Source organism: Bradyrhizobium neotropicale, assembly GCF_001641695.1.
Classification (GTDB): domain Bacteria; phylum Pseudomonadota; class Alphaproteobacteria; order Rhizobiales; family Xanthobacteraceae; genus Bradyrhizobium; species Bradyrhizobium neotropicale.
In genome coordinates this window covers 1-57,671 of the sequence record NZ_LSEF01000024.1, presented here as the reverse complement: position 1 = coordinate 57,671, position 57,671 = coordinate 1, and the positions used below count along the sequence as shown (strand labels likewise).

At 65.7% G+C, this 57,671-nt stretch carries 46 protein-coding genes and 1 pseudogene (1 of these 47 running past the window's edge); 28 read left to right on the top strand and 19 right to left on the bottom strand.

Translation table 11 applies throughout. The features are described from left to right. Nucleotides 1-302 carry the 5' portion of a glutathione S-transferase family protein gene (locus AXW67_RS03455; RefSeq protein ID WP_063676784.1) on the bottom strand. It extends 376 nt beyond the left edge of the window, so the window shows 302 of its 678 coding nt (coding positions 1-302); the start codon lies at nucleotides 300-302; the stop codon falls past the left edge of the window. A gap of 96 nt (nucleotides 303-398) precedes the next feature. Beyond that, a complete protein-coding gene (locus AXW67_RS03450; RefSeq protein WP_063676638.1) occupies nucleotides 399-1,502 on the bottom strand; it encodes an anhydro-N-acetylmuramic acid kinase in 1,104 nt (367 codons plus the stop codon). Between the two features lie 162 nt (nucleotides 1,503-1,664). On the opposite strand from AXW67_RS03450, the gene tyrS reads away from it, so the two are divergent. From tyrS to AXW67_RS03430, 4 genes are all read left to right on the top strand, one after another. Then, on the top strand, nucleotides 1,665-2,918 hold the full coding sequence (gene tyrS, locus AXW67_RS03445) for a tyrosine--tRNA ligase (protein ID WP_027553642.1): 1,254 nt from the start codon (nucleotides 1,665-1,667) through the stop codon (nucleotides 2,916-2,918). A gap of 56 nt (nucleotides 2,919-2,974) precedes the next feature. Beyond that, nucleotides 2,975-4,222 (top strand): MFS transporter, encoded by a 1,248-nt coding sequence (locus tag AXW67_RS03440; protein ID WP_063676636.1) that lies wholly within the window; start codon nucleotides 2,975-2,977, stop codon nucleotides 4,220-4,222. Nucleotides 4,223-4,441: 219 nt separating this feature from the next. Further along, nucleotides 4,442-4,879, top strand: coding sequence for a DoxX family protein (locus AXW67_RS03435; protein ID WP_063676635.1), 438 nt, complete (start codon nucleotides 4,442-4,444; stop codon nucleotides 4,877-4,879). Nucleotides 4,880-5,222: 343 nt separating this feature from the next. Further along, complete coding sequence (locus tag AXW67_RS03430) at nucleotides 5,223-6,917, top strand: methyl-accepting chemotaxis protein (protein ID WP_063676633.1); 1,695 nt, start codon at nucleotides 5,223-5,225, stop codon at nucleotides 6,915-6,917. A gap of 47 nt (nucleotides 6,918-6,964) precedes the next feature. Here the strand turns inward: AXW67_RS03430 and AXW67_RS03425 are convergent, their stop codons facing one another. Next, on the bottom strand, nucleotides 6,965-10,777 hold the full coding sequence (locus AXW67_RS03425; RefSeq protein WP_063676631.1) for a YhdP family protein: 3,813 nt from the start codon (nucleotides 10,775-10,777) through the stop codon (nucleotides 6,965-6,967). A gap of 195 nt (nucleotides 10,778-10,972) precedes the next feature. Here AXW67_RS03425 and AXW67_RS03420 point away from each other — a divergent pair, with 195 nt between their 5' ends. Both AXW67_RS03420 and AXW67_RS03415 read left to right on the top strand, forming a co-directional pair. Continuing rightward, entirely contained in the window at nucleotides 10,973-11,665 is a 693-nt protein-coding gene (locus tag AXW67_RS03420) for a peroxiredoxin (protein WP_082907742.1), read from the top strand. 108 nt (nucleotides 11,666-11,773) lie between these two features. After that, complete coding sequence (locus tag AXW67_RS03415; protein ID WP_201723628.1) at nucleotides 11,774-13,141, top strand: M23 family metallopeptidase; 1,368 nt, start codon at nucleotides 11,774-11,776, stop codon at nucleotides 13,139-13,141. A 49-nt stretch (nucleotides 13,142-13,190) separates the two neighbouring features. On the opposite strand, the gene AXW67_RS03410 is transcribed toward AXW67_RS03415, so the two are convergent. Then, nucleotides 13,191-14,396, bottom strand: a complete 1,206-nt coding sequence (locus AXW67_RS03410; protein WP_063676629.1) for a DUF5666 domain-containing protein — start codon at nucleotides 14,394-14,396, stop codon at nucleotides 13,191-13,193. Then, nucleotides 14,393-15,259, bottom strand: a complete 867-nt coding sequence (locus AXW67_RS03405) for a DUF6502 family protein (protein WP_063676628.1) — start codon at nucleotides 15,257-15,259, stop codon at nucleotides 14,393-14,395. Before AXW67_RS03405 ends, AXW67_RS03410 begins: the two co-directional genes overlap by 4 nt. Nucleotides 15,260-15,385: 126 nt before the next feature. On the opposite strand from AXW67_RS03405, the gene AXW67_RS43030 reads away from it, so the two are divergent. From AXW67_RS43030 to AXW67_RS03385, 5 genes are read left to right on the top strand one after another with little or no spacing between them, the layout of a single operon-like run. Continuing rightward, nucleotides 15,386-15,553: a hypothetical protein gene (locus tag AXW67_RS43030; protein WP_201723627.1), complete on the top strand. Its 168-nt coding sequence runs from the start codon at nucleotides 15,386-15,388 to the stop codon at nucleotides 15,551-15,553. An 8-nt stretch (nucleotides 15,554-15,561) separates the two neighbouring features. Continuing rightward, complete coding sequence (locus AXW67_RS03400) at nucleotides 15,562-17,493, top strand: glycosyltransferase (protein ID WP_063676780.1); 1,932 nt, start codon at nucleotides 15,562-15,564, stop codon at nucleotides 17,491-17,493. A 6-nt stretch (nucleotides 17,494-17,499) separates the two neighbouring features. Then, nucleotides 17,500-18,240 (top strand): ABC transporter ATP-binding protein, encoded by a 741-nt coding sequence (locus tag AXW67_RS03395; RefSeq protein WP_063676627.1) that lies wholly within the window; start codon nucleotides 17,500-17,502, stop codon nucleotides 18,238-18,240. Next, nucleotides 18,237-19,616: a glycosyltransferase family 4 protein gene (locus tag AXW67_RS03390; RefSeq protein ID WP_063676625.1), complete on the top strand. Its 1,380-nt coding sequence runs from the start codon at nucleotides 18,237-18,239 to the stop codon at nucleotides 19,614-19,616. Before AXW67_RS03395 ends, AXW67_RS03390 begins: the two co-directional genes overlap by 4 nt. Before the next feature lie 9 nt (nucleotides 19,617-19,625). After that, nucleotides 19,626-20,906, top strand: a complete 1,281-nt coding sequence (locus tag AXW67_RS03385; RefSeq protein WP_063676623.1) for an O-antigen ligase family protein — start codon at nucleotides 19,626-19,628, stop codon at nucleotides 20,904-20,906. Here the strand turns inward: AXW67_RS03385 and AXW67_RS03380 are convergent, their stop codons facing one another. The 6 genes from AXW67_RS03380 to AXW67_RS03355 form a co-directional block, all read right to left on the bottom strand. Beyond that, nucleotides 20,907-22,142, bottom strand: a complete 1,236-nt coding sequence (locus AXW67_RS03380; protein ID WP_063676621.1) for an ABC transporter substrate-binding protein — start codon at nucleotides 22,140-22,142, stop codon at nucleotides 20,907-20,909. Nucleotides 22,143-22,328: 186 nt separating this feature from the next. After that, on the bottom strand, nucleotides 22,329-23,192 hold the full coding sequence (locus AXW67_RS03375) for a DMT family transporter (protein WP_063676619.1): 864 nt from the start codon (nucleotides 23,190-23,192) through the stop codon (nucleotides 22,329-22,331). A gap of 14 nt (nucleotides 23,193-23,206) precedes the next feature. Further along, on the bottom strand, nucleotides 23,207-24,091 hold the full coding sequence (locus AXW67_RS03370) for an NAD(P)-dependent oxidoreductase (RefSeq protein ID WP_063676617.1): 885 nt from the start codon (nucleotides 24,089-24,091) through the stop codon (nucleotides 23,207-23,209). A 2-nt stretch (nucleotides 24,092-24,093) separates the two neighbouring features. After that, a protein-coding gene (gene prfB / locus AXW67_RS03365; protein ID WP_145927393.1) for a peptide chain release factor 2 occupies nucleotides 24,094-25,225 on the bottom strand; the annotation gives its coding sequence in 2 pieces (ribosomal slippage) (nucleotides 24,094-25,155 and nucleotides 25,157-25,225; 1,131 coding nt in all). Nucleotides 25,226-25,417: 192 nt separating this feature from the next. After that, entirely contained in the window at nucleotides 25,418-27,916 is a 2,499-nt protein-coding gene (locus tag AXW67_RS03360; protein ID WP_027553659.1) for a penicillin-binding protein 1A, read from the bottom strand. A 220-nt stretch (nucleotides 27,917-28,136) separates the two neighbouring features. Further along, nucleotides 28,137-29,435: an N-acetylmuramoyl-L-alanine amidase gene (locus AXW67_RS03355; protein ID WP_063676615.1), complete on the bottom strand. Its 1,299-nt coding sequence runs from the start codon at nucleotides 29,433-29,435 to the stop codon at nucleotides 28,137-28,139. Between the two features lie 708 nt (nucleotides 29,436-30,143). Between AXW67_RS03355 and AXW67_RS03350 the strand changes: the two genes are divergently transcribed. Continuing rightward, the gene (locus tag AXW67_RS03350; RefSeq protein WP_063676613.1) at nucleotides 30,144-33,230 is read left to right on the top strand and encodes an Rne/Rng family ribonuclease; all 3,087 of its coding nucleotides are present in this window, start codon (nucleotides 30,144-30,146) and stop codon (nucleotides 33,228-33,230) included. 65 nt (nucleotides 33,231-33,295) lie between these two features. On the opposite strand, the pseudogene AXW67_RS03345 reads toward AXW67_RS03350, so the two are convergent. Then, nucleotides 33,296-33,580: pseudogene (locus tag AXW67_RS03345) on the bottom strand (cupin domain-containing protein); the annotation flags it as partial. On the opposite strand from AXW67_RS03345, the gene AXW67_RS43725 reads away from it, so the two are divergent. From AXW67_RS43725 to AXW67_RS03335, 3 genes are all read left to right on the top strand, one after another. Further along, on the top strand, nucleotides 33,542-33,733 hold the full coding sequence (locus AXW67_RS43725; RefSeq protein WP_245315408.1) for a hypothetical protein: 192 nt from the start codon (nucleotides 33,542-33,544) through the stop codon (nucleotides 33,731-33,733). The pseudogene AXW67_RS03345 and the gene AXW67_RS43725 overlap by 39 nt on opposite strands. 119 nt (nucleotides 33,734-33,852) lie before the next feature. Continuing rightward, nucleotides 33,853-34,092, top strand: a complete 240-nt coding sequence (locus AXW67_RS43720) for a hypothetical protein (RefSeq protein ID WP_245315398.1) — start codon at nucleotides 33,853-33,855, stop codon at nucleotides 34,090-34,092. A gap of 17 nt (nucleotides 34,093-34,109) precedes the next feature. Continuing rightward, nucleotides 34,110-35,342, top strand: coding sequence for an NAD(P)/FAD-dependent oxidoreductase (locus tag AXW67_RS03335; RefSeq protein WP_063676611.1), 1,233 nt, complete (start codon nucleotides 34,110-34,112; stop codon nucleotides 35,340-35,342). A 76-nt stretch (nucleotides 35,343-35,418) separates the two neighbouring features. Here the strand turns inward: AXW67_RS03335 and AXW67_RS03330 are convergent, their stop codons facing one another. After that, nucleotides 35,419-37,509: a tetratricopeptide repeat protein gene (locus AXW67_RS03330; protein ID WP_245315397.1), complete on the bottom strand. Its 2,091-nt coding sequence runs from the start codon at nucleotides 37,507-37,509 to the stop codon at nucleotides 35,419-35,421. An 80-nt stretch (nucleotides 37,510-37,589) separates the two neighbouring features. Next, nucleotides 37,590-38,426, bottom strand: coding sequence for a helix-turn-helix transcriptional regulator (locus AXW67_RS03325; protein WP_063676607.1), 837 nt, complete (start codon nucleotides 38,424-38,426; stop codon nucleotides 37,590-37,592). A gap of 91 nt (nucleotides 38,427-38,517) precedes the next feature. Between AXW67_RS03325 and AXW67_RS03320 the strand changes: the two genes are divergently transcribed. Further along, complete coding sequence (locus AXW67_RS03320) at nucleotides 38,518-39,402, top strand: SDR family oxidoreductase (protein ID WP_063676605.1); 885 nt, start codon at nucleotides 38,518-38,520, stop codon at nucleotides 39,400-39,402. 32 nt (nucleotides 39,403-39,434) lie between these two features. On the opposite strand, the gene AXW67_RS03315 is transcribed toward AXW67_RS03320, so the two are convergent. The 3 genes from AXW67_RS03315 to AXW67_RS03305 form a co-directional block, all read right to left on the bottom strand. Further along, nucleotides 39,435-40,769, bottom strand: a complete 1,335-nt coding sequence (locus AXW67_RS03315) for a dicarboxylate/amino acid:cation symporter (RefSeq protein WP_027553667.1) — start codon at nucleotides 40,767-40,769, stop codon at nucleotides 39,435-39,437. A gap of 86 nt (nucleotides 40,770-40,855) precedes the next feature. Further along, a complete protein-coding gene (locus AXW67_RS03310) occupies nucleotides 40,856-41,413 on the bottom strand; it encodes a biotin transporter BioY (protein WP_027553668.1) in 558 nt (185 codons plus the stop codon). 85 nt (nucleotides 41,414-41,498) lie between these two features. Then, on the bottom strand, nucleotides 41,499-42,686 hold the full coding sequence (locus AXW67_RS03305) for a pyridoxal phosphate-dependent aminotransferase (RefSeq protein ID WP_027553669.1): 1,188 nt from the start codon (nucleotides 42,684-42,686) through the stop codon (nucleotides 41,499-41,501). A gap of 204 nt (nucleotides 42,687-42,890) precedes the next feature. On the opposite strand from AXW67_RS03305, the gene AXW67_RS03300 reads away from it, so the two are divergent. The 10 genes from AXW67_RS03300 to aat all read left to right on the top strand — a co-directional run bounded on the left by AXW67_RS03300 (nucleotide 42,891) and on the right by aat (nucleotide 52,861). Then, entirely contained in the window at nucleotides 42,891-44,294 is a 1,404-nt protein-coding gene (locus tag AXW67_RS03300) for a M48 family metalloprotease (RefSeq protein WP_063676603.1), read from the top strand. A 103-nt stretch (nucleotides 44,295-44,397) separates the two neighbouring features. Further along, nucleotides 44,398-45,168 (top strand): DsbA family protein, encoded by a 771-nt coding sequence (locus AXW67_RS03295; protein WP_027553671.1) that lies wholly within the window; start codon nucleotides 44,398-44,400, stop codon nucleotides 45,166-45,168. 221 nt (nucleotides 45,169-45,389) lie between these two features. Further along, a complete protein-coding gene (locus AXW67_RS03290; RefSeq protein WP_063676601.1) occupies nucleotides 45,390-46,295 on the top strand; it encodes a DUF1236 domain-containing protein in 906 nt (301 codons plus the stop codon). 223 nt (nucleotides 46,296-46,518) lie between these two features. Then, nucleotides 46,519-46,986: a type II 3-dehydroquinate dehydratase gene (aroQ, locus tag AXW67_RS03285; protein WP_027553673.1), complete on the top strand. Its 468-nt coding sequence runs from the start codon at nucleotides 46,519-46,521 to the stop codon at nucleotides 46,984-46,986. A gap of 35 nt (nucleotides 46,987-47,021) precedes the next feature. Beyond that, a complete protein-coding gene (accB, locus tag AXW67_RS03280; protein ID WP_027553674.1) occupies nucleotides 47,022-47,516 on the top strand; it encodes an acetyl-CoA carboxylase biotin carboxyl carrier protein in 495 nt (164 codons plus the stop codon). A gap of 82 nt (nucleotides 47,517-47,598) precedes the next feature. After that, nucleotides 47,599-48,957 (top strand): acetyl-CoA carboxylase biotin carboxylase subunit, encoded by a 1,359-nt coding sequence (accC, locus tag AXW67_RS03275; protein ID WP_063676599.1) that lies wholly within the window; start codon nucleotides 47,599-47,601, stop codon nucleotides 48,955-48,957. Between the two features lie 108 nt (nucleotides 48,958-49,065). Beyond that, a complete protein-coding gene (locus AXW67_RS03270; RefSeq protein ID WP_063676598.1) occupies nucleotides 49,066-50,592 on the top strand; it encodes a sensor histidine kinase in 1,527 nt (508 codons plus the stop codon). Continuing rightward, on the top strand, nucleotides 50,589-51,029 hold the full coding sequence (locus tag AXW67_RS03265; RefSeq protein WP_027553677.1) for a response regulator: 441 nt from the start codon (nucleotides 50,589-50,591) through the stop codon (nucleotides 51,027-51,029). Before AXW67_RS03270 ends, AXW67_RS03265 begins: the two co-directional genes overlap by 4 nt. Continuing rightward, complete coding sequence (locus AXW67_RS03260; protein ID WP_027553678.1) at nucleotides 51,026-52,129, top strand: sensor histidine kinase; 1,104 nt, start codon at nucleotides 51,026-51,028, stop codon at nucleotides 52,127-52,129. Before AXW67_RS03265 ends, AXW67_RS03260 begins: the two co-directional genes overlap by 4 nt. Nucleotides 52,130-52,180: 51 nt before the next feature. Beyond that, the gene (gene aat, locus AXW67_RS03255) at nucleotides 52,181-52,861 is read left to right on the top strand and encodes a leucyl/phenylalanyl-tRNA--protein transferase (protein ID WP_063676597.1); all 681 of its coding nucleotides are present in this window, start codon (nucleotides 52,181-52,183) and stop codon (nucleotides 52,859-52,861) included. Between the two features lie 14 nt (nucleotides 52,862-52,875). Here the strand turns inward: aat and AXW67_RS03250 are convergent, their stop codons facing one another. Continuing rightward, entirely contained in the window at nucleotides 52,876-53,919 is a 1,044-nt protein-coding gene (locus AXW67_RS03250) for a DUF2155 domain-containing protein (RefSeq protein ID WP_063676596.1), read from the bottom strand. Nucleotides 53,920-54,089: 170 nt separating this feature from the next. On the opposite strand from AXW67_RS03250, the gene AXW67_RS03245 reads away from it, so the two are divergent. After that, on the top strand, nucleotides 54,090-55,037 hold the full coding sequence (locus AXW67_RS03245) for an alpha/beta hydrolase (RefSeq protein ID WP_063676595.1): 948 nt from the start codon (nucleotides 54,090-54,092) through the stop codon (nucleotides 55,035-55,037). Between the two features lie 15 nt (nucleotides 55,038-55,052). Next, on the top strand, nucleotides 55,053-56,060 hold the full coding sequence (locus AXW67_RS03240) for a hypothetical protein (RefSeq protein WP_063676593.1): 1,008 nt from the start codon (nucleotides 55,053-55,055) through the stop codon (nucleotides 56,058-56,060). A 174-nt stretch (nucleotides 56,061-56,234) separates the two neighbouring features. On the opposite strand, the gene AXW67_RS03235 is transcribed toward AXW67_RS03240, so the two are convergent. After that, nucleotides 56,235-57,587 (bottom strand): IS1182 family transposase, encoded by a 1,353-nt coding sequence (locus tag AXW67_RS03235; protein WP_063676234.1) that lies wholly within the window; start codon nucleotides 57,585-57,587, stop codon nucleotides 56,235-56,237. Nucleotides 57,588-57,671: the final 84 nt, after the last annotated feature.

Below are 57,671 nucleotides of genomic sequence, written 5' to 3'. Positions count from 1 at the left end.
ATCCAGGCGCGGTGCTCGGCGCGCTTGAGCGCATCAGCCGGATGCAGCTTCGAGCCGCCTTGGGTTTCCTCGATGTACTCGCAGATCACGTTGCTCTCGAACAGCGCGACCTCACTCTTATCGGTCGTCACTACCAGCACCGGCACCTTGCCGAGTGGCGACAGTTTCAGGAACCAATCGGGCTTGTTGGCGAGATCGAATTCGATCCGCTCGAACGGCACGCCTTTCTCGGAGAGCGCGATCACCGCGCGCTGCACATAGGGACAAAGCTTGTGGCTGATCAGTTTGAGGGCAGCGGTCATGGCGATGATCCCGACGGTTGGATGCAACTGCATTAAACATGATGCATTTGCATCCAATCGTCAAGATCCATGCACCTCCATCAACCGTCTGCGACCTCAGGGTCGGGCGATCACCCCGCCCGTCATCGGCATCGGCACGCCTGTCGTGGCCGGGTATGACAATGGCAAACCCTTCAGCCCGCGCGCGGCGAGAAAGCCGAAGGCCTGCGCCTCGATGGCGTCGGAGGCCCAGCCGAGCGTCTCGGCGGCCTCGACGGTGGCCGACCCCACCCGCTCCCGCAGCATGCGCAGCATGGTCAGGTTGCGGGCGCCCCCGCCACAGACGATCCAGCTCCGCGGCCGTCGCGGGAGGAGTGGAATGATGCGGGCGATCGCCGCCGCGGTGAAGGCGGTGAGCGTCGCCGCGCCGTCGGCCGGCGCCACCTCGCCGAGCTTGAGCGTGGCAAAATCGTTGCGGTCGAGCGATTTGGGCGGCGGAGCTGCGAAGAACGGCAGCGCCAGCGCACGCGCGATCCAGGCCTCGTCCGCCTTGCCGAGCGCTGCGAACTTACCCTCCGCATCGAACGCTTGGTTCATGGTGCGGTACATGAAATCGTCGAGCAGCGCGTTGCCGGGCCCGGTGTCGCAGGCGATCAGCGTCTCGTTGCCGTCGATATAGGTGATGTTGGAAACGCCGCCGATATTGACGACGCAGATCGGCCCCTCACGCTCCAGCGACTGCGCCAGCGCCCGGTGGTAGACCGGCACGAACGGCGCGCCCTGCCCGCCCGCCTCGACGTCGGCAGCACGGAAATCGTGCATCACGGGAATATGGATCGCTTTCGCCAGCGCCGGCGCATCGCCGATCTGTACCGTCATGCGGCGCTCGGGCCGGTGCAGCACGGTCTGGCCGTGGAAGCCGACGATGTCGATGTCCTCCGGCTTCATCCGGTTCTGGGCGGTGAAAGCGGCCACCGCTTCGGCATGGGCCAGCGTCACCGCGCGCTCGGCCTCGGCCAGCACCCCGGGCCGGGCATCGCGTTGCGCCAGGTTCACGGCCTCGGAGAGAGCCCGGCGCAGCAGGCTGCGCTCGGCAGGACTATAGGGCCGGTAGCCGGACGGCCCGAATGCCTTCACCAGCTTTCCATCGGTTTCGATCAGTGCAACGTCGACCCCGTCAAGCGAGGTCCCGCTCATCAGACCGAGCGCAGTTAACATCATCCCAGTAAGCCTCGACGTCTACCTACCCCGACGCCTGACTTGTATCAAACAAGCACATCTTATAATGCCACAGCGCGCTTCGCTGCGGCAGTCCGGTTGGCTTGGGTTCCGCAACTATAGCCGCAATTACCGTAAAATAAGAATGATCAGAGCCGCCGACAGATGAGTGCATTTAAATCGGATTTCCTCAATACCCTGCAGGAACGTGGATTCATCCACCAGTGCTCCGATTTCGAGGGGCTGGACACGCTTGCCGCCAAGGGCGAAGCGACTGCCTATGTCGGCTACGACTGTACCGCCCCCTCGCTGCACATCGGCAACTACCTGACCATGATGATGCTGCACTGGCTGCAGCAGTCCGGCAACAAGCCGATCACGCTGATGGGCGGCGGCACCACCATGGTCGGCGACCCCTCCGGCAAGGACGAGACGCGCGCGATGCGCACCGTCGCCGAGATCGAGGCCAACAAGGCCTCGATCCGCGGCGTGTTCGCCAAGGTGCTGCGCTACGGCGACGGCAAGAGCGACGCCGTGATGCTCGACAACGCCGAGTGGCTCACCAAGCTCAACTGGATCGAGATGCTGCGCGACGTCGGCAAGCACTTCTCGGTCAATCGCATGCTGACCATGGACTCCGTGCGCCTGCGCCTCGAGCGCGAGCAGGAGATGAGCTTCATCGAGTTCAACTACATGGTCTGCCAGGCCTACGACTTCGTCGAGCTTGCCAAGCGCACCGGCTGCAAGCTGCAGATGGGCGGCTCGGACCAGTGGGGCAACATCATCATGGGGGTCGATCTCGGCCGCCGCATGGGAACGCATCAGCTGTTCGCGCTGACCACGCCGCTGCTCACCACGGCGTCGGGCGCCAAGATGGGCAAGACCGCGCAAGGCGCGGTCTGGCTCAACGCCGACCAGTTCTCGCCCTACGATTTCTGGCAGTACTGGCGTAACACCGAGGACGCCGACGTCGGCAAGTTCCTGAAGCTGTTCACGACGATGCCGATGAGCGAGATCAGGAAGCTCGAGGCGCTCGGGGGCTCGGAGATCAACGAGGCCAAGAAGGTGCTCGCGACCGAAGCGACCGCGCTGCTGCACGGCCGCGATGCCGCCAATGAAGCCGCCGAGACCGCGCGCCGCACCTTCGAGGAAGGCACGCTGGCCGAGAGCCTGCCGTCGGTGGAAATTCCGCGCGGCGAACTGGATGCTGGCCTCGGTGTGCTCAACGCCTTCGTCAAGGCGGGCCTCGTCGCCTCCAATGGCGAGGCGCGGCGGCAGATCAAGGGTGGCGGCCTGCGCGTCAACGACGAGCCCGTCACCGACGAGAAGATGACGCTCTCGCCCGCCAATCTGACGCCCGAAGGTGTGATCAAGCTGTCATTCGGCAAGAAGAAGCACGTCCTCCTCAAGCCTGCATAGGCGTATGTGCTTTTGATGCTTGTCAGGGCGCGCCGAAGCGCGCTCCCTGATCGGCAATGGACCAGAACACGCCCAGGGAACAATTGGCGGCCACGTCGCAAGACGCCGTGCGCACCGCGCTTGTCGTGCTCGCGCTGTGCTTCACGCTGGCGGTGCTCGGCCGGGGCCTCAGCGAAAGCTTCACCGTCTTTCTGAAACCGATCTCGCAGGATCTCGGCTGGGATCGCGCCCAGGTCGTCTCGATCTATTCGCTGACTTGGCTGATCAGCGGTCTGACCGCGCCGCTGGTCGGACGCCTGTTCGATCATTCCGGGCCGCGCATCGTCTACTCGCTCGGGCTTCTCCTGCTCGGTTCCGCCTTCCTGATCGCGGGGCATGCGCAGCAACTCTGGCAATTCCAGATCAGCATCGGCGTCTGCGTCGGCATCGGGGTCGCCTTCATCGGCAACGTCCCGAACTCGATCCTGCTCGGCCGATGGTTCGGGCCGCGGCTGCCGACCGCGATGGCGGTGGTCTATTCGGCGATGGGCGGCGGCGTGCTGGCGTTGCTGCCAGCTTCGCAGCTCTTGATCGATCATCTCGGCTGGCGCGAGACCTATCAGCTGTTCGGCTTTGCCGCGCTCGGCCTCCTGGTGCCCTTGATGTTGTTGCCATGGCGCCTGTTCGCTACGGGCTCGCCGCATGTCCTCAAGAAGACCGATCCGCATTTCATCGATCACGGCTGGACGCTTCTGAGCGCCATGCGGCACCACGCCTTCTGGGCGCTGTTCTCGACGTTCTTCTTCACCGCTGTCGGGATGTATGCGATCGCGGCGCAGATCGTGGCCTATCTGATCGATGCCGGCTTCCCGCCACTGCAGGCCGCGACCGCCTGGGGCTTCTCCGGCGTCGTGCTGGTGTTCGGCATGCTCGGCGTCTCCGCCCTCGACGGCATGATCGGACGCCGGCCGTCGGTGCTCTTGAGCTACGCGATCTCGATCCTCGGCATCGCCCTGCTCTGGCTGCTGCAATACTATCCGAACATCATCCTGCTTACCGGCTTCGTCGTCTGCTTCGGCAGCATGATGGGCTCGCGCGGCCCGCTGATCACCGCGACCGCGATGAAGATCTTTCGCGGCGAACGCGTCGGCACCATCTACGGCACCATCTCGATCGGCAGCGGACTGGGTTCGGCGTTCGGCTCCTGGAGCGGCGGCCTGATCCATGACGCGACCCACGGCTACAACGCGCTGCTCGTCTTCGCACTTGCGAGCGTGATCCTGGGAATGATCCCCTTCCTCGTCGTCCCCGCCTTGCGGGAATAGGTGTGACGGAAGTAACCTGCGCTCCTCGCCGTCACCGGGAAATTACGGACGACGCGTGAGGCACGGCGTCACAAAAAGTCCGGCCCGACTGGACTGAAAGGACAAACCGCGGTGTTTTGTCCAACATGACGAAAATGTCAGCGCGAATAGTGCTTGGATGCCTTGCGGGGTGGAACCGAATGCGATCCAAGTCGCAGCATTGGATGGAGGGCGCAAACCATGAATTTCACTTTTCTCTCTCGCTATCAGCCGGTTCTCTTGAGCCTGTTTCGCTTCATCACCGGCCTCTTGCTGTTCCAGTACGGTGTCGCAAAGCTGTTCAAGTTTCCGGTGCTCCCCTATTTCGCTGACATCCCGCCGCTGATCTATGTGGCCGGTACGCTGGAGCTCGTGCTCGGCGCGACCCTGATGCTCGGCCTGTTCACCCGGCTCTCGGCCTTCATCCTGGCCGGTGAAATGGCCTTCGCCTACTTCATGGGCCACATGTTCAAGACCGGCACGCCGGTGTTCCTGCCGCTGCTCAACGGTGGCACCGCGGCGATCCTGTTCTGCTTCGCCTGCCTCTACCTCTCCGCCGCCGGCGGCGGCCCGGTCAGCATCGATGCGCTGATGGGCAAGGAGAGCGGCGAGCCGGGCGGCGCCTACGCGCGGCGCTGACGCATTCGACAAGGCAAGGCGGCACCGGCGAATCTGCCGGTGCCGGTTCAGCGTGCCCCCAGCACGTTCCAGATGACGGCCAGTGCCGCGACCAGCAGCACGGACAAGATGATGCGGTGAACGAATCGGTTCATTGCGGGCTGGCCGTGCTAAAACAACCAAAGTCCAAGATCGACGCGAGCACACGCGCCGGCGCACGTCGTACGCGGCGATTCGCCTGCACGATTGTGCATGTGCTTGCGAAAGCCGCGCGCGCGGCGGGACGCCGCATGCGTCCATTCATGATTGGTAAGAACTTCATGCTACCGACGCGAGCAATAACAACCATTCCGTAGAGGCCGCTATGACGCTGCTGAGTCATCTGAGTATCCGTACCAAGCTCGCCAGCATGCTCTGTCTCGCGGCGCTCACGGTGACCGCCATCATCGCGGTATCAGCTGTCCTCAGCAAGACCCGCATGCTCGAGGACCGCGCGCGCCAGATGCAGACGGCCGTCGATCTCCTGCATGGCTTCGCGCAATCGCTGCAGGACGAGGTCGCCGCCGGCAAGATGACGCTCGCCGAGGCGCAAGCGCAATTCAAGCTGCGCGGCCGCCGAATGAAGTTCAATGATGGCCAGGGCTATCCCGTGGTCTACACCGCCGATTCAACGGTGATGATGAACGGAGGAGCGCCTCAGCTCGAGGGCAAGAACAACGGCATCAGGGATGCCAATGGCATCGTGATCGGCGATGCGACCGTGAACGCGGCCAAGCAGACCCCCGAAGGTGGCACCACGTCGTATCTCTTCCCGCGTCCGGGCCAGACGGTTGCGGTCCGCAAGCTGCTGTTCGTTCGCCAGTTCGCGCCCTGGAACGTCGTGATTGCCTACGGCCTCTATGTCGACGACATCGACGCCGACGTGCGTGCGCTCACACTCGAGCTCGCCGCCGTCGGCATCGGCCTGCTGCTGCTGATGGCCACGCTGTCGTGGCTGATCGCCCGCGACGTGCTCAGCGCACTCGACCGCCAGAAGAACCGGATGCAGGAGATCGCCGACGGCGCCCTCGACGAGCCGGTCGCGGAGACCGATCGCGGCGACGAGATCGGCCGCATGGCCGAAACGCTCGAAGTGCTCAGGCAGACCGCGCTGACGGCGCGCGCGCTGGAGGCCGAACAGGTCGCTGCCAAGGCCCGCGGCGAGCAGGAGAAGCGCGAGGCCCTGATTGCGCTCGCCGACCGCTTCGATGATTCGGTCGGCCAGCTCGTCGGGCTGATGTCCTCGGGCTCCGGCGAACTGGAGACCACCGCGAAGTCGATGTCGTCGACCGCCGAGGGCACCAACCGCCGCGCCGCCGTGGTCGGCTCTGCCGCCACGGAAGCCAGCCAGCGCGTGCAGACGGTCGCCGCCGCCGCCGAGGAGCTCTCCTCCTCCATCACCGAAATCAGCCGTCAGGTCGCGCAGTCCGCCGAGGTCACGGGACGTGCAGTGGAGAGCGCCCGCCGCACCGACACCATCGTGCGTGCGCTGTCCGACGGCGCCCAGCAGATCGAGCACGTCGCCGAGCTCATTTCCAGCATCGCCGCCCAGACCAACCTGCTCGCGCTCAACGCCACTATCGAGGCTGCTCGCGCAGGCGAAGCCGGCCGCGGCTTTGCCGTCGTCGCCTCCGAGGTAAAGTCGCTCGCCAGCCAGACTGCCGAGGCCACCCGCGAGATCGGCGACAAGATCGCGCAGATCCAGGGCGCAACCAAGGAGGCCGTGGACGCCATCGGCGGCATCACCGCGACCTTCGAGGAAGTCAGCCGGATCGCGAGCTCGATCGGAGTTGCCATCGAGGAGCAAGGTGCCGCGACCGCCGAGATCGCCCGCAGCGTCCCGCAGACCGCCGAAGCGACCAAGGAAGTCACGAGCAATATCGGCGGCGTCAGCACGGCGGCGAACGAGACCGGCAACGCCGCCGGCATGGTGCTCGCCGCCGCCTCCAGCCTCTCCAAGCAGGCCGAGCAGCTCTCCGGCGAGGTCGGAACCTTCCTCGCCGGCGTGCGCGCGGCATAGGCCGCGCAACATCGCCTATCTGTCCATGAATGCGGGTAGCTTCGCGCTTAGCGCCGCGCGAGGCTGCATCCGTTCGACAGCTGGCGCGACGACGGTCCGGGCGGGTCGTTCGACTGCTGCGACGGAAGCTCGTCGATCGGCGAGCTCTGCTTGCCGGTATTGAACTCGAAAATCTTGCGGAACAGCCCCGGCGCCATCGCCGAGATCGGATTGACGCGCATCACCGGCGCGGCGGGCGTGCCGACGACCTCATAGGTCACGCCGATCAGGCCCTCATTGTTGCCGCCACCGAGGAAGATGCCGAACAGGGGTATCTGCCCGAAGATATTGTTGACGCCGTACATCGGCACGAAGGTGCCGCTCATGCACACCTGGTTGCCGGGATAATCGATCGAGCCTTCGATGGTGGCGCCGATCATCGGCCCCTTGACCACGCCGTCGCGGATCGTCAGCGCGCCGTTCTGGCGCGTGAATTCGGCGCGGAGCGCGCTGAAGGCGACGCCGCTACCGGTGCCGTTCGGCGCGCCCGCCGCAACACGCTCGAGCTGGGCCTCGCCCTTCACCGTGAAGTCGCGGACGTTGATCAGACCTTCCCTGGCGGTCGAAGGCTCTGATGTCGGCGGCTCCATCGCCACCACCATCTGCCCGCCAACAGCCTTGGTGTAGGTGTCGGTGAAGCGCAGCAGCGAGCCGGCATCGTTGGTCTGGAGATAAATGACCTCGCGGCTCCCCTGCGCGCGGCCGCCGCGCAAATCGGCCGCCACCGGCGTGTCGCGGCCGATCTTGCCGCTCAGGGTGAGCGCTTTGATGGCGCCATTGCGTTTCGACATCTTGGCATCGACGCTGCGCATCGCCTCGCCGTTGAACCCGGCGATCGCACCGAGCTTCACGTCGATGTCGAAATCGACATTCTTCAACTTGCTCTTGGCGTCCTCCTTGGAATTGCCTGAGATCGCCGACTTCAGGAAACCGCGGCCGTCGAACACGTCGCCGCGCATGCTGCCCCGAACCACGCCGTCGGGACCGCGCTCGACCTTCAACGACGCCTTGTCGCCGTCGGACGGCGCGTAGGTCGGGAAGTTCGCATTCATGAGGTCGCCGTTCTGGTCGACCTCGAGCGAGCCCTTGATCGAGGCGCTGCCACCTTCGATCACGATATCCTCGAGACGGGTCGATTGTGCCGTCGGCACCACTTTGAAGGTGGCCTTGCCGGACTTGCCCGGCAGCTTGACCCAGCCGGGCAGGATGTTGTCGAGCTTGAGTGATGTCAGGTCGGCCTCGATGCCGAGCTTCGTCGTCTGGTCGGGACCACTTGCGATCTTGCCCGAGAGCTTGATCGGCAGCGAGCCGCTGACGGCGGGGCTGAGATCGAAGCCCAGACGCGCCCGGCTCGCGTCATCGAGCGTGGCCTGCAGGCGGACGTCGGCGTCGCCCTCGGCCGGCTTGCGGTAGTCGAGCGAGGCCGCCTGCCCGTTGATCTTGACGTCACCCTTGACCTGGTAGCCCTGGTTGTTGGCGACGATCTTGAGGGTGTTGGCCTCCAACTTCTGGTTCATCACCAGCTTGTCGGCGGCAAAACCGTTGAGGTCGGCGGTCACGGCGTAGACGGTGTCGGCCTTGGTCAGCGCGCCCTTGACCGGAAGGCCGAGCACGATGTTCGCCGAGAACGTCCCCTTGCTGGTGTTGGGATCGACGAAGGTCGCCGACAGATCGCTCAGGCGATCATTGCTGAGAATTTCGGCCGCCGCGGGCACCGGCCCGTCGGCACGGAATTTGGTCCGCGAAGGCGACGGCTTCGGCGCCATGTCCGGCACCTCGAAGGTGAAATCAGAGATCGTGATCTTGCGGCCTGCGGGCGTGTCCGCGATGCCCTGGCCGATCGTCACGGTGGCCGTGCGCCCGGTCACGTGCGCCTTCAAATCGGCGTCGTGCACCACCGGCATGCCATCGACAGGGCGAACCGCGACGCCGCTCGCCACGATGTTGACCGAGAGGCCGTCATCGGGGATCGGCGGGCCCTTGCGCGGAAGATTGCGTGTCGGCGAATTGACGCCGATCTCGATACGCTGGAGCGTGCCGCGTTCGATGCGCTCGATCACCCACTCACGCAATTCCGGAACGATGAGCGTCGGCCACATCCGCTTCAGGGCGGACGCCGACATCGGCGTTCCCGCAAAGCCCAGCATCAGCCGCGGCTCGCCGGAATAGTCGATGCTGCCGGTGCCGGCGACACCGATCTCGCCATTGGAGACGTCGGCCTGCGTCAGCAGCACACGCTTGTGGTCGCTGTCGAAGCGGAAGCCGATTGCGATGCGGTTGAAGACCAGCGGCGCCTCGTTGTCGATGCCGCCAAGCAGGATCGAACCGCCGCTGAAGCCGAGCTGCCAGTCGTTGGTGCTGCCGTTGGGCGGCTCGAGATGGGCCAGCAGCGTGATGCGGTTGGCACCCGAGATGACCTTGAACGGTGCGACCAGCACCCGCCGTCCGGCATCCCACTCGACGTTGATCTCAGCCGAGTCGATCGCCATCGGATAGTCGGGCGTATCGGTGTCGATGATGTTGCCGGCGCCGATCGCGATCTTGCCGCGGAAAAAGGTCGGCACGCCGTCGCGGCCGAGCTCGCCCTTGAGCTCGCCGGTCAGCGGCAGATCTGCATTGTAGGTCAGGTCCTTCAGCCGCAGCGCCAGCAGGATGTTGGAGGTCGAGACCTTGTCGGCGCGGATGTCGACCGAGCGCACGCCGTTCTCGGACGGTCCGATCGTGGCACGCAGCATCCACGGGCGCGCACCTTCCTCGCCGAGGCTGAGAGACACACCGCCATGGCTCGGCCGGCGCAGGCTGAGGGTGATGTTCTCAAAGGTCCATTTGCTGCCGCGCTGCTGGTCGTCGACGATCAGATTGCCGTTCTTCAGACCGATCTCGTTGAGGTTCTGGCCGTCCAGACCGGTCATGCTCAGGCTGTCGAGCCAGTCGAGACCGGCGAGAACGCCGCTCTGGGCACTGCCTGCGGCGGCGGCCGGTGCACTGGACGACGGATCCGGGGTCGCGGCTGCCGACGGCGGCGCAGACCCGGTACGCGGGAACGTCGGGGGCAGGCCGGCTTCCTTCTTCGATGCAACGCCGGTCGCCAGCGGCTTTGCGGTGTCGCCGGCCGACACGGTGACCGTCCCGTCAGGCGCGATCCGGATCGCAAGCTCGGCATCGACGAGGTTGAGGCTTTCGGCGCGCAGCCGGCCCATCAGCAGCGCGGTACCGGACAGCCTCACCTCGGCCTTCGGCGCGCTCGCGACGATGGCGTGGTCGCGGTCGCGGACGATGATGTCGCGGATGCGTACGGCAATGCGGATTCGGCCGGCCCGCTCGATCTGCGTGCCGCCGACTTCGACCGTGTTGCCGTTGCCGATATTGTCCTCGATTGCCGCCGCAAGCCACGGCGTTGCGATGTCGAGATTGATGGGGCCCGCACCAAGCCGCCACCACAGCGCGCCGAAACAGCCGACGAAGATGACGACGAGGGCGCCGATGACGACGGCCAGCCGCTTCAGCCAGCGATCCGCCGCCAGCCACCGCCGCAGAGACCCAACGCCGTCACCTAAACGAGGGAAGCCCGAACTGGAACGCGACAACAGCCGGCGTGCACGATGGCCCGCCGCCTCCTCCTGATCCGGATCCCAGTCGGCCTCGTCCCATTCCAGCGGCTCCTGCACGCCGCCGCGCCGAAGGTAATCCCGATGATGATCCTGGGGCGACGTATTCCTTGCCATTGCCTCTCGATACAGGCGCCCATCGTAAGATTGAGCGCCGCCGGGGCCGCATCCGTCGAAGGGGATCGAAGGCCCCTTCGACGGCACTGCCGCCATTCCTTGAATGTTCCTGCTGTTCGTCATTTCGCCCCGGAAGCGCGTTCAACGAGCAGTGGGGTGGTGCCTGGAATTTCTTGTAACCATACTCCCGCGCGGTCAGAGTTGCCCAGCCGAGGGCGCGAATCCGGCACACCTGACGAGAGCTGCAATACCGCTTTGGTTGACCCGCCGAAAGCGTCGAAAGGAAGGCGTATGTCCAAGAAATCCCGAAAGAATTCGTCCAAAAGCGCCTCCGGCAGTCCGATCGCTAAAAAGAAGGCCGCGAAAACGCGGCCATTGGCGCAAACAAAGCCCGCGAAAACGCGGCGGGCACCGGCAAGCAAATCAAGCAAGACGGCAGCAAAGGCAGCATCGCATAAGGCCGCACCGAAACGGTTAAAATCTAGTGAATCCCTATCCCAACCTGCGACCGCCGCCAAACTCGTTCTGACCGAGGGTCGGAAGGCGCCCGCCTTCCGGCTGCCCCGTGACGGTGGCGGCGTGGCGACGCTGTCGGACTATGCCGGGCGGAAGCTCGTCCTGTTCTTCTACCCTCGCGCCGACACTCCTGGCTGCACCCGCGAGGCCATCGACTTCACGCGCCTTGCGGACGCGTTCGCGCAAGCAGGCACGGCCGTGCTGGGCATCTCCGCCGATCCGGTCAAGGCCCAGGAGAGGTTCCGAGACAAGCACAGTCTCGGCATCCCCCTCGTCTCGGATGAGACCCACGAGATGCTGGAGGCGTATGGCGCCTGGGGCGAAAAATCGATGTACGGCAGGACCTTCCTGGGGATTCTTCGCACCACGGTTCTGGTCGGCGCGGACGGCAAGGTGGCCAAAGTCTGGCGCAACGTTCGCGTCGACGGCCACGCCGACGACGTACTCGCGGCGGCAAGCAGTCTTTAACCAGCCCTTTAAATTCGAGCGTTCCCATTTCCGAAAAATTAACCATGACCGGCCCAGATTGCGGCAATTAGGCCGCAAGGAACCGTTCCGACCGGCGCGGGAGTGCCGATGTCGAAAAGTTCTGCCCAACACTCGCACTCCCCCCAACATCATCCTCACGATCACGGACGGCCCTACCATCGCCGTCCCGCCGCAGCAGCGGCGGCAGCCGCGATTCCCCTCCCCGCAGCGGATGACGCCTACACCATCGTCCACGCCGGCAAGCAGGTTCGCTTCGGCCCCGTGGTGTTCTGGATCGTGGTCGGCACCGTCGTGCTGCTCGGACTGTGGTCGGCAGCAACCGCCACCTATTTCGCCTTTCGCGACGACGTCCTGACCCGGCTGATCGCCCGCCAGGCCGAGATGCAATACGCCTATGAAGACCGGATCGCCGAGCTGCGCGCCAAGGTCGACCGCACCACCAGCCGGCAATTGCTCGACCAGGAGCAGTTCGACCAGAAGCTCGACCAGATCATGAAACGCCAGACGGCGCTGGAGTCCCGGGCAACGGCGCTCGGCGCCATGCCCGACGTTACCGGATCGATTCCGCGCTCAGCTCCGCAACGCGGCGAGTCGAGCCAGGGCACGACGCAGGGCACGCCAAAGCCCTCGCCGATCAGCGACACCGTCATCTTCGTGGCGCCGCCGGACCGCGAAGCGCGGCTCGAGTCGCGCGCGCCGGCCGTCGCGGCACCGCAAACCAATCAATTCGCCAAGAACCAGGGTTTCGACAATGTCCTGGTCCGGCTCCAGACCTCGCTTGATCAGGTCGAGCGTCGTCAGATAGCGGCGCTCAGCGCCGTCGAGGAAGGCATGGATTCACGCATGCGGCGAATGCGCGGCGTCGTCGGCGATCTCGGCCTGAACCTTGCCAGTCTCGAAGCCGCCGTGCCGCGCACCGCAATGGGCGGGCCTTTTGTACCTGTGAAACTAACGGCGAACTCCGGCCCGTTCGAGAAGCAGCTCTATCGCATCAACACCACCCGCGCCGAGATGGACCGGCTCAACCGCACGCTCGCCCTCGTGCCCTATCGCAAGCCCGTCATCGGCGAGGTCGAATTCACCTCCGGCTTCGGCGTGCGCAGTGATCCCTTCCTCGGCCGGCCCGCGATGCACACCGGGCTCGACTTCCGCGCCGCGACCGGCGATCCCGTTCGCGTCACCGCCAACGGCAAGGTGGTGTCGGCCGGCTGGTCCGGCGGTTACGGTCGCATGATCGAGGTCGATCACGGCAACGGGCTTTCGACCCGCTACGGCCATCTCTCCGAGATCAATGTGAAGGTCGGCGAGATCGTGAAGATCGGTCAGGTCGTCGGCCTCGTCGGATCGACCGGACGCTCGACCGGTCCGCATCTGCACTACGAAACCCGCATCGACGGCGAGGCGGTCGATCCGCAGAAATTCCTGCGCGCCGGGGTTCGCCTGAGCGCGGGCTAGACCCGCACCTCGTCCAATTCGGCGAAGCGCCTGTCTCTCGCACCGGACCTTAGCGCCGGCCGCCCCCCATCCCGCCACCGGGGCCACCGAAGCCACCACCGCCCATTCCGCCGCCAGGGCCCATCGGCCCGCCGGGCGATCCCATGCCGCCGGGTCCCGACGGAGCGCCGGGGCCCGAGGGCGACGGACCCGGGCCGGATCCAGGCGCCGGGCCGGTCCCGGGCGCACCGGGCGCAGGCTGACCGCCGGTCGGGCTTGGGCCGGGCGTGCCGCTTCCGGGATGCAGGATCGAGCCGCCGGGCGAGTGGCCGGGGCCGCTGGGGCTTCGTCCGGGTGACGGCATCGACGATCCCGGGAATTGGCCGACGGCTTGTGTGGAATCGACCTGCAGGCCGCGCGCGCGATCGAACACGCCGTTGACCACCATGCGCGCTTCGCCGGCCGCCGGCCCGAAGCGCGATCCGTCATGGGCGACGAACCCGGAGCCGAGCTGCAGGTTCGAGCCCGCGCGCTGCACATAGGCCTCGATCGAGAGCCGGCTCGCGCCGACGAGGTCGGAGAAGTCGTCGATCCGGGTGCGCGAGGCCTGCATCACGCCCTGGTTCGCGCTGCCTTCGATCTGCACGCGCCGGCCGACGAGCAAGGGATCGACCCCGCTCAGCTTCAGGCCGCCGATGTGCAAGCCGTCCGCGCCGCGCTCGACCAGACCCGTGACGCGCGGCGTGACATTGCCGCGCTGTTCGACGAGGCTCGCGACGATCACGCCGTCAGTGCGACGCAGGCCGAACACGGCGACCTCGGTGCCTGCGCGGCGCCAGTTTTCCTTGCCGCTCGACAGCACCTTCTGACCGAGCACTGTCAGCTCGTTGCCCTTCACCTGTTCGATCGGGCCCGAGACCTCGCTCGCAATGGAGATGCTGCGGGTGACGAGTGTGCCGTCGGCCTGCCGCGTAGCGACCACGCGCGCGAGCTGGCCGATGCGCAAGGCCTTGATGCTGGCCGCATCGCCATCGATGCGGACCGGCACATCGTTCGCATAGGTGATGCGCTCGCCGTTCACGTAAATGCTGCCGAAGCGCTGGATCACGCCGACGATGCCGGTACCGCCGATGCCGTGATCGTCGCCGCGCGTGATTCCGGTGCCGCCGATACCCTGGTCGGTACCGCGCTTGACCTGCGCCCGGGCAATGGCTGTTCCGGCGAGCCAGAATCCCGTCAGCAGCAGGCGGCGGGAGATGAGCGGCGGCCGACTCATGACGAACTGCCTTCAGTTCCGTCGCCATTGTCGTCGGTATCCTCGCTATAGATGTAGATGCCGAAATTCCAACGGGCGTCGCCGCCCTTGTCCTTGGCAAGCGCGCGATTCGCCTCGCGGTTGGCGGTCTTCAGCGCATCCATGGCAAGCTCGCGCGAGCGCGCCTCGAGGCGCCTCGCAAGCTTCGGCGAGATATTGTTGTAGTGCACGGCGCGCTCGAGGAAGCGCGGCGCCGGCCCCGAGACGTTTTGGGCGGCCGCCGCGATATGGTCATGCAGATTGCGGCCGAGATAGTGCCACTTGCTGTTGTCCTCGCCCGTCGGGACGAAGGCCGCCTCGACCAGCTCGATCTCGTCGTCGCCGTTGATGGTGACGAGCTTGCGGTCGAGCCATTCGTCGAGCACCGCGCGCGGACGCACGTCCTTGGTGACGGAGGCAACGAGCTGCTCGAATGACGGCGCCTCCCCCTCGGCGGTGCGCGGCAGCGCGAGCGGCTCGCCTTTCGCATCGGTGAATTCGGGTGCGGCGAGCCAGCGCGCGATCACCGCGCTCGTCAGCGACACCGCCGCCGGGGCCTCGTGCACCGGCGCGCCTGCGCCACGCAGCCGCGCCACCTCCTTGCGGTGGATTCCCGTGAGCAGGCTGACGCGGCTGTCGGTCTGCTCCTTTCCTTCGAGCGCGAAATCGTGCTCGGCGACGTTGACGAAGAGCTCGCGCAGGAGCTGCGCCAGCGCCGGGAACGTCATGCCGCTGCGAATGCAAAGCCGCACGAGCGGGCGCAGCAGCCGCGCCAGCGGCGCGTGCAGCTTCGCAGCGGCGTTCGGCTGTGGCGCCGAAGCCTTGGACCCGGGTTTGGCATTCATGTCTGAATTGTAGCGATGCAATCCGTGGGACACAATCCCACTTTTTTTGACCCGCCGATTGACGTGGTAAATTTTCCCACATATACGAGACGCCACTGAGGGGCGCGACGTAAAGGGACATCACCCATGGCTGCTGACCGCATGGTCCGCAATTCCAGTTCACTGCGTGCACTGCCGTTTCCAGACAGGAACCGCGGCGACGCGCTCGAGCCGATCCTGCCGGCGCTCCTGCGCGGCGTGATTTTCATTTCGGCGCTGGCTGCGCCGTTCGTCGCCGCATTGCTTGCAGGTTGACCGCCGTCATGAACCACGCCAGCGAAACCGCGCGCCGCCCGTCGGTGCTGCACATCTTCAAGATCTACTATCCCGACCTGTTCGGCGGCACGCTCACGGTGATCCGCGACATTTGCGCCAGCCTGAAGGACAGCTTCGCCTCCGCCGTGCTGACCTGCTCGCAATCGGCCAAGCGCCACGAGGTGATCAACGACGTCGAGGTCGAGCGCGTGCACTCGTACGGCAATTTGCTGTCGCTTCCGGCCGCGCCCACCTACCCCTGGCGGCTGTGGCGCAAGATCGCCGACCACGACCTGCTCGCGCTGCACGCGCCCTTCCCGCTCGCCGACCTCGTCTTCGCCTTCGGGCTCGGCCGCAAGCGGCCGCTGGTCGTGCACTGGCACGCCGACATCGTCACCCATGCCGGTCTGCGCTGGCTCATCGAGCCCCTGATGCGCCGGACGCTGCAGCACGCCAAGGCGATCATCGTGTCCGACCGCGTGCTGGTCGACCACACGCCGCTGCTGCGGGAATTCGAAGACAAGTGCCACGTCGTGCCGTTCGGCATCGACACCACGGTCTACGACTGGCCGAAGATCGAGCCGCATCACGTCAACGATCGCGGCCGGCTCGTGCTCGCCTGCGGCCGGCTCGTTCCTTACAAGGGGTTCGACGTGCTGATCCGCGCCGCCGTCAATCGCAAATTCGAGGTCTGGATCATCGGCGAAGGCGTCGAGCGGCCGCGGCTCGAGCAGCTGATCCGGGAGCTCGGCGTCGGTGATCGCGTTCGCCTGCTCGGCTCGGTGAACGACTGCGAACGCATCAAGCTGATGTGCCTCGCCGACGTCTTCGTGATGCCGTCGGTGACCAATGCCGAGACCTTCGGCCTCGTCCAGCTGGAGGCCATGGCGGCGGGACGTCCGGTCGTGAACACGGCACTGGACACCGCAGTGCCCCGCGTCGCCCGCCATGGCATGGAGGCTATCACGGTGCTGCCCGGCGACGCCGAGATGCTCGGCGAGGCCATCGACACGCTGATCCGCGATCCCGAGCGCCGCCGCCGCATGGGCCTGTCGGCGCGGACACGGGCCGTGACCCGCTATTCCGCCACGGCCTTCAAGGAGGGCATGGAGACCGTCTACCGCGACGCAGTCGCCATGCCGCGCAAGGAAGAGGTGGCGACGGCGGCCGAGGAGCCGCATCCGCCCGGCTGGCTGGACTCGGTGCGGATCGCCGCGGCGCTGGCCTGGTCCGACATGCGCCATCGCTATGTACGCTCGCTGCTCGGTCCGTTCTGGATGTCGCTCCAGATGGCGATCGTGGTCGCAGTGCTGGGCTCGGTGATCGGCCAGATGTCGAATGCCGGCGTGCTGGCGCGCCTGCCCATGCTCGCGCTGTCGATGACGGCCTGGACCTTCCTCAACAGCGTCGTGCTCGACTCGACCACGGCCCTGCAGGGTTCGGCGAGCCTGATCCGCGACCGGGCGCTGCCCCCGGTCATCTTCCTCCTGCAATGCACGTTCCGGAATGCGCTGTTCGCGCTGCATAACGCCTGCGTTCCACTTGTCCTCTGGCTCATCCTCACCCCGCAGCACCATGCCTCCCGTGCGCTCGAGGCGGTGCCGGGCCTGCTCCTGTTCGTCGCCTGTACCCTCGCTCTCAGTCTCGTGCTCGGTGCGATGGCGACCCGCTACCGCGACCTCAAGCCGATCATCGAATCCTCGTTGATGCTCGCCTTCCTGTCCTCACCGGTGATCTGGTCGTCCGACATGATCAACCACCGCTCGACGGTGATGCGGCTCAATCCGCTGACACATCTGTTCGCGGTCTGGCGCGAGCCGCTCGTGGGCGGTCACGTCGATACGATCAGCATCGTCTACGTCCTGGTCGCACTGGCGCTCCTGAGCGTCGCGAGCGCACTGACCCTCATGCACCTGCGCAAAGCCGCTTTCTGGATCTGACAACACATGGTCTCGATCAGTCTGCGCAATGTCTGTCTCGACTACCCGCTCTACGGCGCCTACGACTACTCGCTGAAGCGACGGCTGCTCGGCCACCTCATCCGCGAACAAGGCGAGATGCGGATCATCCGTGCCGTCGACAATGTCTCGATCGAGGCGGCAGCCGGCGCCCGGATCGGCCTCGCCGGCCCCAACGGCTCCGGCAAGTCGACGCTGCTGCGCCTCATCGCCGGCGTCTATCCGCCGAGCAGCGGCAACGTCGCGATCAAGGGCAACATCGTGCCCCTGCTCGGCCTCAACGCCGGCGTCAATCTGGATTTCGTGGCGGAGGACAACATCGCGCTCCTGCTGCGGATCAGCGGACGCAAGCCGAGCCGCGCCGTGATCGACGAGATCTGGGCCTTCACCGAGCTCGAGGAGCGCATGCAGCGCCTGCCGCTGCGGATGTTCTCCTCGGGCATGCTGATGCGCGTGCTGTTTGCGACCGCCACCGCCTTCCCGGCCGACATCCTCCTGCTCGACGAATGGCTGAGCGTGGTCGACGAGCATTTCGCCGAAAAGGCGCAGCGGCGGCTCCTCAACCTGGTCTCGCAGGCCGCGATCGTGATCATCGCCTCGCACGACCAGCCGCTGCTGCGTCGCACCTGCACCAGGATCATCAACCTTGATCATGGCCGCATCGCCTCGACCGCCGTGGTCGAGCCGACATCCACGCCCCCCATTGAGCTCCGCGAGAAACGCGCATGAAGCAGAATATCCTTGTCGTCTCCGAAGCGCTCGGCGAGCCCAACCACAAGCGCGGCATCTTCCACTTCACGCGCGAGCTGATGCGTTCGCTCGCGGCCGAAGGCCATGAGCTCACGCTGCTGGTCGAGACCACGCGGCGCTATCGCAAGCTGCGCCGCCGCGAGCGGCGGACGCGGCTCTTTCCGACGCAGTCGCGCAACATCGAGCTGCTCGCCCTCTACCGCTTCCTCGACGAGGTCAACATGAGCGAGCCGGTGACGCGCGGCGGCCTGCGCCGCACGCTCGACTGGTTCAGGCACCGCCTCACCATGTCGGTGTCGTGGGAGTACACGATCTGCTTCCTGCGCGCGATCGGCGTCCGCGGCCTCGGCTCGCGCCTGATCGAGAACCGGACCGCGGCGCTTGAATACATTCCGCCGGATCTGCGTCACCTCGAGCTGTTCCGCGACTTCCAGCTCGAGCCCGGGTTCTACAGCTACCAGGACTCCTCGGCCTTCTTTCTGCTGCCGCCGCCGCGGATCGACGCGCGCGGCTATGACGTCATCGTCGTGGATACGCCGACCCGCGTCGCGATCAAGCGCAGGCCAGGTGCCAAGGTGATCTGCGTGGTCCACGACCTGTTGCCGCTGACCGACCTCAAGCTCAGCGACGTCGCAACGCGGCTGTTCCTGTCGCGGCTCCTCACCAGCCTGCGTCAGGCCGACGAGCTCGCCTTCGTTTCAAACTACAGCATGATGCGGTTCAGGGAACTGTTGCCGCAATTTGCGCACCTACCGGCGCGGGTCGTGTATCCCCGCACCCGGTTCGACGCCCCGGATGTCCTGCACCGACCAGCCCCGTCGGGGCGTCCGGGGCGGCCGAGCTTCGTTGTGATCGTCTCGAACGAGCCGCGCAAGAACGTCGCCACTGTCATTCGTGCCTTCTGCAACGTGCCGCAGGCCGATCTCGTGGTGATCGGCCTTGCCGGCCACATCAGCCGGATGCGCAACCTCCCGCCCAACATTCGCTTCGCCGGCTATGTCGACGAGCACGAGAAGGCCGCCCTGATTGCCGAGTCGCACGGCCTGATCATGCCGAGCTTCGCGGAAGGATTTGGCGTGCCGATTATCGAGGCGCTGGCAGCGAACACGCCGGTGCTGTGCTCCGATATCGCCGTGTTCCGCGAGGTCGCGGGCGAGCTCGCCGATTATTTCGATCCGTTCTCGACCGATGCGATCGCCGCCTCCGTCACCCGCGTGCTGGCGCGACAGGAAGAGTGCCGCGGCAGAATCAAGGCACGGCGCGGCGAGCTTGCGGAGCGATTCGGCTACCAGACCCAGGCGCGCGACTTCCTCGGCCAATACGTGCCCGCGGAAAGCCTGATGGCTGCGCAATAGCACTTCGTCATGACAGCCGAACCCGCGGCATGGTCCGGCCCGGCCGCACCCCGGCGATGGCCGGCCCGGAGGGACCAGACCTCGCTGGTCCGAACCGCTGATTTCCTCGCCGCCCTCATCGCGGCCTCGCTGCCCTGGTCGACCACGGTGCCGGCGATCTTCACCGGACTCTGGCTGCTTGCGGTGACGCCGACGATCGACTGGCGCGACTACGCGCGCAGTCTCGCCAAGCCTGCCTTCGCCCTGCCCTTTGCCTTCCTGCTGCTCGCCGTCGTCGGCACGCTCTGGTCGGATGGCGCATGGGCGGACCGGCTGCATGCGATCAAGCCGGTGGCAAAGCTCGTGCTGATCCCGCCGCTGCTCTATCACTTCAGGCGATCGGAGCGCGGCACGTGGGTTTTTCTTGCTTTTCTCGGCTCCTGCGCGCTGCTCGCGATCTTCTCCTGGCTGGTGCTGCTCCATCCTGCCTGGAAGATCACTGTGACCGCGTCGGCCGGCGTTCCCGTCAAGAACTACATTGACCAGAGCCAGGAGTTCACCCTCTGCGCCTTTGCACTCGCGCTGCCCGCGCTGGGCTTCTGGCGCGCGCGGCAGGTCGCCGCAATGCTCACCTGCCTTGCGCTAATCCTGTTGTTCCTCACCAACATGGTCTTCGTTGCCTCGGCGCGCACGGCGCTGGTCTGCATCGCGGTCCTGCTGGTTCTGTTCGCCTGGCGCCACCTCAGCCGCCGCGCAGCGCTGTTCCTGCTCGCGGGCGCCGTTGCCGCTAGCGCGCTGGCCTGGACGGCCTCGCCTTATCTGCGCCAGCGCATCACCGACATTTATGTCGAGTATCAGCACGGCCATGAGGACATCAGCCGCGCCTCGACCGCGCAGCGCCTGACCTATTGGCGCAAGTCGACCCTCGCCTTCATCGAGGCGCCGCTTTTCGGGCACGGCACGGGCTCGATCAAGCGGCAGTTCGAGCGCGCCGCGGTGGGCGCGAGCGGCCTCGGCGCAGAGATCGTCAGTAATCCCCACAACCAGACCCTCAATGTCGCCGTGCAGTGGGGCCTGATCGGCGTCGCCCTGCTCTACGCGATGTGGTTGGCCCACCTTCGCCTGTTCACGGGCGAAGGTCTTGCGGCTTGGATCGGCCTCGTTATCGTCGTGCAGAACATCGCGAGCTCGCTTCTGAACTCGCATCTGTTCGATTTCCACGAGGGCTGGATGTATGTCCTCGGCATCGGCGTTGCCGGCGGCATGTCGCTGCGCGCCAATGCCGAACGCGGAAACAACGCCGCATGGTGACTACTGGCTGCGTTCGTGCCCGACCTCGCCGGTGATGACGTCGCCGAACAGCTCCCAGGCCTGCCCGTTGAAGCGCATCAGCTGCATCTGCTCGATCGGGAAATAATCGTCCGGCGAGGTGTTGACCATGATGCCCGGCAGCATCAGATCGGTGTGGAAGTTCTTCAGGTTGGCGGCCTGCTTCATGACGTTCTCGCGGGTGAGATTGTCGCCGCACTGCTTCAGGACCTGCACCATCGCCTCGGCCTGGACATAGCCGTAGATATTGTTGGCATTGGCCTTGTCGCCCTCGGGATAGTACTTGTCCATGAATTCCCGCCATTTCACCACCGCGGGATCCTTGTCCCAGGTCGGATCGGTCGGGTCTTTCAGATAGACCGTCGAGATGATGTCCTTGGAATATTCGAGCCCGGCGGGCTTCAGCACCGAGGCAACCGAGGTCGCGGTGTTGGCGAGGAAGAACTTCGGTTTCCAGCCGAGCTCGCCGACCTTCCGGATCGCTTGCGCCGAGCCTTTTGGCGCAGCCCAAGAGAAGAAGATGTCGGCGCCGGAATCGTGCAGGGCGACGATCTGCGAGTCGATCGAGGGATCGCTCACTTCGTAGGACTTGTCGGCGATGATCATGCTCGCCTTGTCGCCGAGCCCGTCCTTCAGGCCCTTGAACTGGTCCTTGCCTGCATCGTCGTTCTGCCAGAACACCGCGATCTTGCCGTTCGGGAAGTTGTCGCGAATGTACTTTGCGTAGATCCGCCCCTCGCTCTGGTAGTTGGGCTGGAATCCCATGGTCCAGGGGAAGTTCTTCGGGTCTCCGAACTTGGTGCCGCCGGATGCAACGAAGAGCTGCGGCACTTTCTTGGCGTTCATGTACTTCATGATCGCGGAATTCGAGGGCGTGCCGAGCGACTGGAAGATCAGCAGCACCTCGTCGCTCTCGACGAGCTTGCGCGCCTGCTCGATCGCCTTCGGCGGAGAATAGGCGTCGTCGTAGCTGATGAAGTTGATCTTGCGTCCGTTGATTCCGCCCTGATCGTTGATCATCCCAAAGAACGCGGCCTCGGTCTTGCCGATCACGCCATAGGAGGACGCCGGCCCGCTATAGGGCATGATGTTGCCGATCTTGATTTCGGTGTCGCTGGCGCCGGGGTCGTATTTCTTCTGCGCCGAGGCCGGTGTCGTGGCGAGCACTCCGGCAACAAGCATGGCGAGGGCAGCAAGGCTTTCGCAACGACCCGGCATCGTTCTCTCCCTGTTTTGTAGTCTTGTTTTGCAGAGAGTGTCGCAAGGAGGCGTCAGGCTGGCAAGCGGTTCGATTTTCCGCGGGGTGAAACGGCGCGGCTCAAGGGCCCACCAGGATTGAGAACTTACGCGAGCGTCCGCGACAGCCTCAGCACGCGCCCGTCAATCACGAGCACTGCGCTGCGATCACTTCCGCGCATCTCCGGCGATATCGGCGACAACCGCTCCGATCACCAACGCTCCCCCGATCAGCGCATGGACGGCAGGCACTTCGCTGAAGGCAACCCACACCCAGAACGGCATCAGCGGCGTTTCCAGTGTCGCGATCAGGGAGGCCTGGCTCGAGGGCAGGAAGCGCGAGCCGAGCATGTAGAACGTCAGGCCGAGCGCGACCTGAAAGCAGCCAAACATCGCGAGAATCGCAAGGTTGTTGCCGCCGACATGGGCGATGTCACGGGCGAACGGCAGGCTGACGAGACTTCCCAGGAAATTCGACAGCGCGGCCGCGGCCACCATCGACGTCTCCCGGTGTCGCCGAATGACGACCGTCATGGCGGATATGGCGAGCACCATCACGCAGCCGAGGGCAACTCCACTGATGTCAGCGGCGGCTTCGATACCGCCGACTGTGATGACCACGCCGGCAAGGGCGACCAGGCTCGCGATCAGCGTGCGCCATTTCGCGGCTTCGCCGAGCCACAGCCACGCCAGCGCGGCCGCGACGAACGGTTGCGTGGCGATCAGAACCGCCACGTTCATCACCTTGGTCATCTGAAGCGCGGGGATGAACGAGATCATGCCGAGCGTCGACAATGACGCGACGAGCCAGCCGCCCCGTCCCGGTGCCACCAGCTGGCGCAGCCCGCCACGCCCCTGCAGCAGCACAAGAAACACCACGATCAGGCAGCCGCCGAACAGCCCGCGCCAGAACAGGATGGTCCAGGGATCGAAGGGGAGCAGGCGCGTGAAGAACGGCGCCGTGCTCCAGGCAATTGCGGCGGCGACGACGAGGGCAATGCCAAGACCGCGTTCCGACCGTGGCTGCCCCATGTCACCTCGACCGGCTAGGAGGTCTTCGTCTTCGGTTGCGAGACCAGTTCGATCATCCTGCCTTCATCGTCGTCCGGCATCGCGGCTTTCGCTCGCGCGTAGGACTCGACGGCGGCGCGCGCGACCAACGGCTTGCCCGCCAGCAGAGTTTCGGCAAGCTTCACGGCGTAGGCGGCATCCTTGTGCCGCAGCGCCGAGGTGAAGGTCGCGCCGCTGAAGTCGCGGGCGACCATGCGCTTGGAGTGGCGCTGCACCTGGGGACTGGCGGCGACGCCGGCCTGGATCGACTCCAGCACGAGATTCATGTCGAGCCCGGCCTGCTCGGCGATCGCGAGCCCTTCGGCGAGGCCTGCGATCTGGATCGCGCCCATGAGATTGTTGATGAGCTTGTAGACCGTGCCGGAGCCGACCGCGCCGAAATGGCGGATGGTCGAACCGATCGGCGCGAGATAAGGCTGCGCACGTTCGAGATCGGCGGGGTCAGCACCGACCAGCAGTGTCAGCTTTCCACTAGCTGCCGCATCCGGCAATCCCGTCACCGGACAATCGATGTAGATGAGGCCGCGGCCGTTGAGCTCGCGAGCCATCTCGCGCGCATGATCGTACGAGACCGTGGAGCATTCGATCGCGATCGTGCCGGCCTTCGCCGTCTTGGCCGCGCCCTTGGGGCCGAGCCAGATCGCGCGCGAGGCTTCGTCGTCGGCGACCATGGTCACCACGGCATCGGCATCGATCGCGGCGTCCTCCGGCGAAGTCGCCCAATGCGCGCCGCGCGCGATCAGGTCTTCGGCTTTCGCCTTGCTGCGATTCCAGAGCGTCACCGTGAAGCCGGCATCGAGATAGCGGCCAGCCATGCCATGGCCCATTCGCCCCAGTCCGATGAAGGCGACGCGGGGCATGGCTAGTCCACGTCCTCGATCTCGCCGGCCGTGGTGCCGAAGGCACGCTGCGCCAGCGTCGCGGCCATGAACTCGTCGAGGTCGCCGCCAAGCACGCCCGAGGTGTCGGAGGTCTGCACGCCCGTGCGCAAATCCTTCACCATCTGATAGGGCTGCAGCACGTAGGAGCGGATCTGGTGGCCCCAGCCGATATCGGTCTTGGCGGCCTGGTCGGCGGCGGCCTTCTCCTCGCGCTTCTTCAGCTCGATCTCGTACAGCCGCGCGCGCAGCATGTCCCAGGCCTGCGCCCGGTTCTTGTGCTGGGAGCGGCCGGCCTGGCAGACCACGGCGATGCCGGACGGGATATGCGTCAGGCGCACCGCCGATTCGGTCTTGTTGACGTGCTGGCCGCCGGCGCCGCCCGAACGCATGGTATCGACGCGGACGTCGGATTCCTTGATGTCGATCTTGATGCTGTCGTCGATGACCGGGAACACCTGAACGCTCGAGAACGAGGTGTGCCGGCGCGCGTTGGAATCGAACGGCGAGATGCGCACGAGGCGGTGCACGCCGGCCTCCGTCTTCAGCCAGCCATAAGCGTTGTGGCCGGAGACCTGGATGGTCGCGGACTTGATGCCAGCCTCTTCGCCGTCGGACTCTTCGAGCACCTCGACCTTGAAGCCGTGGGTTTCGGCCCAGCGCGTGTACATGCGGAGCAGCATCTGCGCCCAGTCCTGGCTCTCGGTGCCGCCGGCGCCGGCGTGGACTTCGAGATAGGAATCGAAGCGGTCGGCCTCGCCCGAGAGCAACGCCTCGAGCTCGCGCCGCGCCACTTCCTTCTTCAGGTTCTTCAGCGCAGCTTCGGCCTCGGCCACGACGCCTTCATCGCCCTCGGCCTCGCCGAGCTCGATCATGCCGACGTCGTCTTCGAGCTCCTGCTCGACCTTGCCGATGCCCGACAGCGCATCCTCCAGCGAGGTGCGCTCCTGCATCAGTTTCTGGGCTTTCTGGGGATCGTTCCAGAGGTTGGGATCTTCTGCGAGCTTGTTCAGCTCAGCGAGGCGCGCCGTCGATTTCTCGACGTCAAAGATGCCTCCTCAGCAGCCCGACTGACTGCTTGATCTCTTCTACCAACCGTTCGATTTCGGCGCGCATGTCGCTCTCTGGTCTCGCGGAATTGTTCCCGCGTGCTGGCGCATGATCCGGGAAAGTGTGCAGCGATTTCCCGAAAAGATCATGCGCAAACAAAAAATAAAGCGCGATAAGTCATCGCGCAGATGGGGATGTAGCGGCGGCGGCTGCAAAGCGCAACCGCCGGAGCTTTGGATCGCGGGTCTTATTCCAGGCCTAGTACAGCCCGCCGGTGCCCGGACGCATGAAGAAGCCGGAATCCGGCGGCGGCTGCTGCGGCACGCGCCCGTCGGCGTCGGCAACGCCGATGACGGAGTAGTTATCCGGCGGCGCGGTGCCCGGCTTGAAGGCTTCGAGGATGGTTCCGCCGGTCTCACCGGGACCCGCGCGCATGCCGGTCTTGGCGACGACGCGGACCAGCTTGATGCCGGCCGGCACCTTGAATGGAACCGCGGGCTTGTCGGCGAGCGCGAGCTTCAGGAAGTCGCGCGCGATCGGAGCTGCCAGATGGCCGCCGGTCGCAGCGTTGCCTTTGCCGAGCGGACGCGGCTTGTCGTAACCCATGTAGATCGCCACGGCGACGTCGGGCGAGAAGCCGACAAACCAGGCGTCCTTGGCCTCGTTGGTGGTGCCGGTCTTGCCGGCGATCGGCTTGCCGACCTCCTTGACGACGGTCGCGGTACCGGCCTGCACGACGCCTTCCATCAGCTCGGTGATCTGATACGCGGTCATGGAATCCAGCACCTGCTCGCGGCGGTCGATCAGCTGCGGCTCGTTCTGGTTCTTCCAGCCCCCCGGCGCCTCGCAGCCACGGCATTCGCGCTGGTCGTGCTTGAAGATGGTGTGGCCATAGCGGTCCTGGATGCGGTCGATCAGCGTCGGCTTCACGCGGCGGCCGCCATTGGCGAGCATCGAATAAGCGGTGACCATGCGCATCGCCGTCGTCTCGCCGGCGCCGAGCGCGTAAGAGAGATAGTTCGGCAACTCGTCATAGACGCCGAAGCGGCGGGCATATTCGCCGATCAGCGGCATGCCGATGTCCTGCGCAAGGCGCACCGTCACGGTGTTGAGCGATTGCCGCAGCGCGTTACGTAGCGTCACCGGCCCCTGATATTTGTTCGACGAGAAGTTTTCAGGCCGCCAGACGCCGGCGCCCTGCCCCTGGTCGATTTCGATCGGCGCGTCGAGCACGACCGTCGACGGCGTATAGCCGTTGTCGAGCGCGGCCGAGTAGACGATCGGCTTGAACGACGAACCTGGCTGCCGGTAGGCCTGCGTGGCACGGTTGAACTGGCTCTGGTCGAACGAGAAGCCACCGACCATCGCGAGCACGCGACCGGTCCACGGGTCCATCACCACCATCGCGCCGGACACTTCGGGGATCTGCCGCAGCCGGTACTGGCCTTCGACGGGTTGTCCCTCCTTGGTGTAGAGCGGATCGGCATAGATCACGTCACCGGGCTGCAGCACCTGGGACACCGCCGTCGGCGTCTTGCCCTTCGCGGCGCCCTGCGCGGCCCGCGCCCAGCGTACGCCGTCGAGCGTGACGATGCCGGTCTCGCGCTGCTTGCTCACGGCGCCGCCGAGCTCGCGATTCGGCTGGAAGCCGATGCGCGCCGACTGGTCGCTGGTTTCCAGCACCACCGCCATGCGCCAGGGCGAGATGTCGGAGAGCGACTTGATCTCGGCGAGCTTCACGCCCCAATCGCCCGAAATGTCGAGCTTGCTCATGGCGCCGCGATAGCCCTGCTGCTCGTCATAGTTCACGAGGCCCGAGACCATGGTCTTGCGCGCCATGACCTGGATCTTCGGATCGAGCGTGGTGCGGACCGAGAGGCCGCCCTCGTAGAGCTTCTTCTCGCCATAGCGCTCGAAGATGTCGCGGCGGACTTCCTCGGCGAAATATTCGCCGGCGAAGGTGTGGGCGCCGTTGGAACGGTTGGTGACGGCCAGCGGCTCCTTGCGCGCCTTGTCGGCATCGGCCTGCTTGATCCAGCCGTTCTCCTGGAGACGGTCGATCACGTAATTGCGGCGCTCGATGGCGCGGTCGCGGTTACGCACCGGGTGCAGCGTCGCCGGCATCTTCGGCAGCGCCGCAAGATAAGCGGCTTCGGAGATCGTGAGCTCGTTCACCGATTTGTCGAAATAAACCAGCGAAGCCGCCGCGATGCCGTAGGCACCGAGGCCGAGATAGATTTCGTTCAGGTACAGCTCGAGGATCTTGTCCTTGGAGTAGGTCTTCTCGATCCGCATCGCCAGCAAGGCTTCCTTGATCTTGCGCGCGAACGAGACCTCGTTGGTCAGGAGGAAGTTCTTGGCGACCTGCTGGGTAATCGTGGAGGCGCCCTGCGGACGCCGGTTGGAGCCGTAGTTCTGGAGATAGAGCAATCCGGCGCGCGCCATGCCTGTGTAGTCGATGCCGCCATGCTCGTAGAAATTCTTGTCCTCGGCCGCCAGGAACGCGTTGATCACGAGCTTCGGCACTGCCTGGATCGGCAGATACAGCCGCCGCTCCTTGGCGTATTCGCCGAGCAGCGAGCCGTCGACCGCGTGCACGCGGGTCATCACCGGCGGTTCGTAATCCTGAAGCTGAGAGTAATCGGGCAAGTCCTTGGAGAAATGCCAGATCAGGCCTGCCACGGCACCGACACCAACAAGGAACAACACCGTTCCCGCGGCGAACAGGAAGCCCATGAACCGCACCAGCAAGCGCATTATCTGTTTATCCGTTCAATCCTGGATCAGCCCTTGGCGCCGCCAACAGGCGCCATCCTCACGTCGCGAATTCACCGGCCTACTCAAATACATCGGCGCCGGACCGAAAGACGCTAGCCGAGCGGGATTCTCGTCGATTCCGGAACCCCCTGCCACGTTTTTATAAAGCGCCCGCTGTGGCCAAACTAGGGCTTAACAGCGCGGTCGAAACTTCCCCTCTTCAATTCCCTGCCCCCGCGGCCATCCGCTTGGCCAGAAACCCGTCAATGGCCTGCGCCATCGAGCCCACGGCGCGGGACCGCCAGCCCTCGGAGACGAGGTGATCGAGATCGCCCTTGTTGGAGACATAACCGATCTCGACCAGCACCGACGGCACGTCGGGCGCCTTCAGCACCCGGAATCCGGCAGACTTGAGCGGATGCTTGTGCATCCGCACCGTCGACTTCATTTCGCCCATCAGAAATCGGGCAAAACGGTTTGAAAACGTGCGTGTTTCCCGCTGGGTGAGATCGATCAGGATGTCCGCAACGTCAGTCGGCTCCTCCGCGAGGTTGAAGCCGGCGATCGCGTCCGCCCGGTTTTCAGCGTCCGCCAGACGCTGGGCCTCGGCGTCCGAGGCCTTGTCGGACAGCGTGTAGATCGTCGCGCCCTGGGCATCGCCCTCGGCGCGTGGCAGCGCGTCTGCGTGGATCGACACGAACAGCGCGGCCTTGAGCCCGCGGGCAATTTTGACCCGGTCGTTGAGCGGGATGAAGGTGTCGTCGTCCCGCGTCATCACCACGCGGTATTTTCCGCTCTTTTCCAGCCGGTCCCGCAGCGCCAGCCCGAACGCCAGCACAAGGTTCTTTTCGCTCTCGCCGCTCGATTGCGTTCCGTTGTCGATGCCGCCATGGCCGGGATCGATCACCACCACGGCGCGCCCGTCCGCCGGCTTCTGTTGTGCCGTGTCCGGGGGCGCAGCCGCGGCAGGAACGGTCGCGGGCGGCGCGTCGGCGATCGCGGGCCGCAATTCGGGCCGGCTGTCCGGGCTCTGCGATTGCACGAAGGCGGTGCGATCAACCTCCTCCAGCTCGAGCACGAGCCGGGCCGGCTGGCCATTAGCCGCCTCGAGCACGTAGGAGTTGGTGATCTTGGCGGGTCCCGCGAGGTCGAACACGATTCGCGACCCGCCCGGCATTACGAGCCCGTAGCGGAAGGCTTTGACCAGCCCCCGCCCGCCGCCACCCGTGCCGGCCGGCAGCTGAAAATTGATCTGGGGGACGTCGACGACGACTCGGTACGGGTCGGCCAGGGTGAAGGCGCGGAAGGTGACGGTCTGGTCGAGGTCGAGGATGAACCGGGTCTGCTTGGCATCGCCGGCCAGCCGGGCGCCCGAGGCAATCGGGAAATTCGCCGTCGCAACAGCGGGTTGCGGCTGGCTCTCGGCGGCACTCAGACGGGAGGAATCGGCGCACGGAAATACTGCGGCGCACAACAGCGCGCACGCCAGCAAAACCCTTTGATTTGCGCGGCCCGCCACCGAATTCCGTGCCTCCGAGCAGCTTCCTTATCGCAATAGAACCGCAGGGTTAATCAGGACTTAATGACGAAGAACGCGAAACTCGGCGACTGTGACCGGCTTGCGACGCTCCCTTGCACGGATGGCCCATTCCTCGTATGTACAGATTGCTGACGGCCAATATTTTCGGTTGTGTCGCATTCAGTCGCCCGGTGCAGCGCCGGAGCTCCCAAGTTTTGGGAATTCCAGCGTTTTCCGTCCCCCTTTGAGGCCAGCGCGGCGCGCGGCAACGAGGTGGAACGGGGTCGAGCCCCGGCGGCAGGCGGTCCTGGGTTACCTCTCGCGTTCCACGGACAGTTCTGACAGCGACGTAACCTCGTTACCCGATCCCTTAATCCCAAGGGAGCGGTTGTGATCCTCAGGACGCGCGTTCTCGCGCCAGACCTGGCCAGCAGCAACTGATCAAGGGGCGGTCTCGCCGCCCGAGTTTTCATACGGGCCGACGCTTGATGCGCCAGACTGTGCCGACGAAATCTGAAGGACCATTCGCGACGCTGCGGAGCCAAACGCCCGCGCGCCGCTTTGGGCCTCCAGCCTCACGTTCGGCACGGCGCGAGAGAGGACGTTTCGGCCTTCCCCTCACCCCCGAATCAGGTGGACCGTCGCGTCACCCGGCGGCGCGATTCGCGCCCACGGTGAATCGCGCCCGCCGCCGCCAAGAGTTAAGACATGCCCAACAAGATGTTGATCGATGCCACCCACCCGGAAGAGACCCGGGTCGTTGTGGTCCGCGGCAATCGCGTCGAAGAGTTTGATTTCGAGACTGCGCAACGCAAGCAACTGCGCGGGAACATCTATCTCGCCAAGGTCACCCGGGTCGAACCCTCGCTCCAGGCCGCTTTCGTCGAATATGGTGGCAACCGCCACGGCTTCCTCGCCTTCAGCGAAATTCATCCCGACTACTACCAGATCCCGGTTGCCGACCGGCAGGCGCTGATCGAGGCCGAGGAGCAGGCCCATCGCGAAGCCGAGGAGGAAAACGAGAACCGTTCGCACGGCCGCCGCCGCTCGCGCCATCGCAATGCGCGCCGCCGCGGTCATGGCGAGCGCGTACAGAGCGACATCGTTGAGGGCCTCGAGGCAGGCAGCGATCCCGCCGCCCAGCCGCTCGCAGGCGAGGCGCTGCCGGAGCACGCCGAGGGCGTCCCGCACGAGGGCGAGCACGGCGCGTTCGAGGCGCATGACCATGACCACGATCACGACGAGCATGGGCACGACGATCATCATCACGACCATGATGATGAGCATCACGCGCATGATCACGATGACCATGACCACACGGACGAGCACGATCATCACGCGCACGACCACCATCATGACGACGAGGCGCCCGTCGCAGCCGTGGGAGCCGAGCCGGTTGTCGCCAGCGAATTCACCGCCGAGCAGCCGCGGGAAACGATCGCGGCCGAAGTGCCGGCGGGCGAAGCACACGCTGAGGCCCTGGCCGAAGCCGTGACCGCCGCCGTCGAGCCGGCGGACGCCGTTTATGCGGCCGGTGAGAGCGCCGAGACGCCGCATGCCGAGCCGGCCAATGATGACGACGCCGAGGATGGCGAAGACGGTGAGGAAGCCGAAGAGGAAGTCGTCGAATCCGTCGGCGGCGACGACGTGCTCGAGGAAGTGCCGGAGCGCACCTTCCGCCCGCGCCGCCAGTACAAGATCCAGGAAGTCATCAAGCGCCGCCAGGTGATGCTGGTGCAGGTGGTCAAGGAAGAGCGCGGCAACAAGGGCGCGGCGCTGACGACCTATCTGTCGCTCGCCGGCCGCTATGCCGTCCTGATGCCGAACACCGCGCGCGGCGGCGGCATCAGCCGCAAGATCACCAGTGCGCAGGATCGCTCGCGCCTGAAGGAAGTGGTGCAGGACCTCGACGTGCCCGAGGGCATGGGCATCATCCTGCGGACCGCCGGTGCCTCCCGCACCAAGCCCGAGATCAAGCGCGATTTCGAATATCTGATCCGGATGTGGGAGACGGTGCGCGACCTGACGCTGCGGTCGCAGGCGCCGACCCTCGTCTACGAGGAAGGCTCGCTGATCAAGCGCTCGCTGCGCGACCTCTACAACAAGGAGATCGACGAGATTCAGGTGGCGGGCGAGTCCGGCTACCGCGAAGCACGCGACTTCATGAAGATGCTGATGCCGGCCAATGTCAGCGCGGTGAAGCAGTATCGCGACGGCCAGCCGCTGTTCTCGCGCATGGGCGTCGAGAGCCAGCTCGACGCGATGTTCTCGCCGACCGTGCAATTGCGCTCCGGCGGCTACATCGTGATCAACCAGACCGAGGCGCTGGTCTCGATCGACGTGAACTCCGGCCGCTCGACGCGCGAGCATCATATCGAGGACACCGCGCTCAAGACCAATCTGGAAGCGGCCGAAGAGGTCGCCCGCCAGCTTCGCCTGCGCGACCTCGCCGGCCTGATCGTCATCGACTTCATCGACATGGACGAGAAGCGCAACAATCGTGCGGTCGAGCGCAAGCTGTCCGATTGCCTCCGGCAGGACCGCGCGCGCATCCAGGTCGGGCGCATCTCGCATTTCGGCCTTCTGGAGATGTCACGCCAGCGCATCCGCGCCAGCGTGCTGGAATCCTCGACGGATCCCTGCCCGCATTGCGGCGGCACCGGCCATGTCCGCTCGGTGTCCTCGGTTGCGCTCCAGCTCCTGCGCGGCCTCGAAGAGATCCTGATGAAAGGCGCGACCCACAATCTCGTGGTCCGCACCCGCACCGACGTCGCGCTCTACGTGCTCAATCACAAGCGCGGCCATCTGCGCGACCTCGAGAACAGCTTCAAGGTCACGCTGTCGGTCATCGCCGACGCGAGCGTCAGCGGTCCGCAGGCCTACGTCATCGACCGCGGCGAGCAGGTGCATACGCTGGAAGCCGCCAAGGCGCTGCTCGCGGCGCAGGCAGCGGCAAGCCCGCCGCCCATGGCTGAAGAGGCCTATGACGAGGAGGAGTTCGATTCGGAGCTCGAATCCGAGGTCGAGAGCGAAGAGACCGAAGGTCTTGCCGAAGAGGCCGCCGGCGAAGCCTCGCCCGAACAGGACGGCCAGCGTCGCCGGCGCCGCCGGCGTCGGCGCGGCCGCGGTGGCCAGCGCGAGGGCGAGCTTCGCGAGGACAGCGCGCCAACCCTGCCCGATGCAGCCGTGATAGCAGGCGAGGCGGACGAAGACGCTGAGGCCACCGAACAGGACGGCGACGAGGCCGAGGAACAGCAGGCTCGCGGCGAACAGCAGGGCGGCGGCGAACGCCGGCGCCGGCGCGGTCGCCGCGGCGGACGCCGTCGGCGTGGTGCCGGCGGCGAGGAAGGTCTCGCCGGTTCGATCAGCGACGAACTGAACGCCAATCTGCCCTCGGAAGTGAGCGACGCAGTTGCCGACTTCGACAGCCGCGAAGACGCGCCTTCGATCGCGGATACGGAACCCGTCGAGGCAAGCGCCGAGCTGCAGGTCGCGCAGCCCGAGCCGCGCCATGAGGTGGAGGCAGAAGCGCCAGCCCAACCCGAACCGGCCTCTGCCACAACGGACGAGCCAGCCGCCGACGACAAGGCCGCGCGACGCCGCTCCACGGTCCGGGAAAAGGTGAGCTTCATGCTCAACAGCCAGCCCGAGCCGGCAACACCGGTTGCGCAGGCAACCGAGCCGGTTGCTCCGCCCGCTCCTGCTCCGGAACCCGCGCCGCAAGAGGCAGGCGAAACGCCGGCCGCGCCGCGTCGCGCCGGCTGGTGGTCGCGCCGCTTCGGCGGCGGCGAGTAAGCCGAACCTTCCACGCAAAAACGCCCGGCTTGGCCGGGCGTTTTCTTGTGCACGAGGCCTCGCCGCTATTGGCGTTCGTCGTTGAGCGGCGCGGCGCGGACCACGATCTGACGGAGCTGGTCGTGGAGATCCGACGCCTCGCTGGTGCAGAGGCAGATGCCCGTTGCCGGCCCCTCGCCCGCATTGAGATACGCGTGGCCCATGGTGCTATCGAGATAGATGCCGTCGCCGACGCCGAGAATCTCCGGCGCGTAGAACTCGGTGTGGACGGCTACCTTGCCCCTCGTCACCAGAAAATATTCCTCGCCGGCATGGCGCAGCAGCAGGCCGAATTCAGCGAGCGAACGCGCTGGATACCGCTCTATCTGCTGCAACAGCGCGGACTCGATCTCAGGACCGTCGGCGTGGTGGCGCCGATCCCGTTCGCGATGGCGACGATCGCGATTGCGATCGGCGGCTGGGTGATGACGGGTTCTTCGCCGAACGCGAAAAATACCTCCTGATCGGCAGCTCCGAGTTGACCGGCATCTTCCTCTACGCCATGTACAAGGCGGAAACGGTCTCGGCGCTGATCATCTACCAATCGGTGGTCTACTTCTTCAAATCCTTCGTCTTCGCCTAGGTGATCGCACTTCCGACCAAACTGCTCCGTGACGACCAGATCGGATCCGGTGTCGGCATGGTCAATCTGGGCGGCCAGAGTGCAGGTTTCGTGGCGCCCGCCGTGATGGGCTTCATCGTAACCGGAACCGGATCGTTCGACGCCGCCTTCGGCTTTCCGGTGGCCATGACCGCGATGTCCGTCGTCGTCGCCGCGACGATCCGCGCTACCCAGCCGAAGCTCGCGCCGAGTCCGGCCTGACAGGAGGTTTTCTGCCCATGCAAAGCGCTATCGTTCTCGGCGGCGGCATGGTCGGCGTAGGCGCCGCGCTGCATCTGCGGAAACGCGGCTGGACCGTGACCCTCGTCGACCGCAGGGAGCCGGGCCGCGAGACCAGCTACGGCAATGCCGGGATGATCCAGGCGGAAGCCGTCCGGCCCTATCCGATGCCGCGCGACTTTTCGACGCTGCTGAAGATCGCGACCGGCCGCACCAATGACGTGCGCTACAGCCTTACGTCTCTCCACCGCCACGTCGAGCCCCTGCTCCGCTACTGGTGGCATTCGGCGCCGAAGCGGCATCGCGAGGCGATCGAGGCCTGGGCGCGCCTGATCGCCTATGCAACACCGGAACACGACATCCTGATCCGCGAGGCCCACGCCGACAATCTCATCCGCCGCGCCGGCTATCGCCTCCTGCATCGCGACCCCGTCGCGTTCGAGCTCGCGATCAAGACTGCAGAGGAAAACCAGCGCGATTTCGGCGTGAAGTTCCGCGTCCTCTCGGGCAGCGAGCTTGCCAAGGCCGAGCCGCTGATCCGCGATGATCTTCCCGGCGCCATCCATTGGCTCGAGCCATGGACCGTGTCCGATCCCGGCGCGCTCGTCGCGGCCTATGCGGCGCTGTTCGAGCGGCACGGCGGCACGCTCTTGCGCGGCGACGCAAACACCTTGCGGCAGACCGCGACGGGCTGGTCGGTCGACACCGACGCGGGACGCATCGATGCTGCCGCCGTCGTTGTGACGCTTGGGCCGTGGTCACCCGATCTCCTGTACAAATTCGGCTACCGCATTCCACTGGTGCGCAAGCGCGGCTACCACATGCACTATAGCGGCGGCAGCTCCCTCGATCTGCCGCTGGTCGATACGGCACGAGGCTACGCGATGGGGCCGATGGCCAAGGGCATCCGCATCACGACCGGGGCGGAGCTGACCGGGCCGGACGCGCCGGCAACGCCTATCCAGCTTGCGAGTGCCGAAGCTTCCGCGCGAGAACTGCTCGATCTCGGCGGCCGCGTCGAGCCCGAGCCTTGGTTCGGCACGCGCCCCTGCACGCCGGACATGCTGCCGGTGCTCGGCCCCGCGCCACGCCACCGCGGTCTCTGGATGAATTTTGGCCACGGCCACCAGGGCTTTACACTGGGACCCGCAACCGGACGCCTGCTCGCGGAGATGATGAGCGGCGAAACGCCGTCGATCGATCCGGCGCCGTACCGGCCCGAGCGCTTCTAGAGCATGATGCGGAAAAGTGTGCAGCGGTTTTCCGAAAAGATCATGCTCAAACAAAAACCTAAAGCGCGACGACGATTCATCCCGATCTCGTCGCGCTTTGGCTAGCGCGTTTCGCGGCGAGGACCGCGAGCGCGGCCGCCATCCGCATCAGCGGATCGTCCCATTCGCGCGGCCGGCGCTGGCGAAACAGCCGCATGGTCGGGTACCACGGACTGTCCTCGCGATCGCGCAGCCAGCGCCAGTCGAGTGCGTAAGGGAGCAGCACCCACACCGGCCTGCCGAGCGCGCCGGCAAGATGCGCCACCGACGTATCGACGGCGATGACGAGATCCAGCGCCGCAACCGCGGCCGCCGTATCGGAGAAATCGCCGAGCGCGGGTGCGAGATCGATAACCTCGCTGCCGAGCGCCGTGAGCACCGGACCATCTTCCGGCCGCGGCTCTTTTTGCAGACTGTAGAGTTGCACGCCCGGCATGATGAGGCGCGGCAGCACGGCTTCGGCTGACAGCGAACGCTGCCGGTCGCCCTTGTGCCTGGCATTGCCGGCCCAGACCACACCGACCTTCAGCGCGGCCGCGTCACCGAGCGCAGCCTGCCAGCGCGCCAGTTTGGCAGGATCCGGATGGAGATAGGGAACATCGGCGGGAATGGTATCGAGCGTGGTGCCGAACACGCGCGGCAGGCTCATCAGCGGCAATTGCACGTCGAACAGCGGCAGCGGCTCGCCGCGCGGGATGACCGTCACGCCGGGCAGTGTCCGCAGCAGCGACGCCAGCGCGGGCTGCACCTGAAGGATGATCGATCCGCCCTTTGCCGCCACCATCGGCAGATAGCGCACGAAATGCAGGGCGTCGCCGAGCCCGTATTCGGCGAACAGCAGCAGCGTGCGGCCATGAAGCGGGTCTCCCCGCCATTCCGGCTCGCTGAAGGTCGGATCGCCGTCCGACAGCGTCTTGCATTTGCGCCGCCACTGATAGGCCTCGAAGCCATCAGCGAACTTGCCGTTCATCAGCAGGAAATGCGCATGATTGTACTGCCCGAGCGGCTGCCCGGGATCGAGCGCGATCGCCCGATGCGAGACCGCGAGCGCCTCGTCGATCTCGCCGGCATTGCGCAAGGCGACCGCGAGATTGGCGTGGCCCTTGGCATGGCTGGGATCGGCAGCGACCGCGCTCCGGTGCACGGCGACCGCGTCTTCGACGCGATCCTGCTTCTCGAAGATGATGCCGAGATTGGTCCAGGCCGACGCATGGTCGGGCTTCAGCGCCAGCGCGCGCTCGCAAGCCGCGATGGCGTCGTCGAGCGCACCGAGCTCGCACAGGCAGGCGCCGAGATTGCTCGCGATCACATGATCGGCCGGATCGCGCGCGCAAATTTGCTGATAGGCCTCCGCAGCGTCGGGCAGATGGCCGGCCTCATGCAGGACGAGGCCGAGCAGGCGCAGCACCGGAAGATCGTCCGGCGCAAGCTGCGTCGCGCGGCGATACTGGACGATCGCCTCATCGAGCAGCCCCTGCCGATAGAGCGCGGCGCCGAGGTTGCAGAGCAGCCCTGAATCGTCGGGATCGGCCTCAAGGGCGCAACGATAAGCTGCTGCGGCGTCGGCATGCCGCGACTGGTCCGCAAGCACATTGCCGAGATTGAGCCAGGCGCCCGGATAGTCCGGCTCGCGCGCGATGACGGCGCGATAGGCGTCCTCCGCTTCCGCCGGCCGCCCCTGCTCCGCCAGCACCACGGCGAGATTGAAGCAGGCCCGCGTCAGATGCTGATCGAGCGCGATCGCGCGACGGTAGGCTGCCTCGGCCTCATCGAAGCGCGAGAGCTCGCCGAGCGCCACGCCGAGCTTGGTGTGGAGGCCGGCATCGCGCGGCAGCCTGAGCAGCGCGCGCCGGAACGCCGCCACCGCCCCTTCGCGCTCGCCCTTGACCGCAAGCGCATCGCCGAGGGTGACGAGCGCCGGCGCATGATCGGGGTCGATGTCGAACACGCGGTTGAGCAGCGCGACGCCGGCGGCCGCACGATCGGTGACGAAGGCGACCACGGCGGACAGGTGCAACGCCGGCAGATGATCCGGCTGCGCTTTCAGCGCCTCCGCGCAGAGCGCATCGGCCTCGTCAGTCCGGCCGGATGCAAAATGCTCCGCCGCCTGCAACACAATTCGATTCACAGCCGCCTTGCCCACGATGCCGCCCCGCCCTTCGCGTGAAGTGCTAGATGCGGGTTAAACGCGCGAGGCGGTGAATTCCGTCAGTCGCCGCGCTCGGCGAGTACCGTCCTGATGCGATCGGCGTCCGCGGGCGTCGCCGGGTTGTAGACGATCATGCTGAGATCGGAGCGCCCCTCGACGGCGAAGCTCGAATATTCGAACGCCATCGGCCCGTGAACGGGGTGGCGCAGCCTCTTGGTGCCGTCGCCATGGTGGCGCACGTCGTTGTCGCGCCAGAGTGCGGCGAACTCGGGGCTTGAGCGGCAGAGCTCGTCGACGAAGTCGGCGACGTGGGAGACAGCGCCCGCACGCGCCGCATCGGCCCTGAAGGCTGCGACCACGAACCTTGCCACGCTGTCCCAGTCATGCTGGGCGGCGCGGACGCGCGGGTCGCAGAAGATGAAGCGCAGAATGTTGCGCTGTCCCGGCGGTATCGCGCCGTAGTCCGTCAACACGGCGCTTGCCGCGCGATTCCAGGCGACGACGTCCCAGGTTGCGGTCCGCACCAGAGCCGGGCTGACTTCGAATGCGTCGAGCACGCGCTGCAGCCGCGGCGAGACGCCCTCGGCCGCCTGGTAGCGCACCTCGGGCGGGCGACCGAGCCCGATCAGGAACAGATGCTCGCGCTCGACGTCGGTCAGCATCAGCGCGCGGGCGATGCGGTCGAGCACGTCGGCCGACGGCGCGCCGCCGCGCCCCTGCTCGAGCCAAGTGTACCACGTGGCGCTGATGCTGGCGCGCTGCGCCACCTCCTCGCGCCGCAGCCCGGGCGTGCGCCGGCGGCTGCCGCCGAAGCCGAACGCCGCTGCATCCAGACGGGTGCGGCGGTCCCTCAGGTAGGTCCCGAGCAGGTTCTCGCTGGTGGCCGTCTCGCTCATCCTGGTAACTTTTATACCCCGATAACATCACTACTTTACCGGGATATTCCTAGCGCAGATGGTCGTCTCCACCAACTCAGGAGATTGCCTCATGCGTGTTTTCGTCACCGGCGCCACCGGCTTCGTCGGCTCCGCCGTCGTTCGGGACCTGATCGCGGCCGACCATCGCGTCGCCGGGCTCGCCCGCAGCGATGCAGGCGCGGCCGCGCTCGCGGCGATGGGGGCCGAGGTCCATCGCGGGTCGCTGGAGGACCACGCGTCCTTGCGCAGCGGCGCGGCCGCGGCGGACGGCGTGCTCCATCTCGCCTTCAATCACGACTTCTCGAAATTCGCCGACAATTGCGAACTCGACCGCCGCGCCATCCTGGCGCTCGGCGAGCCGCTCGAGGGCTCCGATCGCCCCCTCATCGTCACCTCCGGTGTCGCTCTGCTCGCGCCCGGCCGCCTTGCGACCGAGGACGATGCACCTGCCCGCCAGTTCCCCCGCGTGTCGGAAGCCACAGCCGAGGAGCTCACGGAGCGCGGCGTGCGCGCAGGGGTGGTGCGGCTGCCGCCCTCAACTCACGGCGAGGGCGACCACGGCTTCGTGCCGATCCTGATCAATCTCGCACGTCAGAAAGGCGTCTCGGCCTATCTCGGCGACGGCAGCAACCGCTGGCCGGCCGCGCATCGCTTTGACGCCGCGCGCCTCTACCGGCTCGCGCTGGAGCACGGCGCGACGGCGAAGCGCTATCACGCCATCGCCGAGGAAGGCGTGCCGTTCAAATCCATCGCGGAAGTCATCGGCCGCCGGCTCGGCGTGCCCGTGGTCTCGAAGTCGCCCGAGGAGGCGGTCGGTCATTTCGGCTGGTTCGCGCAATTTGCGGGCATCGACGTCCCGACCTCGAGTGCGAAGACGCGCGCCCTGCTCGGCTGGGCAGCGAAAGAAAAAGGGCTGATCGAGGATATCGACCAGCCCTGCTATTTCAATATCTGACGGCGACGCGCGCCGCCAGGGTAGCTTGCAGATCAGTCCGTCGTGACGGCGGTTTCCATGTCCGTCGGATCGATCTGCTGGCTCAACCGCGCGTTGAGCTTGTCGCGATCGAGCTCGCCCTCCCACCAGGCGACGATCACGCAGGCGACGCCGTTGCCGCAGAGATTGGTCAGCGCGCGGCATTCGCTCATGAACTTGTCGATGCCGAGCACGATCGCCATGCCCGGCACCAGGCGCGGATCGACCACGGCCAGCGTCGCGGCGAGCGTGATGAAGCCCGCACCGGTGATGCCGGAGGCGCCCTTCGACGTCAGCATGGCCACGACCAGGATGGTCATCTGCTGGCCCAAGGTGAGATCGAAGCCGAGCGCCTGCGCGATGAACAGGGTCGCCAGCGTCATGTAGATGTTGGTGCCGTCGAGGTTGAACGAATAGCCCGTGGGCACCACGAGGCCGACAACCGACTTGGAGCAGCCGAGCCGCTCGAGCTTTTCCATCAAGGATGGCAGCGCGCTTTCCGACGAGGACGTGCCGAGCACGATCAGGAGCTCGTCCTTGATGTAGGCCAGGAACTTGAAGATCGAGAAGCCGGCGAAGCGCGCGATGATCCCGAGCACGATGAACACGAACAACGCGGCGGTGACGTAGAAGGTGGCGATCAGGCCGATCAGGTTGAGGATGGCACCGGTGCCGAACTTGCCGATGGTGTAGGCCATCGCGCCGAACGCGCCGATCGGCGCCGCGCGCATCACGATGGAGATGACACCGAACACGGCATGCGCGGCATCATCGATAAACGCGCGGATGGTGTGGCCGCGCTCGCCGAGGCCCATGATGGCGAAACCGAACAGCACCGAGAACAGCAGCACCTGCAGGATCTCGCCTTGCGCGAAGGCGCCGACCACGGTGTCGGGGATGATATGCAGGATGAAGTCGACGGTCTTCTGTCCCTCCGCCTGCTTGGCGTAATTGGCGACCGCCTGCGCGTTGGCCGCGGCATTGCCGAAACCCGCGCCCGGCTTGACGAGATTGCCGATGATGAGGCCGATCAGGAGTGCGAAGGTCGAGACCACCTCGAAATAGACCAGCGCCTTGACGCCGATACGGCCGACCTTCTTGGCATCTTGGATGTGCGCGATGCCCGAGACGACGGTGCAGAAGATGATCGGCGCGATCACCATCTTGATCAGCTTGATGAAGCCATCGCCCATCGCCTTGATCCAGTCGTTGGTGGCGACCGTCGGCCACAACCAGCCGACGATGGCACCGAGCACGATGGCGATCAGCACCTGGATGTAGAGGACCTTGTACCACGGCTTGGCGGCAGTGGGCGCGACCGGCGCCCCCGCCATCGTTGTCGTCGTCATTTGTCTCACTCCCCCTAAAAACTGTGAGCCAGCAAGATCAACTTGGCCGGCCCTGTCAATTGGAACTGCTCGGTATTCGTGCGCTTTTACCCGCGGCGGTCGATGATCCGGCGCGCGGCTGGCATCAAGGTGGCGCCCAGCGCATTCTTGACCAGTGACGCCGCGATGAACGGCACGATGCCGACCTGCCAGGCCTTCGCTGCGCCAAGACCGAGGCCAAACGCGAGCCAGCCGAACCCGGCCACTAGTATGACGATATGGCCGACGGCCATCGCGGCAAACAGCAGAACGACGCTGCGATCCCAGCCACGTTCGGCGAGATAGCCGGTCACGAAAGCAGCCGCGACGAAACCGAACAGATATCCGGCCGTAGGGCCGACCAGCGGCGCGATCCCGCCAACGGGACCTGCGAACACCGGCAGTCCGATCGCACCTTCGGCGAGGTAGGCGATCATGGTTGCGCTGCCAAGACGCCAGCCATAGGCCGCGCCGATCATCAGCACGACCAGCGTCTGCAATGTCATGGGCACGTAGGGCAGCGGCAGGCTGACCTTCGCTGACAGCGCCATCAAGGCGGTGCCGAGCGCAATCAACACGAAGGCGCGCAGCGGGCCAGCGGCTTCGCCGCTTTGGACCGGCCACACAAGGGCGGCGAGAGGAGAATGCGACGCGACGGCAGGCGATCTGTCAGACAAGTTGAACTCCGGAAGCTCGTGGAAAAAGTGGCGGCTATTTAAGCCAGTGAGCGATCCGGTCAACTGCTTGTCGCATCTCGTCCGCCGATCTCGCGTAGGAAAAGCGGATGAACGAACGGCCGTGGATGGGATCGAAATCGATGCCCGGCGTCGCCGCGACATGGGCCTGTTCGAGCATCTGCTTGGCGAAGTCGAAACTGTCGGAGGTGAAGTCCGACACATCGGCATAGAGGTAAAAGGCGCCGTCAGCGGGCAGGAACCTGGTCAGGCCGGCCTTGGGCAGCCCCTCGATCAGGATGCGGCGGTTCTCCTCATAGCCGTGCTTGATCACGTCCATCTCGGCCGTTCCGTCGAAGGCTGCCTCGGCCGCGATCTGCGACAGCGTCGGCACCGAGATCGACAGGTTCTGCTGCAGCCGTTCGATCGGCCGCGCCAGGATTTCCGGGACGACCATCCAGCCGACGCGCCAGCCCGTCATGCAAAAATACTTCGAGAACGAGTTGATCACGAGTGCGTGCTCCGACAGCGCGGCCGCCGTCACCGCCGGAAACGCGTAGTCGAGCCCGTGATAGATCTCGTCCGAGATGAAGCGGATATTGGCGTCTTCTGCTGCCGCGATCAGGCCAGAGAGCGCCTCGCGCGACATCATCGTCCCCGTCGGGTTGGCGGGGCTGCCGACCAGCACGCCCTTCAGCGGGGCCTTGCGATGGGCGGCGAGCAGCGCCTCGCCGGTCAAGGCGTGACGCGTCTCGCTCGTGGTCTCGATCAGAACCGGCTCGCAGCCGAGCGCCGTGAGAATATGGCGATACGGCGGATAGCCCGGCACCGTCACGGCAACGCGATCGCCGGGCTCGAACATCGACAGGAAGGCCAGGGTGAAGCCGCCGGACGAGCCCGTGGTCACCACCACCCGCTCGGCGCTGACCGAGCAGCCATAGACGTCGCGGTAATGGCGCACGATCCGCTCGCGCAGCGAGGGGATGCCGAGCGCGGAGGTATAGTCGATCCGCCCCGCTTCGAGCGCCGCATGGGCGGCCGCGATCGCGGTCTTCGGCGCGCCGGCCGAGGGCTGGCCGACCTCCATGTGGATGACATGGCCCCCGGCCGCCTCGATTTGGGCCGCCGCGGCCATCACGTCCATCACCATGAACGGGGGAACATCGCTGCGGCGGGATGGCTCAAGCCATTGCGCCATCCGGTTCCTCAATGTCGCATCGTGCATCGATTTCTGCTATTTCGCTGACGGCCGGCCCCAATAATGGTCCGGGAGACAGGGCGCTTGCGCCCCAGACTGGCCGCATTGTACGGCTCATAAGGGCATATCGCGTATCCGGTCCGCCGCCAATCACCAAAACCAGTCGCGAAACTGCTTTCCAAGACCGCTTGCCAAGACCGCTTGCCAAAACCGTTTGACCAAGACCGTTTGATGTTGCTCCAGATCGCTTTGCGCAAGAAGGCCTCCGCCCTCACCGCCCTTGTCACGGCCGCGGCCCTCGTGCTGACGCCGCTCTCGGCGGCACGGGCCCAGTCCAAGGGGCCTCCCGTCCTGCGCGACACCGAGACCGAGCAGCTGCTGCGTGAATATACGCGGCCGATCCTGCGCGCGGCGGGCCTGGAGAGGCAGAACATCCAGATGGTGATCATCAACGACGCCTCGTTCAACGCGTTCGTCGCCGATGGTCGCCGCATCTTCGTCAACTATGGCGCAATCCTGCAGTCGGATACGCCGAACCAGCTGATCGGCGTGCTCGCCCATGAGACCGGGCATCTGGCCGGCGGCCATCTCGCCAAGCTGCGCGAGCAGCTGGCAACCGCGCGGACGCAGATGATCATCGCCATGCTGCTCGGTGCCGGCGCGATCGCCGCGGGCGCCAGCCGTGGCTCCAACAGCGGCAACAACGGCCTCGCCAATGCCGGCGCCGCCGCGATGGCCGGGCCGCAGGAGATGATCCGCCGCTCGCTGTTGTCCTATCAGCGCCAGCAGGAGGAGAACGCCGACCGCGCCGGCGTGAAGTTCCTGACCGCAACCCAGCAGTCGGCGAAGGGCATGTACGAGACCTTCAAGCGCTTCACCAGCGAGAGCCTGTTCGCCGCGCGCGGCGCCGATCCCTATCTGCAATCGCATCCGATGCCCGCCGAGCGCGTCGCCGGGCTGCAGGAGTTCGCGCGCACGAGCCCCTATTGGGACAAGAAGGACGATCCGGCACTCCAGCTCCGCCACGACATGGTGCGTGCCAAGATCTCGGCGTTCATGGAACGGCCGGAGACCGTGTATCGCCGCTATCCGCAGACCAATGACAGCCTGCCGGCGCGCTACGCCCGTGCCATCAGCACCTATCTGCACGGCGACTTGCGCAGCGCGCTGGCCCAGATCGATGCGCTGATCCAGGTCCAGCCCAACAACCCGTACTTCTACGAGGTCCGCGGCCAGGCGCTGCTCGAGAGCGGCAAGCCGGCCGAAGCCATCCCTGCCCTGCACAAGGCGGTGCAACTTTCGAGCAACTCACCGCTCATCGAGATGTTACTTGGGCAGGCTCTGGTCGGATCCGATAATAAGGCCTACACGGACGAAGCCATTCGGATCTTGCGGGCCGCAGTGGCGCGCGAGCCCGAGGCGCCGCTCGGCTACACCCAGCTCGCGATGGCCTATGGCCGGAAGGGAGACTATGCCGAGGCCGATCTGGCGTCGGCCCAGGCCGCCTACTTGCGCGGCGACAACAAGACCGCACGCGAGCTTGCTACGCGCGCGAAAACCCGTTTCGCCGTCGGCACGCCCGGCTGGGTCAAAGCCGACGACATCGTGGCGTCGAAGCCGCCGCGAAACAATTGAACAAACCCGACGCCACCGAGACCTGACACCACGACGTCACGACAACACGCTTAGCTCCGCCGTGACGTTTTCCGAAACCTGCTTTGAATAAGAGGATTTGCCTATGCCTTCGCTGCGCCTGTTCGTTCCCGCGCTGTTTGCGCTCGCCATCGGTTGTGGCGTGACGGGGCCCGCTTCGGCCGACAGCTTCTCGGATGCCCAGCGCACCGACATCGAGGCGATCATCAAGAACTATCTCGTCACCCATCCCGAGGTGCTCGAGGAAGCGATGACCGAGCTCAGCAAGCGCCAGGCCGCCGCCGAGGCGCAGAAGCACGAAGCCAGCATCGCGCAGAACGCGGACGCGATCTTCAACTCGCCGCGCCAGGTCGTGCTCGGCAACAAGGACGGCGACGTCACCTTCGTCGAGTTCTTCGACTACAATTGCGGCTACTGCAAGCGCGCGATGACCGACATGCTCGACCTGATGAAGAACGATCCCAAACTCAAGGTCGTGCTCAAGGAGTTTCCGGTGTTGAGCCAGGGTTCGGTCGAAGCGGCGCAGGTCGCGGTCGCCGTGCGCATGCAGGATCCCACCGGCAAGAAGTATCTCGACTTCCACCAGAAGCTGCTCGGCGGTCGCGGCCAGGCCGACAAGGCGCACGCGCTCGCCGCGGCCAAGGAGGCCGGCCTCGACGTCGCCAAGATCGAGAAGGACATGGCCAATCCCGAAGTGCGCGCCACCATCGAGGAGAACTTCAAGCTCGCCGAAGCGATGGGGATGAATGGCACGCCGAGCTACGTGATCGGCAAGCAGATCGTCGTCGGCGCCATCGGCCTCGACGGCCTGAAGGAGAAGATCGGCGTCGCCCGCTGCGGCAAAGCGACGTGCTGATCGCACCTTCGTTCCATTCCGAATGAAGCGAGGCCGGCTGAAAAGCCGGCCTTTTTCTTTGCGCGCTTGCTGGCTCGATCGTGTCGCAATTCCGGCACACGCATTCATTTGGCATTCAATAAACAAATGCCGAGGAACCAGTGAAGTTCCGGAACAACTCAAATCTCCTTTCGTTGTCGGCGCGGGCAATGACGCGAAAGAAACACGTGAGGAGAAGTTCAATGTCTAACCGCTTTATGATCTCGGTTGCCGCGCTCGCGTTGATCGCCGGCACCGGACTGGCGAACGCACAGGGCACCATGAACCGCGAGAGCGGCGGCGCTGGCGCCGGCGCGCAGCAGCAGATGCAGCACTCGCAATCGTCGGGCAGCGCCTCCGAGCGCAGTGGCTCGATGGGCCGTGAGTCGACCCACGAGAAGGGCACCGTTGGTCAGGCCCAGGAGAAGGGCAGCGCCCACGAGAAGGGCACCGTCGGTCAGGCCCAGGAGAAGGGCAGCGCCCATGAGAAGGGTACGGTCGGTCAGGCTGGCGGCAGCATGAAGTCCGGCGCGGAAGAGAAATCGTCCGGCGCGAGCAAGGCTGAAGAGAAGTCCGGCACGATGCACAAGAACCAGTCGGCGGATGAGAAGGCCGGCGCGACCAAGGGCCAGCGCACTGACGAACGCGCGCAGGGTCAGCAGGACAAGTCGAAGAGCATGAGCTCGGAGAGCCAGTCCAAGTCCGGCCAGAAGGACATGAAGGCCGAGGACAGCAAGAGCGGCACCTCGACCAACAACGCCGAGAACCAGAAGGGCACCGGCACGAGCACCAACCAGAACGCTCAGGGCCAGAGCAGCACGAGCACGACGGTCGGCCAGGCCGGCGCGGCCGCCAAGCTCTCGACCGAGCAGCGCACCCAGATCACCTCGGTGATCCACGAGCAGCGCGTCGCCCCGGTGAGCAACGTGAACTTCTCGGTCTCGGTCGGTACCCGCATTCCGCGCTCCGGCATCGAGCTGCACGCACTGCCGTCGCGGGTCGTGACGATCTATCCGGAATGGCGGACCTACAAATTCATCCTGGTCCGTGAGGAGATCGTGATCATCGATCCGGAGACCTACGAGATCGTGGCGGTTCTCAACGCCTAAGGCCGGATCACGGCAACCATCCGGGGGCGGGCAGCAATGCCCGCCCCTTTGCGTTCGGCCGGCAGCCATGCTTTAGACTGGTTAACAAGCAATTTCCGTAGTTTCCGCACAGGTTTTTGCAACCCGGATGAGGTGCCTGAAGGCCTCTGGGAGGTCCTTCAAGGCTTCCCCTAGCGCCCTTTGTTACCTATAACCCCCGCCACGCCGAAGCACCGGGATAGGAATGGCCGAGCCAGCAACCGACACGATCCTCGTTCTCAACGGGCCGAACCTCAACATGTTGGGGACGCGCGAGCCGGAGAAGTATGGCCATGCGACGCTGGCCGACGTCGAGAGACTGTGCCGGGAGACGGCGAACCAGTTCGGCCTCAAGGCCGACTGCCGCCAGTCCAACCGCGAAGGCGAGCTGATCGACTTCATCCACGAGGCGCACGCCCGCAAGATGAAGGGCATCATCATCAATGCCGGCGGCTATTCGCACACCTCGATCGCGCTGCACGACGCGCTGCTCGCGGTGCAGATCCCGACCGTCGAAGTGCATGTGACCAACATCCACGCCCGCGAGAGTTTCCGCCACCATTCCTACACCGCGCGCGCGGCCTTCGCCTCGCTGTGCGGCTTCGGCATCGAGGGCTACCGCCTCGCCATCCAGGGCCTTGCCGCCAGGCTTGGCATCAAGCCCAAAGCCTGACGCTCCCTTTCAACAGAACATTCGGATCAAAGAACATGGCGCGCCAGCCAGACGACAAAGCAGCCGCAAAGTTTTCCAGCGACGATTCCGCGCTCGTGCGCGAGCTCGCCCTGCTGCTCGATGAGACCAGCCTCACCGAGATCGAGATCGAGCGCGCAGGCTTCCGCCTGCGCGTCGCGCGCAACATCAGCGTCGCCGCAACCATGCCGATGCCGGTGGCAGCCGCCGCCCACGCGGTACCGGTCGCCGCCGCGGCCGTCGCACCTGCGGCCAGTGCGCCCGACATGTCGAAGCACCCGGGCGCCGTCACCTCGCCGATGGTCGGCACCGCCTATTGGGCGCCGGAGCCCGGCGCAAAACCCTTCATCGAGGTCGGCACCAAGGTTTCGGTCGGCCAGACGCTGCTGATCATCGAAGCGATGAAGACGATGAACCAGATCCCCTCACCGCGCGCCGGTACCGTGACGCAGATCCTGGTCGAGGACGGCCAGCCGGTCGAGTACGGCGAGCCGCTCGTGATCATTGAATAAGCGAGTGGCGAATGGCGCGTGGCGAATGGTTGCTGTCTCACCATTCACCATTCGCTACTCGCTATTCGCCCGCTGAGGCGCCATGTTCGACAAGATCCTCATAGCCAATCGCGGCGAGATCGCCCTTCGCATCTTGCGAGCCTGCAAGGAGCTCGGCATCGCGACCGTTGCCGTACACTCCACCGCCGATGCCGATGCCATGCATGTGCGCCTGTCGGACGAGAGCGTGTGCATCGGGCCGCCGCCCTCGAAGGACAGCTATCTCAACATCCCCAACCTGCTCGCGGCCTGCGAGATCACCGGCGCCGACGCCGTCCATCCCGGCTACGGCTTCCTGTCGGAGAACGCGCGCTTCGCGGAAATCCTCTCCGAGCACAATCTGCATTTCATCGGTCCCAAGGCCGAGCACATCCGCCTGATGGGCGACAAGATCGAGGCCAAGAAGACCGCCAAGCGGCTCGGCATCCCCGTGGTGCCCGGCTCCGACGGCGCAGTCGGCCCCGACGACGACGCGTTGGCGATCGCAAGGAAGATCGGCTTCCCCGTGCTGGTGAAGGCCGCTGCCGGCGGCGGTGGCCGCGGCATGAAGGTCGCGCAAAGCGAGGCCGACCTGCAAGTGGCACTGTCGACGGCGGCCAACGAAGCCAAGTCCGCCTTCGGCGATGCGTCCGTTTACCTCGAAAAATATCTGCAGAAGCCGCGCCACATCGAAATCCAGATCCTCGGCGACGGCCGCGGCGGCGCGATTCACCTCGGCGAACGCGACTGCTCGTTGCAGCGCCGTCACCAGAAGGTCTGGGAAGAAGGCCCCTCGCCGGTGCTCTCCGCAGCCGCGCGCGCCAAGATCGGCGAGACCTGCGCCAAGGCGATGCGCGAGATGAAATATCTTGGCGTCGGCACCATCGAGTTCCTCTACGAGGACGGTGAGTTCTACTTCATCGAGATGAACACCCGTATCCAGGTCGAGCATCCCGTCACCGAGAGCATCACCGACATCGACCTCGTGCTGGAGCAGATCCGCATCGCTGCCGGCGGCGACCTGCCGGCGCGGCAGGACGAAGTCCAGATCATCGGCCATGCCATCGAGTGCCGCATCAACGCGGAGAACCCTCAGACCTTCCGGCCTTCGCCCGGCCGCATCCAGCAATATCACCCGCCCGGCGGGCTCGGCGTGCGGATCGATTCGGCGGTCTATCAGGGCTACACGATCCCGCCTTATTACGACTCCCTGGTCGGCAAGTTGATCGTCCACGGCAAGACCCGCGGCGAGTGCCTGATGCGGCTACGCCGGGCACTGGACGAGATGGTGGTCGAGGGCATCGAGACCACCTTGCCCCTGTTCCGCGCGCTGGTCCGGGAGCCCGCCATCATCGACGGCGACTATCATATCCACTGGCTGGAACAGTACCTGGCCGGCCAGACGGAACCCGCCGCCAAATAATCTCCCACCTCCTCGGGAACCCTTTGCCTTCACGGGCGTTTTGAGGAGTTGGGGATTGCTCGAAGGGGGCTCCTTGGACTCCGTTGTCGTGTATCAGGCGAGACCGTCGTGAGGGCTGAGGCGCAGCGGCGGCGCGCATTCTGGCAGATCCTGCTGTTCAGCGCGGGCCTGTTGGTGCTGACCGTGATCAGCGCCGGCTCGGTTTATCTGGTCAACAAGGCCCGCAGCGACAACAAATGGGTGCTCCACACCATCGAGGTGGAGAACCAGGTCAACGCGCTCCTGCTCGAGGTCCGCCGCGCCGAGAGCGGCGCCCGCGGCTACCTCCTGACCCAGGGGGCTGATTTCAAGATCGACCATGACAAGGCGGTAGCCGCCATCATTCCCGCGCTCGACAGGCTCACGCGCCTGAGCACGGACAATCCCGCGCAACGCGACAACATCGAGAAGCTGAGCGTCGCGATCGAGACCCGGCTCGATCAGTTCGCGCGCGAGATGGAGTTCGTCCGGCAGGGCCAGCCGGAGAAGGCCATGGCGCTGGTCCGCGAGGCCGCGACCGCCGACACCACGACCACGATCAGCAGCGTCGCGAGCACGATGATCCGGGAAGAGGAGCGCCTGTTCTACCTCCGCTCGGTCAATGCCGACCACAGCCAGACGCTGGCGGCGTCGATGACCGGCATCGGCTCCGGCCTGGTGGTGGTGTTGGTGCTGATCTCGATCTGGCTGGTGCGGCGCTCGGCGCGGAGCCGCGACGACGCCGAGGCGCGCCTGCGCGACGCGAACGTCAACCTCGAGACCATCGTCGACGAACGCACTGCGGACCTGCGCGAAGCCAACAACGAGATCCAGCGCTTTGCCTATATCGTCAGCCACGATCTGCGCTCGCCGCTCGTCAACATCATGGGCTTCACCAGCGAGCTCGAAGAGCTTGGCGGCGACATTTTCCGCCGCGTCAGTGGCCTCACCCATGTCCCGGCCGACGGTCCGCAGCTCGTGCCCGGCGCCGCCGGCAATATCCCGCTCGAAGGCCCCGACAAGCAGCTCTCGGAGGACTTCTCCGAGGCGCTCGGCTTCATCAAGTCCTCGATCGCCAAGATGGACCGGCTGATCTCGGCGATCCTCAACCTCACCCGCGAGGGCCGCCGCGAATTCCAGCCCGAGAGGATCGACACCCGCGAATTGATCGAGGCCATCGTATCGACGCTGGCACATCAGGCAGCCGAAGCGCAGGCTGAGATCCATGTCGAACCCCTGCCGGACGTCGTCAGCGATCGCCTTGCGCTCGAGCAGATCTTCTCCAACCTGATCGACAACGCGATCAAGTACCTGAAGAGCGGCGTGCCCGGAGAGATCAGAATCCGGGGGCGCACCAAGCTCGGGTACGCTATTTTCGAGCTCAGCGACAACGGCCGCGGCATCGATCCAAGGGATCACCAGCGGATTTTCGACCTGTTCCGCCGCGCGGGAACCCAGGACAAGCCCGGCCAGGGTATCGGCCTTGCGCATGTGCGTGCACTTGTGCGCCGTCTCGGTGGTACGATGTCGGTATCGTCGGAACTGAATGCGGGCAGTACATTCACGATCACGCTGCCAATGAATTGGAACGCCAGCAATCGGAAGACCGATCAATGACCCAGCCTGTCACCATCATCATGATCGAGGACGACGAGGGACATGCGCGCCTGATCGAGCGCAACATCCGTCGATCCGGGGTCAACAACGAGATCATCGCGTTCGGCAACGGCACCGATGCCATGATGCATCTGTTCGGCGCCGACGGCACCGGACTCAAGCAGAAGGGCAACGCCCTTCTGATCCTGCTCGACCTCAACCTGCCCGACATGACCGGCATCGACATCCTGAAGCAGATCAAGGAGAACAAGTATCTGAAGGCGTCGCCCGTGGTGGTGCTGACCACCACCGACGACTCCCAGGAAATCAAGCGCTGCTACGAGCTCGGCTGCAACGTCTACATCACCAAGCCCGTCAACTACGAGAACTTCGCCAACGCCATCCGGCAGCTCGGCCTGTTTTTCTCGGTCATCCAGGTCCCGCCCGCCGCCACATGAACCAGAGAACCCCGACACTGCTCTATATCGACGACGACGACGCGTTGGCGCGCCTCGTCGAGCGCGGGCTCACGCGCCGCGGCTACAAGGTCGTTCTTGCCGCGAGCGGCGAGGAAGGCCTCGAGCGCATTCGCCGCGCGGGTGCTGACGGCTCTATCGATGTCGTGGCGCTCGACCAGTACATGCCGGGACTCGACGGGCTGGAGACGCTCGAGCAGATCATGGCGATCCCGGATGCCCCGCCAGTGGTGTTCGTCACCGCCTCGCAGGATTCCAGCATCGCGGTCACCGCGCTGAAGGCGGGCGCGGCCGACTATCTGGTCAAGGACGTCAAGGGCGACTTCATCCCGCTGCTGCATGTCGCGGCCGATGGCGCGCTGCGCCAGGCCGAGATGCAGAAGGCGCGCGAGGAAGCCGAAGCCGAGGTCCATGCCTCGCGCGACCGCTACGCTGCGCTTGCCGCCGAGCGCGAGCTGCTGCTGCGCGAGGTCAATCACCGCGTCGGTAACTCGCTCCAGATCATCGCCTCGCTGCTGCACCTGCAGGCGAGTTCCGCCGCGCAGGAAGAGGTCAAGGCTGCCCTGACCAACGCGATGGGCCGCGTCGCCGCGGTCGCGCAGGTGCACCGCCGCCTCTACACCTCGCAGGATCTCAAGAGCGTGATCCTGAACCAGTATCTCGAATCCCTGCTCGAGGATTTGCGTCGATCGGCCGAAGGTAACCGGATGTCGCGGTTAACGCTGAAGGCGGAGCCGATCGAGATCGATCCGGACCGCGCGGTCGCCGTCGGCATCATCGTCAATGAGCTGGTGATGAACGCGGTGAAATACGCCTATCCGGACGGTGCCGGCCCTATCCATGTCGAGCTGACCTCGAAAGGCGAGGACCTCCTGCTGTCGATCGCCGACAACGGCGTCGGCGACAATGCCAAAGCCGATCCGCGCTCGACCGGGATGGGCCAGCGCATCGTCGCCGCGATGGCCTCCAAGCTCGATGCCTCCGTGGAGCGCGATCCCGACCATGCCGGAACCCGCATCGTGCTGAAATTCGGCCGCACCGCCGCGGCGCCCGGCAAGGCCAGCAACGCCGCAGCGAGTTGATCCGCGCCACCCATCGCAAGCCCGTCGCGATCCTGCTATTGTCGGCAGGCCATGACCTCGCGCGAATCCGCCTCGTCTGAAATCACGCCGGCTGTGCTGCTGCGCGCCTATGCCTGCGGCATCTTTCCGATGGCCGAGAGCGCCGACGATCCGACCTTGTTCTGGGTCGAGCCGGAAATGCGCGGCGTCATTCCGCTCGAGGGATTCCGCGTCGCCTCGCGTCTCGCACGCACCGTGCGTTCGGACGCGTTTCGCGTCACCGTCAACACCGCGTTCAAGGCAACCATCGCCGGCTGCGCCGCGCCGCAGACCGGGCGCGAGGACACCTGGATCAACAAGCGCATCCGCGATCTCTATGGCGGCCTGCATGAGCTCGGCCATTGCCACAGCGTCGAGGTCTGGCAGGGCGACGACCTCGTCGGCGGCCTCTACGGCGTCAACCTCGGGCGCGCCTTCTTCGGCGAGAGCATGTTCCATACCGCGCGCGACGCCTCCAAGGTGGCGTTGGTGCATCTGGTCGCGCGTCTCATCCACGGCGGCTTCGAGCTGCTCGACACGCAATATGTCACCGAGCATCTGAAGAGCTTTGGCGCGGTGGAGATTTCGCGGCGGCGCTACACCGGCCTGCTCGACAAGGCGCTTGCCGGCGAGCCCGCCGATTTCCTGAAGCTGACCGCCGGTGACGCGATCCCGGGCGCACGCGTGCTCGAGATCATCGCGACACGGCAATAATCAGACGATTTGGCTTAGCGGCTAAAGCCCGGGAAATTGAAAAGGCCCGGTTGCTGCTGCGGCGGCGGAGCCGGCTGTGTCTGCTGCGGTGGCGGCGGCAACGGCTGCGGCGGGCGCTGCTGCTGCACGGCCTGCTTGGGTGCGGCCTTCTTCTGCGCGGGCGGCGGGGGTGGCGGCGGCTTTGCCGCGGCGGGATCCGGCGCTGCGGTTGCGATCGTCTGCTGCGGCTCTTTGCAGTCGGTCAGCCAGATGTCGTAGATCGGATGCTCAACGCCGTGCAGACCGGGGCTTGCGGCAAACATCCAGCCCGAGAAGATCCGCTTCACCTCGCCCTGCAAGGTGATCTCGTCGACCTCGACAAAGGCGTCGGTGTTGGCGGCTTCCGTCGCCGGCCGCGTGTAGCAGGCGTCGGTTTTGACCCGCAGCGCGCCGAACTGCACGGTCTCGCCGATATCCTCGTCGAAATTGATGATGCGTCCGGTGATCTTGTCCAGGCCCGAGAAGGTCGCCTTCTTGTTGACGATCTTCTGCGCCGGCGGCTCGGTGACGACCTCGTCGCCCGGCTGGAGGCTCGCCGGCGTCTGCGGCACGCCGCCCTTCTGCTGCGGCTGGCGCTGGCCCGGCTGCGGCGCAGCTTGCGGATTGGGCGGGGCCACCGCCACGGAGGGCGGCTGGTTCTGCGGGGCGACAACGGTACCCGGCGGCGGTGCCAGGGGCTGGGTCTCGACCGGCCCCGGCAGGGCGTTGCCCTGGATATTGCCTTGAGGATTGCTCTGGCGCGGCATCGGACGCGACGGCAGCACGCGGCCCTGCGGCGGCAGCTCCGGCACCTCCTCGTCGTCGTCAGGCATCTGCGGCTGCGGCTGCGGCTGCGGCTGGCCACGCGGAATGCTGCCCGGCGGCCGCGGCGGCGGGTCGGAGAAGATCGTGCCGATCTGCGCCTGCGCGGGCGTCGCAACCGTCATGGCGGTGGCGGCCAGCAGTGCCGCAAGACCTGTCAGGGTAAGGGTTCGAAACATCTCGCGCGGCTTCAACAGCGAATCGGGCTTGTTGGACATTCTACAGGGGATACCGCCGCTCGCAGGCCATCGGGTTAACACGCCAAATAGGGCGGGGAAAGGGCGGCATCCCTGCCCTGCCCGCCGCCGGCTGGCCAGAGCCGCCTCGGGATGGAATAGTCGACCAGATTCAGGCGTCTCCGGCCAGCTGGAGCAGGACAAGACCCGTTATGCCCGTTGTGCTCGATCCCGATGCCGCCGCCGTCTACAAGGCGTTCCAGGAGGCCGGCCGCCCGCCTTACGAGACCCTGACCGCACCGGAAGCACGCGCCTATTACTTGCAGGCGCGCTTTGCCACCAATCCGGAACCACCCGAGCTGGCGCGCATCGCGCCGCTGGCGATCGCGGCGCCCCACGGCACGATCCCGGCGCGCATCTACGTGCCCAAGGAACTACGGCAGCGCGACGGGTTGTCGCCCGCGCTGGTGTTCTTCCATGGCGGCGGCTGGGTCGTCGGGGATCTCGAGACCCATGACGTCGCCTGCCGCAAGCTCGCGGTCGAGGGCGCGCTGATCGTGATCTCGGTCGACTACCGCCTCGCGCCCGAGCACAAGTTTCCCGCCGCCATCGATGATGCGATCGCCGCGACCCAATGGGTCGCAGCCAATGCGCGCGCGCTCGGCATCGACGCCGCGCGCCTCTCGGTCGGCGGCGACAGCGCCGGCGGCAATCTCGCAGCCGTCGTCGCCCTCGCCGCGCGCGATGGCAACGGCCCCGCGATCGCCGGCCAGGTCCTGATCTATCCGGCGGTCGATTTCGCCATGACGCACGGCTCCCACAGCGAGCCCGAGACCAGCGTGCTGCTCACGCATTCGGTGATCCGCTGGTTCTGCGACCATTATCTGAGCGGCGCCGCCGACGCTGCGGACTGGCGCGCCTCGCCGGTCCGCGCCGCGACGCATCTCGGCCTGCCGCCGGCCTATGTGCTCACCGCCGGCGCCGATCCGCTGCGCGATGAAGGCGCAGACTATGCCGAGCGTCTAAAACAGGCCGGCGTGAGCGTCACCTACAGGCACTTTCCAGGTCAGTTCCACGGCTTCTTCACGATGGGCAAGCTGCTCAAGCAAGCTAACGTCGCCGCGAGCGAAATCGGCGCGTGGCTGAAGGGGTTGGGCTAACGAGGCTGAGATCGAATGCCTTGGTTTCTCCGAACCATCATCGCCGTTCCCGTGCGGGGGCTCACATGGCTCGGCGACCAGGGCACGCGCGCGGTGGCGGCGCTGGTGTTCATCGCGGTTGCGGTGCCGCCGATCGGGGCGCTGCTGCGGCCCTACGTCACCGAGGCGATCTTCTGCCTGCTCTGCATCTCCTTCATGCGCGTCGATCTGGCTGCGCTCTACGGCCATCTGCGCCGGCCCGGGCTGGTCGCGGCCGCCACCGTCTGGACCACGATCGGTGTGCCCATGATCGTCGGGCTGATCGCCTGGTCGACCGGGTTCGACAGCCGCTCGCCGGGCCTCTTCCTCGCACTGATGCTGCAAGGTATGGCCTCGCCGATGATGGCCTCGCCCGCGCTCGCCGCAATGATCGGGCTCGATGCCACGCTGGTGTTGGTGACGCTGGTGACCTCGACCGCGCTCGTTCCGTTCACCGCCTCACTGTTCGCGAGCCTGTTCCTCAGCGGCAACCTCAGCATCACGCCGCTCACGCTCGGCCTGAAGCTGCTCGGCCTGCTCGCGGGATCGCTGCTCGCCGCAACCATCATCCGCCGCGTCGTCGGCGCGGACGCGATCCAGCGCCACAGGCGGCCGATCGACGGCATCAACATCATCATCCTGCTGGTGTTTGCGTCGGCGGTGATGGGCGATGTGGCAAGCGACCTCGTGACCGATCCGGTCTTCACCATCGGCGTCGCGCTGATGGCCTTTGCTGTCTATTTCACCCTGCTGGCGGTCACGACGCTGCTGTTCCGCCGCGTCGGCTATGAGCGCGCGCTGGCGCTCGGGCTGATGGTATCACAGCGCAATCTGGGGCTGATGCTGGCCGCGACCGCGGGCGCGCTGCCGCCGACGACCTGGCTCTATTTCGCGCTCACCCAGTTTCCGATCCACCTCGCGCCCTACATGCTGACGCCGATCGCACGCCGCCTGATGGCGCGCGTACGGATGTCCGACGCAGCCGCCGCGGGCAGCACGACCTAGGGGCACGCACTCAAAACTCCGCGCCGCAGTCAGGCGTTGATGAGGTCCGCTGTGCCCCTGATGGCGGCGCAAAAAGCGGACCCTCACCGGAGGTCCGAGTCAGGCCGATTCTGTTGAAAAAGGCGGCAGTAGTCCCGATGTATTGGCACCAGAGCCGATGGGACCCAACGGCCGTTATGCGGGTTTGAGGGATTGCATCGGGATCAGCTTGGCCATCTTGCGAAGGTTCTGGGCGGTGGCTGCGAGGGTGAACTCATCACGAGCACCGTTTGGACCTCGTAAACGTAGACGGTCGAGCTTGAGAATGCGCTTGAGGTGCGCGAACAGCATCTCGATCTTTTTGCGGAGCCGACGCGAGGTGCCTCCTTCCCACGACCTTGCGATCTGGCGGGCCATGTCGCGAGCGCCCTCATAGATTGAGCGCGGCACCCTCCGTGAGGGCTGCTTGGGGCAACACCGGGACTTCAGTGCGCACCGATCGCAATCGCGCTTGCTGGCCATGTAAAGCATCGTGGCGCCATCGTTCACCAGCGCTCCGGTCGTGGTGAGTACTTTGCCGCCAGGACAGCGATACACGTCACCTGCGTGGTCATAGGTGAAGTCCTCGCGCGAGAATATCCCGTCTGTGCGGACCGACTTGTCGAACACTGTGACGTGTGGCTCGATGCCGTGCTCGTAGACCAACCATCCGAGCATCTCGGCCGAGCCATAGCCGCTGTCGCCGAGGAGCCGGCTCGGATAGAGATCGAACCGGTCGAGCGAGCGCTCAATCATGCGCTTGGCGGCCAACACCTCCGCCTGTCGGATTGCCGTGGTTGCCTCGACATCGACGATGATCGCGTTCTCGACGTCGACCAGGTAATTCGTCGAGTAGGCGAAGAAGGCTTGGCCGCCGTGCGCTCCCATCCAGCGCGCCGCTGGGTCGGAGGGCGACACGAACTTCGGCGTGACCTCGGTCGCTGCTCCGAAAGCGGCATCGTCGAGGACGGCCAGATATTCATCGATCGCTCGGCCGGCGGCCTCCGGTGGAAGGCCCTTGTCGCCTTCGATCCCCTTCTGCCGATTGGCATCGGCCTTGATCAAGCTCGCATCGACTGCAAATCCTTCACCACCGACAAGTCGCTCCTCGATGCAGCGGCGCAAGACGCTCTCGAACACTCGACGGAACAGATCGCTCTCCCGGAAGCGACCATGCCTGTTCTTGGAAAAAGTCGAGTGATCCGGCACCGAACCGTCCAGACCGAGCCGGCAGAACCACCGGTAGGCCAAATTGAGGTGGACCTCATCGCACAGGCGCCGCTCCGATCTGATGCCGCAGCAGTAACCGATCAGGAGCATCCGGATCATGAGCTCCGGATCGATCGAAGGCCGACCGATGCTACTGTAGAAAGGCGCCAGGCCCCGCCGGATCTCTTGAAGATCGACGAACCTGTCCATCGACCGTAGCAGGTGGTCGGCGGGAATATGCTTCTCGAGCGAGAACTCATAGAACAACGCAGCCTGTTCGACTTGCCGATGCCCCATCATGATCTTCAGTCCTGCCAACTAAGCAGACTGAATCACTGGTATCTCTGAGTCGCAACAACCGCATTTTTCAACAGAATCGGCCAG

Excerpts from the sequence above, each read along its gene's own strand:
- AXW67_RS03440 (WP_063676636.1), top strand. The coding sequence starts at position 2,975 with ATGGACCAGAACACGCCCAGGGAACAATTGGCGGCCACGTCGCAAGAC.
- AXW67_RS03450 (WP_063676638.1), bottom strand. The coding sequence starts at position 1,502 with ATGATGTTAACTGCGCTCGGTCTGATGAGCGGGACCTCGCTTGACGGG.
- AXW67_RS03305 (WP_027553669.1), bottom strand. The coding sequence starts at position 42,686 with ATGCACGATGCGACATTGAGGAACCGGATGGCGCAATGGCTTGAGCCA.
- AXW67_RS03245 (WP_063676595.1), top strand. The coding sequence starts at position 54,090 with ATGCCCGTTGTGCTCGATCCCGATGCCGCCGCCGTCTACAAGGCGTTC.
- AXW67_RS03290 (WP_063676601.1), top strand. The coding sequence starts at position 45,390 with ATGTCTAACCGCTTTATGATCTCGGTTGCCGCGCTCGCGTTGATCGCC.
- AXW67_RS03300 (WP_063676603.1), top strand. The coding sequence starts at position 42,891 with ATGTTGCTCCAGATCGCTTTGCGCAAGAAGGCCTCCGCCCTCACCGCC.
- AXW67_RS03375 (WP_063676619.1), bottom strand. The coding sequence starts at position 23,192 with ATGGGGCAGCCACGGTCGGAACGCGGTCTTGGCATTGCCCTCGTCGTC.
- aat (WP_063676597.1), top strand. The coding sequence starts at position 52,181 with ATGACCTCGCGCGAATCCGCCTCGTCTGAAATCACGCCGGCTGTGCTG.
- AXW67_RS03430 (WP_063676633.1), top strand. The coding sequence starts at position 5,223 with ATGACGCTGCTGAGTCATCTGAGTATCCGTACCAAGCTCGCCAGCATG.
- AXW67_RS03410 (WP_063676629.1), bottom strand. The coding sequence starts at position 14,396 with ATGAGTCGGCCGCCGCTCATCTCCCGCCGCCTGCTGCTGACGGGATTC.
- AXW67_RS03390 (WP_063676625.1), top strand. The coding sequence starts at position 18,237 with ATGAAGCAGAATATCCTTGTCGTCTCCGAAGCGCTCGGCGAGCCCAAC.
- AXW67_RS03395 (WP_063676627.1), top strand. The coding sequence starts at position 17,500 with ATGGTCTCGATCAGTCTGCGCAATGTCTGTCTCGACTACCCGCTCTAC.
- AXW67_RS03260 (WP_027553678.1), top strand. The coding sequence starts at position 51,026 with ATGAACCAGAGAACCCCGACACTGCTCTATATCGACGACGACGACGCG.
- AXW67_RS03435 (WP_063676635.1), top strand. The coding sequence starts at position 4,442 with ATGAATTTCACTTTTCTCTCTCGCTATCAGCCGGTTCTCTTGAGCCTG.
- accC (WP_063676599.1), top strand. The coding sequence starts at position 47,599 with ATGTTCGACAAGATCCTCATAGCCAATCGCGGCGAGATCGCCCTTCGC.
- AXW67_RS03250 (WP_063676596.1), bottom strand. The coding sequence starts at position 53,919 with ATGTCCAACAAGCCCGATTCGCTGTTGAAGCCGCGCGAGATGTTTCGA.
- AXW67_RS03335 (WP_063676611.1), top strand. The coding sequence starts at position 34,110 with ATGCAAAGCGCTATCGTTCTCGGCGGCGGCATGGTCGGCGTAGGCGCC.
- AXW67_RS03240 (WP_063676593.1), top strand. The coding sequence starts at position 55,053 with ATGCCTTGGTTTCTCCGAACCATCATCGCCGTTCCCGTGCGGGGGCTC.
- AXW67_RS03400 (WP_063676780.1), top strand. The coding sequence starts at position 15,562 with ATGAACCACGCCAGCGAAACCGCGCGCCGCCCGTCGGTGCTGCACATC.
- AXW67_RS03235 (WP_063676234.1), bottom strand. The coding sequence starts at position 57,587 with ATGATGGGGCATCGGCAAGTCGAACAGGCTGCGTTGTTCTATGAGTTC.
- AXW67_RS03415 (WP_201723628.1), top strand. The coding sequence starts at position 11,774 with ATGTCGAAAAGTTCTGCCCAACACTCGCACTCCCCCCAACATCATCCT.
- AXW67_RS03325 (WP_063676607.1), bottom strand. The coding sequence starts at position 38,426 with ATGAGCGAGACGGCCACCAGCGAGAACCTGCTCGGGACCTACCTGAGG.
- AXW67_RS43030 (WP_201723627.1), top strand. The coding sequence starts at position 15,386 with ATGGCTGCTGACCGCATGGTCCGCAATTCCAGTTCACTGCGTGCACTG.
- AXW67_RS03420 (WP_082907742.1), top strand. The coding sequence starts at position 10,973 with ATGTCCAAGAAATCCCGAAAGAATTCGTCCAAAAGCGCCTCCGGCAGT.
- AXW67_RS03360 (WP_027553659.1), bottom strand. The coding sequence starts at position 27,916 with ATGCGCTTGCTGGTGCGGTTCATGGGCTTCCTGTTCGCCGCGGGAACG.
- AXW67_RS03385 (WP_063676623.1), top strand. The coding sequence starts at position 19,626 with ATGACAGCCGAACCCGCGGCATGGTCCGGCCCGGCCGCACCCCGGCGA.
- AXW67_RS03425 (WP_063676631.1), bottom strand. The coding sequence starts at position 10,777 with ATGGCGGCAGTGCCGTCGAAGGGGCCTTCGATCCCCTTCGACGGATGC.
- AXW67_RS03380 (WP_063676621.1), bottom strand. The coding sequence starts at position 22,142 with ATGCCGGGTCGTTGCGAAAGCCTTGCTGCCCTCGCCATGCTTGTTGCC.
- aroQ (WP_027553673.1), top strand. The coding sequence starts at position 46,519 with ATGGCCGAGCCAGCAACCGACACGATCCTCGTTCTCAACGGGCCGAAC.
- AXW67_RS43725 (WP_245315408.1), top strand. The coding sequence starts at position 33,542 with ATGGCGCAGCAGCAGGCCGAATTCAGCGAGCGAACGCGCTGGATACCG.
- tyrS (WP_027553642.1), top strand. The coding sequence starts at position 1,665 with ATGAGTGCATTTAAATCGGATTTCCTCAATACCCTGCAGGAACGTGGA.
- AXW67_RS03405 (WP_063676628.1), bottom strand. The coding sequence starts at position 15,259 with ATGAATGCCAAACCCGGGTCCAAGGCTTCGGCGCCACAGCCGAACGCC.
- AXW67_RS03265 (WP_027553677.1), top strand. The coding sequence starts at position 50,589 with ATGACCCAGCCTGTCACCATCATCATGATCGAGGACGACGAGGGACAT.
- accB (WP_027553674.1), top strand. The coding sequence starts at position 47,022 with ATGGCGCGCCAGCCAGACGACAAAGCAGCCGCAAAGTTTTCCAGCGAC.
- AXW67_RS03295 (WP_027553671.1), top strand. The coding sequence starts at position 44,398 with ATGCCTTCGCTGCGCCTGTTCGTTCCCGCGCTGTTTGCGCTCGCCATC.
- AXW67_RS03350 (WP_063676613.1), top strand. The coding sequence starts at position 30,144 with ATGCCCAACAAGATGTTGATCGATGCCACCCACCCGGAAGAGACCCGG.
- AXW67_RS03320 (WP_063676605.1), top strand. The coding sequence starts at position 38,518 with ATGCGTGTTTTCGTCACCGGCGCCACCGGCTTCGTCGGCTCCGCCGTC.
- AXW67_RS03370 (WP_063676617.1), bottom strand. The coding sequence starts at position 24,091 with ATGCCCCGCGTCGCCTTCATCGGACTGGGGCGAATGGGCCATGGCATG.
- AXW67_RS03315 (WP_027553667.1), bottom strand. The coding sequence starts at position 40,769 with ATGACGACGACAACGATGGCGGGGGCGCCGGTCGCGCCCACTGCCGCC.